The following is a 57671-nucleotide window of genomic DNA, read 5'->3' as shown; positions in this document are numbered from 1 at the left end:
CAGACAGATAAGACTGATAAGCCAGTATCCTATCTTCTCAAACGGCAAGCAGGGCAACATAGAGTTCTTTGGCGAGGCGCTCACTTCACTGCTCAACAATGCTTTCCAGCAGGCGAATATAACCACCGATAATCTTGACAATATCTATGAGATCATTACGGAGAACAGCGATACTGATTTCACCAATGATGATTTCAAACTCCAGAAATCTTATATAAAGGATATGCTGGCGAGCGGTACGATGCCTGCGGAAATGATGTGTCCACAGGGAACATGGTCGCAGAACGATGAAAAGTTCGAGCCTTCATCTGAATTCAAAGCTTCTCTCAGAGAAAGAATAACTACCGATGTTGAGGAAACTGCCGATTCGGAAAGCTCTGCAAATAACTGATAAAATAATATATCTGAAAGGATGTGCGGCTTATGAAGCTTATGGTAATAATTCTGAATAAGACCGATGCGCTTGAATACCTTCTCGAAGGTCTTTCCGCAGCGGGGATAGGCGGAGCAACGATCATTCAGTCCTCCGGACTGGCTATGACGCTGTCGAAAATGGATTCAAGCTTTCTGAGCGCATCTATAAGAAGCCTTTTCAGCGGAGAAGAGGAAGATAACAGAACTATCCTTTCAGTAATAAAAAACAACCAGCTTGATCTTGCAAGGCGGGTAGTTTATAATACTGTGGGAGATCTTTCTCAGCCGAACACAGGAATAATGTTCACTGTGCCGCTGGATTTTGTGGAGGGGACAAGAAAAAACAGGAAAACTCCCCTTATGGCAGAGCAGACCGCCGATATATCGGACAAAGACAATAACAAGGATAATAAAGACGGCACGGAAAATACAAAGGAAAAAACCTAGGGTTTACAAATTGTTTACAATGCGTTATAAGAATGTTTCAGAAATTTCTGTAAAAGCCTTTGATTTTCCTTGCAAAAGATATGCCGTTGTGGTATAATATTTATAATAGGCTTTTAATGAAAGACTGGAATTTGACTTCCGGTCTTTTGTATTTGTATAAGGACTTTTTTCGGGAGGTATTGTATGGCAGACAAGAAAAATGCAAAGAAAACCACTGTGGAAAGAGTGGAAGAGCTTGCACAGCCGCTTGCAGACGAGCTGGGACTTTTCCTGTGGGACGTAAGGTTTGAGAAAGAGGGCGCTACATGGTATCTGCGTGTTCTTATCGACAAGGACGGCGGAGTGACTATGGACGACTGCGAGGCTTTTACAAGACCTTTCAACAAGATACTGGACGAAGAAGATCCTATCTCACAAAGCTATGTTTTTGAGTGCGGCAGTCCTGGACTGGGAAGAGAACTCAGAAAGCCCATACACTTTGAGGTCTGCATAGGCGACGTTGTAAGGGTAAGGCTTATAAGACCTGACGAGAACGGTCAGAAAGAGTTTATCGTCGGACTTGTGGGATATGACAAGAACAGGATACTTTGCCAGACACTTGACGAAAACGGCGATGGAGTTGAGAACGTTGAGTTCAAGCTTTCCGACTGTGCTTTCGTAAAGCTCTATGACGATTATGATCTTGATTTTGACGAATAAAGAATACAAACAGCATATATAACATATAAAACATAAAAAATTACACCGAAAGGAATGGTTTGAAAAATGAACGAGCAGTTTTTCAATGCGCTTGACGCACTTTCATCTGAAAGCAATATTGACAAAGAGGTACTTATCGAAAAAGTAAGAGAGGGTCTTATAAAGGCTGTAAAGAAAGAAAATCCTGGCTGCGAGCATATAAGAGTTGACATCGAGCCTAAAACAGGCAAGCTTGAAATGTGCATACTCAAGGAAGTTATGAAGGTAATGTTCGTTGACGATCCTGACAACGAGATCTATATCGGAGAGGCTAAGACATACGATCCTGACGTTAAAGAGGGCGACTGGGTAGAGATCCCTGTAAATCCGACTAAGATAGGAAGAGTTGCCGCTCAGAACGCAAAGCAGTCCATCAAGCACGACATAAAGGATTTTGAAAGAAACAAGCTTCTTGAACAGTATAAGGGCAAGGAACACGAGATAGTTTCAGCTGTCGTTCAGAAGGTAGAGCCTGCAACAGGAAATGCAGTTATCACTATCGACAAGAACGAGCATTATTTTTATAGAAGTGAGCAGATACCTGGAGAGGTACTTAAAGAGGGCGACATCATCAAGGTCTATATCGTGAGCCTTGGCGGAACAGAGAAAAAGCAGCCTATCGTTAAGCTTTCAAGAACACATAAGGATATGGTAAAAAGACTTTTCGAGCTTGAAGTTCCTGAGATCGCAGACGGTACGGTAGAGATAAAGTCTATCGCAAGAATAGAGGGCGTAAGAAGCAAGATCGCAGTTTATTCAAAGGATAAGAACGTTGACGCTGTTGGCGCTTGCATTGGTCCTAAGAAGTCAAGAATATCAAATGTTGTTGCAGAGCTTAAGGGCGAGAAGATAGACGTTATAAACTGGTGCGAGGATGAGGCTGAGTTCATTGCAAAGGCACTTGCTCCTGCTGAGGTAATAAACGTTGAGCTGCTTGAGCCTGAGTACAAGACTGATATGAAGGGCGATCAGGAGATAAAGAAAGTCATCAGAAAGTGCAGAGTTGTCGTTCCTAACAATCAGTTCTCACTTGCTATCGGCAACAAGGGACAGAACGCAAAGCTTGCAGCCGGTCTGACTGGTTACAAGATAGATATCGTTCCGGAAGTTCCTGCGGTTGAAGAAACAGCTGACGAGGCTGCTGAAAACGACGGCGAGTAATTATTATGAAAACGAAAAAGATACCAATGAGAATGTGCCTTGGCTGCGGTGAAATGAAGCCTAAGAAGGAGCTTGTCAGGGTAGTGAAGCCGAAAGAGGGCGATATATCACTTGACCTTACAGGCAAAAAGGCGGGCAGAGGAGCTTATATCTGCCGCAGCGCAGAATGTCTTGCAAAGGCGAGAAAGGCACGGAGGCTTGAAAAAAGCTTTTCATGTAAAATAAGCGATGAGATATATGACAGTATGGAGGAGGAACTGAAAAATGGCGGCGAATAAGGCAGAAAAATCAAATAAGCCGAATAACAAGCTCGGTCTTATCTCCATGTGCAGAAAAGCGGGAAAGCTGGTCATGGGAATGGATATGGTCAAGGAAGCGTGCCGTACAGGTACAGCAAAGGCTGTATTCACAGCAAGCGACCTTTCCCCGAAGTCCCTTAAAGAAGTCAAGTTCTCCTGCGCAAGATACGGCGTAAAGCTGTATGCGCTGGGAGTGGATATGGACGAAGTCGGAAACGGCATAGGAAAGCGCACAGGCGTTGTGGCAATGACCGACGGCGGATTTGCAAAGTCGTGCGTAAAGGGACTTGAAGAGATCCAGATAGATGAAAACGAGTTTTACGGCGGAATATAATTGAAGCGTCAAGGAGGATATACAGCCTATGAGTAATAAGAGTGTGAAGAAGATCAAGCTTAACGAGCTTGCAAAGGATCTTAAGCTGAACAGCAGCGATATAATCGAGTGTCTGGAAAAGTTCGACGGCGAAACAAGAAAGACTCAGGCGGCTCTCCTGCCTGAAGAAGTGTCATATGTTTTTGAATATTACACACAGAACAATCAGGTAGAGAATTTTAACGAGTATTTTGCAAATAATAAAAAGCCGGAAGAGCCTAAGGCAGCAGAAAAGCCTGCGGCTGAAAAGGCAAAAGAAAAGAAGTCTGCTCCTAAGAAGGAGAATGCAAAGACAGAAAAGGCAGAGAAAACTGTAAAGGCTGAAAAGAACGTAAAGACTGAGGAAAAGCCAAAGGCAGAAAAAGCTCCTGCACCAAAGGCTGAACAGACTCCTGCTCCTAAGGCTGAGAAGAAGGAAGTTAAGGAAGTCAAGGAAGAGCAGGATAAGCCTGAAAGAAACGAAAGAAATGAAAAGAAAAAGGAAGCTGCAAAGAAGAAAGAGCATGGCATCAAGCAGCAGCTCGGCGGATTCTCAGGCGGTTCAAAGGACGAAAAGGGATATACTATCTCTGAGGATTCAGATAACTTCAGCGGCAGAAGAACTATCGACACAAGAGGAAGCTATGTAGAGCTTGATAAGTACAACGAAAAGTATGACAACCTTGCCAACGCTAAGCAGGGCAAGACAAAGGATAACTTCCAGAAGAAACAGAAGATAACACAGAAGTCACAGCAGTATAAAAAGCAGCAGCATTCCCACAAGAGAGAAAGTGAGCAGGATAAGCTCAACAGACTTGCTCTAGAAAAGGCAAGAAAGCAGCAGCTCAAGGTAATGATACCTGACGAGATCGTTGTTTCAGAGCTTGCTTCAAGACTCAAGGTAACAGCTACCGAAGTCATCAAGAAGCTTATGGGTCTGGGCGTAATGGCGTCTATCAACGAGGTCATCGACTTCGATACAGCGTCACTGGTCGCTGATGAGCTGGGAGCAAAGGTAGAAAAGGAAGTTGTCGTTACTATTGAAGAAAGACTTATCGAGGACGAAGAGGACGCTCCTGAAAGCCTTGAACCAAGATGCCCTGTCGTTGTTGTTATGGGACACGTTGACCACGGTAAGACTTCTATCCTCGACAGAATAAGAAACGCAAATGTTGCAGACGGAGAGGCAGGCGGTATCACACAGCATATCGGTGCTTATCAGGTAAATTACAACGGTCAGAAGATCACTTTCCTTGATACTCCAGGACACGAGGCGTTCACTTCAATGAGAGCAAGAGGCGCAAATATCACAGATATAGCTATACTTGTTGTAGCGGCTGATGACGGTATCATGCCTCAGACAATAGAATCCATCAACCACGCAAAGGCTGCGGGAGTTTCCATTATCGTTGCTATCAACAAAATGGATAAGGAAGGCGCAGACCCAGACAGAGTTAAGCAGCAGCTTACAGAACATGAGCTTGTTGTTGAAGAATGGGGCGGAGATGTTATCGCTGTTCCTGTTTCCGCAAAGACAGGTATGGGCATTGACGAACTGCTGGAGAACGTTCTGCTTGTGGCTGAGGTAAAGGAGCTTAAGGCAAATCCTAACAGACTTGCAAAGGGCGCAGTTATCGAAGCCAGACTTGATAAGGGCAAAGGTCCTGTTGCAACACTTCTTGTACAGAACGGTACTCTTAAGAACGGCGATGTTATCATCGCAGGCACATCAGTGGGACGTGTAAGAACAATGACAGGTCACACAGGAAAGCCTATCCAGAAGGCTGGTCCGTCAACACCTGTTGAGATAACAGGTCTGAGCGAAGTTCCGAGCGCAGGTGATACATTCAATGCGGTCGAGGACGAAAAGCTTGCAAGAGAGCTTGTTGAGCAGAGAAAGCATGAGGCTAAGGAAGAGGTATTCCAGCAGTATCAGAAGGTAACTCTTGACAATCTGTTCGCACAGATCTCTGAGGGTGAGATGAAGGAACTTCCTATCATTGTAAAGGCTGACGTACAGGGTTCTGTTGAGGCTGTAAAGCAGTCACTTGAAAAGATATCCAACGAAGAGGTAAGAGTAAGAGTTATCCACGGCGGCGTAGGCGCAGTTTCAGAGAGCGACGTTATGCTTGCTAATGCGTCGAATGCTATCATCGTAGGATTTAACGTAAGACCTGACCCTGTTGCAAAGGCTAATGCTGAGCAGAGCGGCGTTGAGATAAGACTTTACAGAATTATTTATGATGCGATCGAAGAGATCACAGACGCTATGAAGGGTATGCTCGCTCCTAAGTACAGAGAAGTCGATACTGCAAGAGTTGAGGTAAGACAGACCTATAAGATCTCAAATGTCGGAACAGTTGCAGGTTCATATGTACTTGACGGAAAGATCGGCAGAAACGACCTTATCAGAGTTGTTCGTGACGGTATAATCATTGCAGACGACAAGATGTCATCACTCAAGAGATTTAAGGATGACGCAAAGGAGGTTGCCGCAGGCTTTGAGTGCGGTATCACTCTTGAAAAGTTCTCTGACATCAAGGTAGGAGATATCCTTGAAGGATATATAATGGAAGAATACAGAGATTAAGAGATCAAGATATCAATATATCAATAAAAAACAGGAGGCAGCGGTATGGGATACAGAGCAGGCAGAATGTCCGAGGATATAAGAAGAATAATTTCGGGCAAAATGAGAGATCTCAAAGACCCACGCATACACGGCGGAGAGATGCTTACTGTGGTAAGATGCGATGTAGCGAACGACGGCTCTTACTGCAAGGTGTATATATCCAGCTTTGAAGGCTATGAAAAGGCTAAGGAGGCTGTAAAGGGTTTTGAGTCTGCCACAGGCTATCTTAAAAGAGAAATTTCAAATGTGCTGAAGCTGAAAAAATGCCCTGAGCTTAAATTCGTGGCTGACAATTCTATTGAACATTCAGCTGAGATAACAAGAAAGCTCAGAGAGATAATAAAGGATGAACCGTCTGATGAAGATGCTGAGGACGGTTCGGAAGATATAGAAGATAAAGAAGATATGCAGTAATGTTTTCAGCGTTTTTCACATTCGCAGAAAGGCAGTGATGGTATTGGAATTTCGTGATATTATAAATATTTTCAAGGAGAATGACAACTTTCTTATTCTCACACACAAAAGTCCCGACGGAGATACTTTGGGAACAGGTTTTGCGCTTTGCTATTTCCTCAGAAATATGGGCAAAAAAGCAAATGTCGTAAATTCAGACAGTTTTCCCGACAGATACAGTTTTATGTATGAAGAGTATACTCCGCAGGAATTTGATATACAGTACGTTATAGCGGTGGATATCGCAGATCCGCAGCTTATCGGCAGCGGGCTTGCTCAGTATCAGCAGGAGGGGACGGTCGATCTCTGCATAGATCACCACATCTCAAACAAGGCTTTTGCAAAGCAGACTTATGTTGACGCAAAAGCGTCTGCCGCAGCGCTTATAATGTATCAGATATTCAGATATTCGGGTATGGAGATATCCGATATCATCGCAAAGTGCCTTTATACAGGCATAGCAACAGACACAGGCTGTTTCAAGTATGAAAACACAACACCTGCGGCGCATATCGCCTGCGCAGAGCTTATGGCTTACAATATAGATTTTTCTGTTGTCAACAGAAAAATGTTCGATGTAAAGAGCAGGGGCAGGATAGCTGTCGAGCAGACTGTCATAAGCAAAATGGAATATTTCTTTGACGGAAAGTGTTCAATGATAGTTCTTACCAAAAAGCTTATGGAGGAATGCGGAGTAGACCCTGCCGAGTTCGACGGGCTTGCATCTATACCGCTGTCTGTTGAGGGCGTAAGAATAGGCATAACCGTAAAGGAACGCCACGAGAATGTGTATAAGATATCCGTAAGAACTACCGAAGAGATAGACGCATCTGCGTTCTGTCAGCAGTTCAACGGCGGCGGACATATAAGAGCCGCAGGCTGTGAGATACACGGCAGCCTTGACGAAGTAAAGGCAAAGCTTCTTGAAGAAGTCGGAAAGGTATGCGGATAATGGCGGAACTCAACGGCATTATCCCTGTGTATAAAGAGCAGGGCTGGACATCTTTTGACGTTGTGGCTAAGCTGAGAGGGATACTCCATATGAAAAAGCTTGGTCACGGCGGAACGCTTGACCCTATGGCTGAGGGCGTGCTGCCTGTCTTTGTGGGAAAGGCAACAAAAGCCTGCGATATTATCCCCGACAGACGCAAGGAGTATGAGGCTGGCTTTGTTCTCGGTGTAACGACAGATACTCAGGATACCACAGGCAAGGTGCTATCCGAAAACGCAGGAGCGGTCAGTGCTGAAACCCTTAAAGCCGCAGCACAGCGCTTTGTGGGGGAGATAATGCAGATACCGCCCATGTATTCCGCTGTAAAGGTCGGCGGAAAAAAGCTGTATGAGCTTGCAAGAGAGGGAAAGACCGTGGAGCGTGAGCCACGTCCCATTTTCGTTGAAAGCATCGACATCACAGAGTATGACGAGAAAACACGCAGCGGAAAAATGTATGTGAAATGTCACAAGGGTACATATATACGCACAATAATAAATGATATCGGCGATGCTGTCGGCACAGGCGCTGCAATGACCTCGCTGGTGAGAACATATTCGGGCGGCTGCAAAGCTGAGGATTGCTATACGATAGAGCAGATAGCCGAAATATGTGACGGAGGAAAAGCAGAAGATATCATTATCCCCGCAGACAGAGCGTTTGAGGACTATGAAAGGATAGACCTTTCCCAGCGTATAACGGGACTTTACCGAAACGGAGTAAAACTAAGACCGTCACAGGTGGGAAAGAGTGTTCCCGATGATAAGATATACAGAGTTTACGGCTCTGACGGGGAATTTATCGGCACAGGTCATTTCTGCGGAGAAGAGTTCCGCAGTATGAAAAATCTGCGCTGAAAAGCAATGGATCTATGGAGGGATATTTTGATTTTACTTTCGGATAAGGATAATATCTCTGAAAACAATAAATTTAAAACGGTCTGCGCAATGGGACTTTTCGACGGAGTTCACCTCGGTCACAGGCTCGTTATCGAAAAAGCGGTAAGACTTAAAAATGATAGCGGCGGCAGGCTGAAAGCGGCTGTTTTCACCTTTGAAACCAGTTCCCTTACATCAAAGGGCAGGCTTGAAATGCTGCTTAGCGATGAGCAGAAACGTCAGCATATTGAAAAACTCGGTGCGGATTATCTTTACTCCCCCGATTTTTCCATGTTCAAGGATATGCCTGCGGAGGATTTCGTAAGGCTTGTGCTTAAAGAAAAGCTTGGCTGCGCCGCAGCAGTCTGCGGAGCGGATTTCAGTTTCGGCAGAAAAGCTGAGGGGAATGTGGAAGTCCTCAGAGAGCTTGGTAAAAAATACGGCATAGAAGTCTATGCGTTGGACAAGCTTTCCGTTGACGGCACAGAGGTAAGCTCCACCGCTATAAGGAAGTATATAAAAAACGGCGATATCGGAAAGGCAAATGCTCTGCTGGGATATCAGTTCGGCTATACTCAGACAGTAAGGCACGGCAACGAACTGGGCAGGACATGGAACTTCCCTACTATAAATCAGAAGATACCCGAATCATCGGTGCTGCCGAAATTTGGAGTTTACTGTTCAAGGGTGAAGATCGGTGAGGAAACCTATTTCGGCGTTACCAACATAGGCATAAAGCCGACCGTTCAGAGCGGGCTTTCACCGCTGGCGGAAACGTATATCCTTGATTTCAGCGGCGACCTCTACGGCAGGACTGTCACCCTTTACCCCGAATATTTCGTAAGGGCGGAGAGGAAGTTTGAAAGCTTTGACAAGCTCAAAGAACAGATAGCCGCAGATACGGAATTTACAGCAAGGTACTATAAGGCTGAAAAATAATGAAAATATAAAATAAAAAATTTGAAAGGACAGATATCAATGAATAAAGTAAGAACCAGATTTGCGCCAAGCCCGACAGGCTATATGCATATCGGAAACCTCAGAACAGCGCTGTTCACATATCTTATCGCAAAGCAGAACGGCGGAGATTTTATCCTCAGAATAGAGGATACGGATCAGGGACGTTATGTAGAGGGTGCTACTGAGGTAATTTACAAAACTCTTAAAGAGTGCGGACTCAACTGGGACGAAGGTCCTGATATAGGCGGTCCTGTCGGTCCTTATATCCAGTCGGAAAGAATGGGTATGTTCAAGAAATATGCTGAGGAGCTTGTTGAAAAGGGCGAGGCTTACTACTGCTTCTGCGACAAGGAAAGACTTGAAGAGCTGAAAGCTATTCAGGAGGCAAGCGGTATCGCTCCTATGTATGACAGACATTGCCGTGATCTTCCTGCTGAGGAGATAAAGGCAAAGCTTGACGCAGGCGTACCTTACGTTATCAGACAGAAGATCCCGCTGGAGGGCGAGGTTACTTTCCATGATGAGCTTTACGGCGATATCACAGTTGACTGCGCTACTCTTGACGATCAGATACTTATAAAGACAGACGGAATGCCAACATATAACTTTGCAAACGTTGTTGACGATCACCTTATGGGCATCACACACGTTGTAAGAGGAAACGAGTATCTTGCATCTGCTCCTAAGTACAACTTGCTTTACAAGGCTTTCGGTTGGGAAGTTCCGACATATATCCACGTTGAGCATATAATGAAGGACAAGCAGCACAAGCTTTCAAAGCGTGACGGCGACGCTTCATATGAGGATCTTATGAAGAAGGGATATCTCAAAGAGGCTGTTATAAACTATATCGCTCTGCTGGGCTGGGCGCCAAAGGGCGAGGAAGAGATATTCTCACTTGACGAGCTTATCAAGGAATTTGATATCCACGGACTTTCAAAGTCACCTGCTATATTCGACCCTGTAAAGCTCAAGGCTATAAACGGAAAGTATATTAAAAGACTTACACCTGAGAAGTTCGCAGAGTATGCTGTTCCTTACATCAAGGAGAGCGTAAAGAGAGAGGATATCGACCTTAATGCCGTTGCCGCACTGCTTCAGGCAAGAACAGAGCTGTTCACAGAGATACCAGAAATGGTAGACTTCCTTGACGCACTGCCTGAGTATTCTATCGACCTCTATACACATAAGAAGATGAAAACAAATCCTGAGAATTCACTTGGATCCCTGAAGGCTGTTCTGCCTGTACTGGAGAGCATAGACGAGGCTGACTGGACAGAAGAGAATATCCACGAAAAGCTGTTCGCTCTTATCGGCGAAATGGGCGTAAAGAACGGAATAATCCTCTGGCCGCTTAGAGTTGCCGTATCAGGCAAGGCGTTCACACCGGGCGGCGGAATCGAGATCGCTGCACTTATCGGCAAAAAGGATACTATCGAGAGAGTTAAAAAGGGAATAGAAAAGCTCAGCTAAGACATAATTTCGCATTAAACATTAAACTGTCACTTATCTTTCACATAGATAATTTAGAATTATAAGCGGCAAAAAGCTAAATTATTTCCCGTTAGGAGGAAAAATTAAATGATAGAGGTTGTAAACCTTTGTAAACATTACGGCGACAAGAAAGCCGTCAATAATGTTTCGTTCAAGGCTGAGGACGGCGAAGTGCTGGGATTTCTCGGACCGAACGGAGCAGGTAAGTCCACAACAATGAATATCCTTACAGGCTATATTTCAAGCACTAGCGGAAAGGCGCTTATCGACGGGATAGATATTCTTGAAAACCCTGTAAAGGCAAAGCAGAAGATAGGCTATCTCCCTGAGATACCTCCGCTTTATGTGGATATGACTGTAAAGGAGTATCTCTATTTCATATACGATCTTAAAAAGTGCAAGCTGCCGAAAATATCCCATCTTCAGGATATATGCAGCCTTGTGAAGATCGACAACGTATACAACAGACTTATCAAGAACCTTTCAAAAGGTTACAGACAGAGAGTAGGTCTTGCACAGGCGCTGGTGGGAAACCCGAAGGTGCTTATCCTTGACGAGCCGACAGTAGGTCTTGACCCTAAGCAGATAATCGAGATAAGAACGCTTATCAGAAAGCTGGGTAAGAACCATACGGTCATACTCTCATCACATATACTCTCCGAGGTGCAGGCGGTATGCGATAAGATCGTAGTTATCAACGAGGGAAGAGTGGTCGCAAACGATACCGAAGAGAACCTTTCCCACAAGCTTACAGGCGACAATAAGTTCATCTGCAAGATAGACGGAAATAAGGACAACGTTATGAGAATGATACAGAGTATCGACGGCGTTGACAAGGTATACTGCGACGCTGAGCATAAAAACAATGTCTGCGATTACAGGATAGAGGCGGAGGAAGGTTCGGATATAAGATATGAGCTGTTTAAGAAGATAGCGGAGAACGGCTGGTATATGCTGGAGCTGAGATCCTCCGAAATGTCCCTTGAGGATATCTTCCTTAAACTCACGATGGGCGAAAAGATCCCTGCCCTTGCAGCAGATGAGGAGGTAGAGGAATAATGGGAGCGATTTTCAGAAGAGAGGTAAAGGCTTACTTCACATCTCCGATAGGATACATATTTATAGCTGCGTTTTTTGCATACTGCGGAATAATGTTCTCCTATTACAGCCTTAACAGCGGATATACAAAGCTTGATTCGCTTTTCGGTTCGCTGCTTACAATAGTTATCGTGCTTATACCTATCCTCACCATGAGAACGATCTCTGAGGAAAAGCGTTCAAAAACAGACCAGTGTCTGCTTACAGCTCCGATTAGTCTGGGCAGCATCGTTGCAGGAAAGTTCTTTGCGGCTTTCCTTATCTATGCTATTGCAGTTTCGATCACAGCAGTTATGGCTGTGGTAGTTTCCGCATTCGGTCAGCCTGACTGGAACGTTATTGTGGGAAATATCGTGGCTCTCCTTCTTGTGGGAGCGGCTTATATAGCAATAGGCATATTCTGTTCATCATTCACAGAAAATCAGATAGTTGCGGTAGTTATCAGCTTTGTTGCACTTATCGCAGCGTCATTTATGACAACTATCGGCAATCTTATACCTTTAGACTGGGTTCAGACAGTCTTTCAGAAGGTTTCATTCGGCGAAAGATATTATTCATTTACATACGGAGTGTTCGACTTCTCGAACGTAGTATTTTTCGTGAGTGCAGTTGTGGCATTTCTTTTCCTTACGGTCAGAGTGCTTGAAAAACGCCGCTGGGGCTGATAAGGAGGTTGCGCATAAATGGAAAACAATAACGAAAACGAAAAGGTTTCCGCAAACAGCAGAAAGTTCCTTGATGATATAGTCGAGAGCGAGAAAAATCAGAAGGACGCTGCTGAACAGGAAAAGAATAACGCTGAAAAAGATAAGAAGAGCAAAAAGAATAGCAAAGATAAAAAAGAAAATAAAGACAAGAAAAAGTTCAATACCAAAAAGCTCAAGCATGGTACAATGGCTACTGTGCTGACCTGCGTGTTTATTGCGCTGCTGGTGCTTGTCAATATCGTTACAACAATGCTTTTCGACAGATATCCTATTACAATAGACCTGACTGCTGATAAGATATATTCAGTTTCTGACGAGTCGGAAAAGTATGTAAAGGACGTTGACGTTGACGTAACAGTAACTATCTTTGCAGATGAGGAGACTTTTACAAACTATTCCTCATATAATAAGCAGGCGGTAGAGCTGCTTAAAAACTACTGCAAGCTCAATAACCATATCTCATACAGATTTATGGATATAGACTCTAACCCTGACGTAGTAAAGAATTACAGCGACTCTATCCAGCAGTTCGATATAATCTTTGAAACCAATACAGAAGTAAACGGCGAAAAGGTACAGAGAACAAGAAAACTCGGTATGGTCGATCTTCTCAGTTTCAAGGACGAGTTCGTAAGCCAGCTTTCACAGTCCGGTTACAGCATAGATATGCTCGTTCAGCAGGCAGGAAGCGACCTTACATTCCTTTCATACTACGGCTCATATGTTGAGTCATCAAATGCCGAGCAGGCTTTCACATCTGCTCTTATGACCGTAACTGATCCAAACCCTGTATATGTTACTTTCCTTACAGGAAGAAGTGAGATAACTGATCTCTCATACTTCCAGACTTTGCTTACAGCAAACGGATATAACGTAAACAGCATAGATATCACATCTGAGGAGATACCTGAGGAAACAAGCGTTATAGTTATCCCTGCACCTAAGACGGATTATCTTGAGGGCGAGATAACAAAGATAAGCGACTTCCTCAACAACAACGGCGACCTCGGAAAGCAGCTCATCTATGTTGCGTCATACAGTCAGGACTCAACTCCTAACCTTGATGAGTTCCTTCAGGAATACGGACTTCAGATCGGCAGCGGTGTTATCTGCGAAACATATACTTCAAACTACTACAACTACCCGTTCGTTACAACTACAACGAACATCTCAGACAGCTTTGATCAGGATATCCAGACTTCACAGCCTGTTATAAGCTCATGGTTCACAAGACCTGTAAACGTGCTTTTCGACGAGCAGGATATGGTTTCCACAGAGCAGTATGTACTGTCAACAGATGACGCATACACAGCAGACGTTTCTATGACAAACGGAACCGTTGGCGACAAGATCGCAAAGGGACAGCAGTGCTATATGGCAGTAGGCTCAAAGGCTAAGTTCCTTAATGACGAAAACGCCACAACAGTTTACAGCAATATCCTCTGCTTTGGTTCTGAGTATATGCTCAATGACAATATACTCGCAGCTGAACAGTATAACAACAGAGAATATGTTCTCAGCGTACTCAACGGCATCACCCACAAGACGGACGGAGTAACTATCACTCCTAAGACTATCACAGGAAATGCTTTTGATATCAACGAGCAGCAGAAGAATGTTCTTAAATGGACATTCAGCGCAGTTATCCCTCTTGCAGTTCTTGCAGTAGGTACAGTTGTATGGCTGAGAAGAAAGAATAAGTAACCGAGGTTTTAAATTATGAACGGAAAAGTACAGGGAATAATCATATGCGGCGTTATCGCAGCAAGCCTTGCGGGAGTTATGCTGTTTCTCAATTCTGAAAACGGCGGAGCGGATAAGGACAGTTCATCGTCCTCTTCCTCTGCCGCAGCAAGCAGCGAGGACGAAAGCGTTATTATCCTTGAAAAGACCGCAGACGATATAACGGCTGTCCATGTCACCAACACATACGGTGAGTTCGACCTGTCAAAGCCATCATCGGGCAAATCAGGCTGGACGATAGAACAGCTTTCGGGAATAAATCAGAATTCCACTAAAAAGGACAGCCTGCGCACAAACTGCGGCGAGCTTGAAGCTAAAAAACTCGTTGAGGAAAATGCCGCTGACCTTTCAAAATACGGTCTTGACCAGCCGTCTGCAACAGTTGATATAACATACAGCGACGATACCACAGCCACATTCTATATCGGTTCGGAAGCTCCTGAGAGCAGGTATCTTTATGTAAAGACGAGCGACAGCTCAAACGTCTATATGGTGCTTGCAACAAAGCTTTCCTACTATACCGCCCCTGTTACATCATATGCTGACCTTACGCTTATAGCAAAGCCGTCAGATGATGAATGGCCTGACTATGGTACGGAAACTATCAGCAGAAAAGACTGGGATTACGAAGTCAAATTCGAGAACGATCCGCATGATATAGAGGGAATGCTCTCCAGTCAGGTAATATCATCACCTATCTTTGCATACCTCAACATCACAGGCTCAAATACAGTTACTCACGGAATGTGGGGACTTACAGCGACAGAATGTGTGGCTGTGAACCCAGACGATGATGTAAAGAAGGAATACGGACTTGACGATCCATTCTGCACAGTAAACCTTAAGGGTGACGAGTACGACTATAAGCTCAGCATAGGAAATGAAGCCTATGAAACTGACGATGAGGGCAATGTCACCGACACGTCAAAGGGATATTACTGCTATCTCGAAGGTGTAAAGGGCGCAGACTGCGTCTATGTTGTCAGCACAGACAGCCTGCCTTGGGCAACATTCAAGATCGAGGACGTTATATCCAGCATTATGACAACGAACTACCTTGTTGACCTGTCCGAGATCACTATCGAGCATAATGGCGAAAAGACGACCTATGAAATAACAAGCAACGGTTCAAGCAGCGAAACTCTTGACGACGGCAGTGCAGCAGATGTTACAAGCGTTAAACTTGACGGCAAGGAGCTTGACGTGGATAACTTCAAGAGCCTTTATCAGTACATCATGACCTGCCCGACATCTGAGATATACTTCAAAGACCCTGAGGGCGAAAGCGTAGTAGCTATCACAGAGAAGAGAGCGGACGGCGACGAGGACGTTATCGAGCTTTACAAGGATACCGCAAGAAGATATATCGTAAAACTCAACGGCAGAACATCTTTCAGGATACAGTCAACATGGATAGACACACTTCTGAAAAATATGGACAACGTAAAAAATGGCATCGAGGTAGACGATAACTACTAAGGTCTTGATACCACAGCGAAATCGACAAAGTATGCGGCAGATGAGGGTTATAATGATATCTGCCGCTTTGCGACCCAGGCGTATGTGAAAATTATGAAAAAAGTTTGAAAAAACGCTTTATTTTTTGTCTGATATATGTTATAATAATTACAGTACGCTAAGGTTGGAAGAAAATAGACATAATTATACAGAACGGAGGAGATATTATGGCAAGTACAACAGAGAAAAAGGGTTTCTTCACATATAAGGGTCTGCCGCTGGTTAGAAAAGGCAACACTATTTATTTCGGAAATATGTATGACGAGTTCGTTGTAATGATAGAAATTCAGGGTACTGAAAAGATAGGCAAGCTTGACGTTGCTAACAAGGTAATGATAAGAAAAATGGCAACTGATATAAAGCTTCCGCCGAACGAGGCTATCGTAAAGACAGCTAAGAAGGACAGCCTTTATGAGGCGCTGGATATTGCCTGCGCATGGCTCAAGGTAAGCTGATAGATCGTGATGTATTGCGGCAGAGGTGATGACTTCTGCCGCTTTGTATTTTAATTAAATATAAAATTTACAGAAAATTAATAAAAATACTTGACAAGGCTTGTACGGGTATGTTATAATATGTATACCTCTTTATGAGGTCTATTTTTTTGCGCTGTTTTTACGGCGGCAAAAATCATAAGTTACCTCAGAATTCCGCTGTAAAGCGGGGTTTGCGCAGGGCTTTCGCCTGAGCGCATGAGGGAGGCAAAGACGTACTCCGATAGTTCTTGCGGAGTATAAATTTCGTCAGGAGGTGCCGAAATGAGAGTAAAGATTACACTTGCTTGTACTGAGTGTAAGCAGAGAAACTACAACACAAAGAAGAACAAGAAGAATGACCCTGACAGACTTGAAATGAACAAGTATTGCAAGTTCTGCAAGAAGCACACTCTTCACAAAGAGACTAAGTAATCTGAAAGGAGCTATATCTTATGGCTAAGGATAAGGAGATTACTAAGTCTTCCAAGAAAGATGCGAAGATCAAGGGCGCAGAGAAGGCTAAGAAAAAAGGCGGTATCAGAAGATACTTCAGAGATCTCAAGGCTGAGATCAAGAAGGTCGTATGGCCGACAAAGTCGCAGGTCATCAACAATACAGGCGTTGTTCTGTCTGTAATGGTAGTGATGGCGATATTCCTTTTCGCAGTTGACACAGGTCTTGGCAAGGCTATTCAGGCATTGCTCAGCATCGGAAGCTGATGAAGACATCATCGGCGGAAACGGTTTTTACAGCATCAATATGGAGGTAATTTCATGTCAGAAGAAGCAAAGTGGTATGTAGTCCATACCTATTCCGGTTATGAGAATAAGGTTGCGCAAAATATTGAAAAGGTTGTTGAAAACCGAAAGCTTCATGATCTTATTCCCGAAATAAGGATCCCGCTGGAAACAGTAACGGAGATCAAGGGCAACAAGACATCAGAAGTTGAAAAAAAGCTTTTCCCAAGCTATGTGCTTGTAAAAATGGTACTTACTGACGACTCATGGTATATCGTAAGAAATACCAGAGGAGTTACAGGTTTCGTTGGTCCGGGATCAAAGCCTGTTCCTCTTTCAGATAAAGAGGTAGCTGCGCTGGGCGTTGATACAGGCGCTCCGGTTGTGGAGGTCAATATCAAGGAAGGCGACAGCGTAGAGGTCATCGGCGGTTCGTTCGACGGCTTCACAGGTACAGTTGAAAAACTCGACCTTGAGGAAAAGACTGCGGACGTTACAGTATCTATGTTCGGTCGTGAAACAGTAGTAACACTTCCGATAACACAGATCAAGCCTGAGGATAAGTAACAGGCTGCACAAAGTCAGAGGGAAAAAACATTCGTATTGGAAGTTATCTTCCAAAAACGTGGGAGAGCTGAAAAAGGCTCGCCTTACCACTTAATTATGGAGGTGCAATATAATGGCACAGAAGGTAGTAGGCTATATAAAGCTTCAGATTCCTGCAGGAAAGGCAACTCCTGCACCACCGGTTGGTCCGGCTCTTGGTCAGCACGGTGTAAACATTATGGCATTCACAAAGGATTTCAACGAGAGAACTAAGAACGATATCGGTCTTATCATCCCTGTTGTGATCACAGTTTATGCTGACAGATCATTCACATTCATTACAAAGACTCCTCCTGCATCAGTCCTCATCAAGAAGGCTTGCAAGATCGAGTCCGGTTCAGGCGTACCTAACAAGACTAAGGTTGCTACAATCACAAAAGAGCAGGTTCAGAAGATCGCTGAGCAGAAGATGCCTGACCTTAATGCGGCAAACATTGAAACTGCAATGAGCATGATCGCAGGTACATGCCGTTCAATGGGCGTTGTAGTTGAAGATTAATTAATTCGCAGCTGTATCAGAGTGATACAGGCAATGGTGGGAGGATTATTCCGCTAACCGGCGTTTTCGGTCGGTATTACCACTTAACGAGGAGGAAATATTAATGAAACATGGCAAGAAGTATGTTGACAGCTCAAAGACTGTTGACAAGTCTAAGCAGTATGATTCCGCAGAGGCACTTGAACTTGCAGCAGCCAGCGCAAAGGCTAAGTTTGATGAAACAATCGAGCTTCACATTCGTCTGGGCGTTGACTCAAGACACGCTGACCAGCAGGTAAGAGGCGCTGTTGTACTTCCTAACGGAACAGGTAAGAAGGTTAAGGTTCTTGTATTCTGTAAGGAAGATAAGTACGAGGCTGCTAAGGCAGCTGGCGCTGAGTATGTCGGCGGCATGGAGTTTGTAGATAAGATCACAAAGGAAAACTGGATGGATTTCGACGTAGTTATCGCTTCACCTGATATGATGGGTGTTGTTGGTAGACTCGGTAAGGTTCTCGGACCTCGTGGACTTATGCCAAACCCAAAGGCTGGTACAGTTACTCCTGACGTAGCTAAGGCTGTTACAGACGCTAAGGCTGGTAAGATCGAGTACCGTCTTGACAAGACAAATATCATTCACTGCCCTATCGGTAAGGCTTCATTCGGTGTTGAAAAGCTTGAGCAGAACTTCAACACACTTATCGACGCAGTTGTAAAGGCTAAGCCTGCTGCTGCTAAGGGTCAGTATCTTAAGAGCATCGTTGTAGCTTCTACAATGGGCCCTGGAATCAAGGTAAATACTGCAAAGTACGGCAACTGATTCCTATAAATAATGCAATATGGGACGGATATTTTTATCCGTCCTTTTTTGTTTGCAGATAAAAATATATAAATTTGAATGTACTAAAAAAGACGGAGCATTTCGTATTGAAATACTCCGTCTGATTTTATTTTATAGTTTTGCGGATCTATTATCCCATTACAACTTCAACTTCGTGAGCTGTACCCTTTTCAAATACAGGGAGGATATTGCCGTTTACCTTGACGCCGTCAACTGTAACAGACTTTATACCCTTTGAAACGTGGTCAGGGTTCTTTACTGTGATGTTGTATGTGTTGTCACGGAACTTTCTTGTGAGCTTGAAGCCGTCCCACTCAGCTGGGATAGAAGGATCTATCTTAAGGCCCTCATATGCAGGGATACAGCCGAGAATGAACTGTGAGATTGCTACAAAGTTCCATGCTGCAGTACCTGTCAGCCATGAGTTCTTTGCCTCACCGTGGCGCTTAGCGTCCTTACCTGCGATCATCTGAGCGTAAACATATGGCTCAGTTCTGTGGAGGTCTGAAATGTCCTCAAGGTATGCAGGAGCGATCTTTGAATAGTATTCAAATGCCTGATCTCCACGGCCTGCGGCAGCCTCAGCACAGATTATCCATGCGTTGTTGTGGCAGAAGATACCTGCGTTCTCCTTGTATCCGCCCGGATATGTTGAGATCTCACCGTATTCAATGTAGTACTTTGTGAATGCAGGGTTGTTAAGAACAAGACCGTACTTTGTATCAAGATACTTCTTTACGCTGTCAAGTGTAAGGATATCCTTGCCTGACTCCTTGCCAAGACCAGCCATAACAGCAAAGCCCTGTGGTTCAATGAAGATCTTGCCCTCTTCACACTCGTGTGAGCCGACCTTCTTGCCGAAGTCATCGTACGCTCTGAGGAACCATTCGCCGTCCCAGCCGTACTTCATTGTGTTCTCGTTCATTGTCTTTACAGCTTCTTCAGCCTTTGCAGCCTCTTCATCAAGTCCCTTGTACTTGCAGAGTGCAACGTACTCAGGTCCGATGTAAGCCATCATAGCTGCTACCATTACAGACTCAGCAACACGGCTGAACTTGTCCTCGCCGTACTTAGGTGAAGTATATGTCTGGAAGCTTTCACCAGGAGTGTCAGAGTGGCAGCTGAGGTTAAGACAGTCGTTCCAGTCTGCTCTCATTGCAAGCGGAAGTCCGTGAGGACCAACAAGCTCTGCAACGTGCCAGAATGACTGCTTAAGGTGATGCATCATTGACTGAGCCTTGCTCTCATCATTATCGTAAGGAACGTTCTCGTCAAGGATAGAGTAGTCGCCTGTTTCCTTGATGTACTGTGCTGTTGAAAGGATCATCCACAGTGGATCGTCTGAGAAATCTCCGCCGATCTCGTCGTTGCCCTTCTTTGTAAGAGGCTGATACTGGTGATAGCATCCGCCGTCCTCAAGCTGAGTAGCAGCAAGGTCGAGTATTCTTTCTCTTGCTCTTTCAGGGATCTGGTGAACAAATCCGAGAAGATCCTGGTTAGAATCTCTGAATCCCATTCCTCTGCCGATGCCGCTCTCGAAGTATGAAGCCGATCTTGACATATTGAATGTTACCATACACTGATACTGGTTCCAGATGTTTACCATTCTGTTGAGCTTGTCGTCAGCAGTTTCAACGTGGTACTGTGAAAGCAGAGCGTTCCATGTTTCCTTAAGTTCAGCAAGAGCCTTGTCAGCCTTTTCAGCTGTGTTCATAGCCTCGATCATCTCGTAAGCCTTTGACTTGTTCATTGAACCGTCAGCGTTCCACTTATCCTTGCCGTTCTCAACATAGCCGAGAACGAATACGAAAGTCTTTTCCTCGCCTGCGTCAAGTGTGATGTCGATGCAGTGTGAAGCGATCGGTGACCAGCCGTCTGCAACAGAGTTTGAAGGCTGACCTGCAACAACTGTCTGAGGATTTTCAAAGCCGTTGTAAAGACCCATGAATGACTCTCTGTCGGTATCGTATCCGCAGATGTCAGCGTTTACTGTATAGAATGCAAAGTGATCTCTTCTCTCCTTGTATTCTGTCTTGTGGTAGATAGTAGAACCCTCGATCTCAACTTCTCCTGTGTTGAAGTTTCTCTGGAAGTTTGTTGAGTCGTCCTGAGCGTTCCAAAGACACCATTCGATGAAAGAGAAAAGCTTGAAGCTCTTTTTCTTATCGGAAGTGTTCTTTATTACCATCTTCTGAACTTCGCCGTTGTAGTTCTGAGGAACGAAGAAAGTTACCTCAGCCTCGATGCCGTTTCTCTCGCCCTTGATGATGGTGTAACCCATACCGTGACGGCATGAATAGTTGTCAAGATCCTTCTTTACAGGGCTCCAGCCGGGTGACCAGATATCGCCGTTATCGTTTATGTAGAAGTATCTTCCGCCCATATCAACAGGAACGTTATTGTAGCGGTAACGAGTGATCCTTCTCAGTCTTGCGTCCTTGTAGAAGTGATATCCTCCTGCTGTGTTGGAGATGAGTGAGAAGAACTCCTGTGTTCCGAGGTAGTTTATCCACGGATATGGAGTTTTTGGGTTTGTGATGACGTATTCCTTGTTTACGTCGTCAAAAAATCCGAATTTCATCAATTTTTCCACCTTTCAAAAAAGTTTTTGTTTTCTTTGTTTTCGTTATTTATTAGTTTTATTAAGACGTGAGAGCGTATGCTCCGCCGTCAATAAAAATCATTGAACTTTGCAGGCTATTCAGTAAAAAATCTCTGCCAGCATTTAAAGCTTTCGTCTTTTCCAAGCTCAGTATATCCCGAAACTTCACGGGGAAGACTGAGGTTAGGAGAATTTATCATAGCTGTCATAGGCTCAGGGCAGAAATAACCCTTGTCGCCGTCATGGTTCCACATATTCCAGAACTTGTATTCCTTTGACACCTCATTGCAGAGCGTATGACCGTTCGCTGTATCGGTTATAACTGTGCCGTAGAAATCCTTTCCCTTATATGTGTTCATTTCAGCTTTGTACATATCGTTCTCTATGACCTGACCTGTTGGGACTTTAGTTCCGTTTTTATATTCCATATCCCAGTCGGTAAGGGGGAGGAATTTTTCATCAGGCAGGAACCTGTCGGTAAGTCCGCACTTTTCGCCTATCGGAACTGATAATCTCATAGTGCTTTCCTGTCCGCCGTCGCACATAGGCGCATTAAGGCAGGTGTGGGTGCATATTGAAACAGGCAGAGCCTTGTCCGAATTGTTTGTGAGCGTGACTTCGTGAATAAGACCCTCCTCATCGGAAAGAGTGAACCTGTATGATATCTTGAAATCTATCGGGAAACAACCGTACATTTCATCATTTTTGTCAAATGTAAACGATGTCACCAAAACGCATTTTTTATCATCTGCCGAACTGCTTTCAACATCGTGTGATCTCAGATGCACCCAGCCGTGAAGATGATTGTCGAACTTTGTTTCATTCACAGGAAGATGATAAACAGCGTCCGAAGTCTTTATTATTCCCCTGTCGAAACGGTTGGGGAGATAAAGAGTAGGAAGTCCCCAGATCTCACGCTGAGCGTCGATCTGCTGAGCTGTGCAGTCTTCTCTGTAACGGAAAACCTCGATGCCGTTTTTATCGTCATGAAGCCGGAGAACTGCCGCACCCATTGACGGAGCGATAACAGCCGTATACTTCTCAGTCTGCATTTTAACGCAGTTTACCCCTTTGAAGCTGTAATTCAAGTCAATTTTATTCACAAGAAAAACCCCTTATATAAATAATGTACATACAAATAATCTTAAACGTTTAAATACAGATTTATTATAACATAATTAATAAATTTTGTCTAGTGGTTTCCAAAGATTTTTATGCAGTTTTTTTCTGTTTTAAACAATCAGGCAATGTTTTTCGGCAGAAAATTTAAAATAATTTAAAATACAAAAATCAGCGTATAATTTTGTTTGAGCTGTCAATAATATGAGCAGAAACGGAGAACACAGATATCTCCGCAGAAAGGAAGGATAACAGTGCTGGATAAAATAGCGCTTACTCTGCTGATAATCGGCGGAATAAACTGGGGACTCGTGGGAATTTTCAGCTTTGATCTTGTGGCATTTATTTTCGGAGGTCAGACAGCTGTGCTTTCAAGGATCGTATACATTCTGGTGGCAGTATCTGCGATCTGGTGCATTTCCCTTTTCTTCAAGGACAGCGATATGCTGGAAAGCAAGGTCTGAGGATCGGAAAACGTCCCTCTGAACAGCGTGGGAAACGTCCCACCCGATAGGTGGGACGTGAAAGGTGAGTCCGTGTTCGGCTTATGAAAAAATTCATAGGGTTTGCACCGTAAGCAGGACAAAAAGCGAACGAGTTCGCTTTTGAACAAATTCGTTTGCAAAACGGTTTGCAGGCATCAGTTAATGCCGCAAAACTGCGCAGCTGCGGACTCTCCTTTTGCGTTCCACATATAAATAAGAACAGGGCAGGCATATGAAAACTTTGATACCGCTTGTCCTGCTTTTAAAATTTGAACCAAAAAGACATAAAAGGTTAAATGAATTTATAAATTTAGCTATAATTTAGTTTGAATGCGTAAATGTTGATTTATGTGGTAAAATTCCGCATTGGTTTTTGTGCAGTCTGCTGAAATTTTTGCCAGTGGGGTATTTATTTGCAACTTTTTCTTGACTTGCGGAGCAAAAAAGGTTATAATTTAATTGATGTTAAGGATATTGAACAATATTTGTTTGATTTAACATCCGTTTTGTTGTCTCCTTTCTTTTGTTCTACACATAGTTTTTTTATTTTATTTTCCGCAGAGCACCGTTTGCTCTGCATTTTTTTTGCCCATTTTAAAGTCGTTAATAGCAAATATTAAAATATAAACATAGTTATAAAATTTTCGTCATATATGTAACCTTTTTCGCTGCGGTGTGTATATACAAGTGAAAGCCAAAAGACAGGAGGTTCACGGCTTGAATGACAAACGTTTGATTATAAAGCTGAAAAAAAGATCAGCCGCCGCATTGGATCAGCTTATTGCTGAATACTCTTCATATGTGTACACCATAGTGAGAAATATCCTTGGGAGCGGTTTTACAAAAGAGGACGCAGAAGAGGTCACCTCGGACGTTTTCTTCCGCATATGGCAGACAGCGGAAAACCTTGACGAAAAGCGTAAGCTTTCCCCGTACCTCGCCGCCTGTGCAAGAAATTGTGCATTGAACAAGCTGCGTACTGTGAGGTGCGAGCTTCATTCAGATGAGCTTATGGCTGATCTGGTGTCGGATATAAGCGTGGAGAATGATATAGAGGTCACTCAGCAGCTTGCACTTGTGACTGATCGTCTTGACGAGCTTTCAGAACAGGACAAAGAGATTTTCGTAAGATTTTATTATTACGGTGAAAAGCTTGCGGCAGTGAGCGCACATCTCGGCATATCAGAGAGTGCCTGCAAAACAAGACTTTCCCGTGTACGGAAAAAGCTCAGAGAATATCTGACAGAAAGGGGATACAGCGCATATGAGAAAAAGTAATGACTGGGCAAAGGATATAATGCCGATAGACTTACAGACTTGTGACTCCGAACGCATTTGCGTCACTGTCAGAGATAGGATAAACGCAGAGAAAGGCAGTGTCATAACTATGAAAAAGAACAGAAGAATAAAGCCGCTCATTATTGCCGCAGCTATCGCAGCAGCCACAACAGTTTCAATGATAACGGTAAATGCAGCAACAGACGGACAGCTTGTTGAAAAGATAAGACTTTTCATAAACGGCGAGGAGCTGGATATCGACAGTTCGAACCTCAAAACGGGTGTTGACGAGAACGGCGATCAGTATTATGAATTGCAAGTTGAGGAAGGCGACAGCGAAGTTTCTATCGAGTTGGAAGAAGATGTTGATGCCGCAGCGGAAAATGAGGTCGCTGAGGACAGCTCTTCTGAGGTGAATTAAACGGATATAGGCTAGTTAATAAAAAATTTACAATATTAAGTGCGCAAGCCCTTGACAAATCGTCGGGGGCTTGCTATAATATATAAGCATTCGTATCTAAAGACAGTTGGCAAACAAGTAAGTCCAGCCGAGGAAGGAATAGCAAAGTTAATATCGACTTTGTATCTCTTTTGTCAGACCATGTCTTGAACGAAAGGGATTTTTCTTTTAGTATACGCTTTGTAAATTAATACAAAGAGGTGAAATTAGAAATGCCAAGTGAAAAGGTTTTACTTGCTAAGCAGGAAAGAGTTGCAGAGCTTACAGATCTCATCAAGAATTCCGCTGCGGGCGTACTCGTAAGCTACGAGGGTATCACCGTTGAGGACGATACAAAGCTCAGAAAGGAAATGAGAGAGGCTGGAGTTAAGTACTTCGTAGAGAAGAACACACTCCTCAGATTTGCATTCAAGAACGCAGGTCTTGACGATATCACAAACGTACTTGAGGGTACAACTGCTATCGCTATCTCAGACGACGATCAGACAGCACCTGCAAGAATTCTCGGTAAGTTTGCTGAGAACACAGAGAACAAGAAGTTCGCTCTTAAGGCTGGTTACATCGGCGAAGAGATCTATGACGCAGCAGGCGTTAACGCTCTTTCAAAGATCCCATCAAGAGATGTACTTCTCGCAATGCTGGTTGGTTCACTCCAGGGTCCTATGCAGAAGCTTGCTGCTACACTGCAGGCTGTTGTGGACAAGAACAACGACGCAGCTTAATAGCTGCCTGAATTGTTCGGCATAAGACGGCTCAATGCCGCAAAATCAAATTAAATTTAAAAGGAGAATAATTATCATGGCTTCAGAAAAGATTATGAAATTTGTAGAAGATATCAAGACTCTCTCAGTTCTCGAGCTTTCAGAACTCGTAGAGGCAATTCAGGAAGAATTCGGTGTAACAGCTGCTGTTGCTGCTGCTCCTGCTGCTGGTGCAGCTGGCGCTGCTGAGGCAGAGAAGACAGAGTTCGACGTAATCCTCGCTTCATTCGGCGATGCTAAGATGGGCGTTATCAAGGCTGTTAAGGAGATCACAGGTCTTGGACTTAAGGAAGCTAAGGCTCTCGTTGAGGAAGCTCCTAAGGCTATCAAGGAAGCTGCTCCTAAGGCAGAGGCTGAAGAGATCAAGGCTAAGCTCGAGGCTGCTGGCGCAACTGTTGAACTCAAGTAATTTATTTACTGGATTTAATAAGTTTACATCAGACCGCTTGTCATATGACAGGCGGTCTTTTTGTGTATACAGTTATGCTAACTGCAAATAAAAAACTCTCCCTGCTGAGGAAGAGTTTTTCATTATGTTTTTATCGTCCGAATAAGCTCTTTTTCTTTTCGGTCTTTGCTGTCTTTTTGCCGCCGATAGAGATAGTAAAGATCTTGTCGCTCATAAATATTCTCAGAGCGAAAGTCATACATACGGCAAGGAAGATGACCTGATAGATCACTCCGCCCCAGTAAAGTGTGGTGTTGCGGAACATAGCGTTTTCAGATGCCATAAAGGTGTGTGTAAATGGTATAGCGTAAACAATGTATCTCAGTACAGGTGACATTGTTTTAAGGTCAAGCATCATTGAAAGCAGATAAGGTATCATAGCGGAAAGTGTTATGGGCATAATAAGCGTTTGTGCGGATTTTGCGTCCTTTGCAAGTGCGCCGAGTATAAGTGATATAGACAGGGCGATAAGGATAGAAAGGAACATCTGTATGCCTACCAACGCATACTGTCCTGCGCTCATTGTAAGTCCGAGATTGCTCAGGGCAGCCTGATAAGAGTCTGCGTTTTCTGCGCCCTCAGTAAGTCCTGACATCATCTCCTGCATACCGAACATATAAACTGCTGCCTGCAAGGCTGCAACAACACCTGCCGCAAGCATTTTTGCGGATATTACCGAAAGCCTTGAAACAGGTGCGGAAAGCAGGGTTTCAAGAGTTTTGTCTACTTTCTCTGTGGCGATGGCATTGAGTATCATCTGTGAAGAGAACATTATCAGTACGAACATTATGATAGGTACGATCATTGTCTGCGCAGAGCAGAGGGAAAGAACAATGCTGCTTGCTATATCCTCTGTCTTGTTGGCAACAACTGTTGACTCTTTAAGCGTGATAGGATTTTCAAGAAGAGCAACTTCTTCTGTGGTCATTGTTCCTGCCATTACCTTGTCGGCATAGATAGTTGACTTTACAGCCGAGGAAAGGAAATATACAGCGTTGTCAGAACCCGTGCTTATGTTTGACATACTTGCAAGAGAGGTCATTTTCTGAACGAACTCTACGTCAGCAGTCTTTCCTTCCTCTACCTGCTGAGTAAATCCCTTCGGGATAATTACAGCGCTTTTTATATCAAGACGTTTCAGCTCAGCCGCATAATCGTCCGACTCAAATTCGACCTTTATGACCTTGCCGTCATATTCCTCTGCGGAAAGTGTATCCTCAAGGGATTTCAGCACAGCCTGCGTGAAGTCCGTGTTGTCGGCGTCATAAATGGTTATATCCATCATTCCTGCCGTACCCTCGCTTACAGCCTCGTTCATTGCACGTCCCGCAAAAACAAGGGCAACTACGGAAACTATCATAACAAGTATGGTCTGGGCGCTGAGCATTTCTTTAAGCTCTTTTCTGAAAAGATTAAAGAATTTCATTATCCGTCACCACCCTTTCAAATACTTCTTCAAGATTTTTCGTGCCGTATTTTTCAAGAAGTTCTGACGGCTTGCCTGTTTCAAGAAGATGTCCCTTTGCGATTATCCCAACTCTGTCGGAAACATATTCTATCTCCAGCATATTGTGCGATGACAGCAGAAAGCTCATTCCCTCTGACGCAAGCTTTTTTATCATACGTCTTATTTCAAGAGCGTTTATGATATCAAGTCCCGACGTAGGCTCGTCAAGTATGGCAAGGGCAGGTTTCGACATTATCGCTCTTGCAAGCAGAAGCTTTCTCTGCATACCTCTTGAATATGTTGCTATCTTGTCATTCAGCCTTTCGCCAAGCTCGCATATCTCGCAGCCACGCTGAACATATTCATCGACCTCAGCCTTTGTGTCGGCATAAAGTTCAGCCATAAATTTAAGGTATGCCTTTCCCGTCATATTCTTGTATGCGCCAGCCTCGTCAGGGAGATATGTAATGTTCTTTCTCACCTTTTCAGGCTCCGTAAGTATGCTGTGTCCCGCCACAACTGCATCACCCTCTGTTGCCTGCAAAAGCGTAGAGATCATTCTTATAGTTGTGGTCTTTCCTGCACCGTTAGGTCCTATGAGAGCAAAGATCTCGCCCTTGTTCACATCGAAAGTAACTTTTTCAGACGCATAAACGCCTTTTTTGTACTGCTTTGAAAGTCCCTTGACTTCAAGAACTTTCTCAGCCGAGTTGTTGTCCATAGCGGATACCCCTTTCGTTTTTTCTGTTTATTCAGTATAGCACATAAAATACATAATGTCAATAAAATTTACGTTGTTGAAAAGGTAAATAAAATTTTATCTGATATATTTCGCCAAAGCTTGACAAATAGTGTGAAATGTGATATAATATTTAATTATCAAAAAGGTTACCTTGCAGAGAGATCTGCAAGGTAATTTTACTGTAAGGGCATTTTGTGAAAATGTATGATTTTCTTTGAAAATAGAGGACAAAATATATTCAGATTTTTTGTTGTTTATAGTTTTTGCAAAATATATTAAGCAAATCGTTACAGGCCGCAGAAGGCTGCTGTCTGCTTTCAGTTATAAAATGGAGGAATATGTATGGTAAGAGAAGATTTGAGAAACGTTGCGATCATCGCCCACGTTGACCACGGTAAGACTACTCTGGTAGACCAGATGCTTAAGCAGAGCGGCACATTCAGAGAAAATCAGGTCGTTGATGAAAGAGTAATGGACTCCAACGATATCGAGCGTGAGCGTGGAATCACTATCCTTGCAAAGAACACTTCTATCAAGTATAAAGACGTTAAGATAAACGTTATCGACACCCCGGGTCACGCAGACTTCGGCGGCGAGGTAGAGCGTGTACTTAAAATGGTAAACGGCGTTCTCCTGCTTGTTGACGCAGCGGAAGGTCCTATGCCGCAGACAAGATTCGTTCTCCAGAAAGCCCTTGAGCTTGGTCATAAGATAATCATTGTTATAAACAAGATCGACAGACCTGACGCAAGACTCAACGAGGTCGGCGACGAAGTTCTCGAACTCCTTATGGACCTTGACGCTACTGACGAGCAGCTCGACAGCCCTATCCTTTACTGCTCAGGCAGAGATGGTACAGCTTCCCTTTCACCAAATGCAGAGGGCGAGAATATGATACCGCTCTTTGATGAGATACTCAGATATATCCCTGCTCCTGAAGTAGATGACGAAAGCTCTATGCAGTATCTTGTATCTGCTATCGACTATAACGAGTATGTGGGTAGAATAGCTATCGGACGTATCGAGAGAGGCGTTATGAAGGTAAATCAGGACGTTTCTATTGGCGATTACCATAATACAAAGAAAGAATACAGAGGAAAGATCGTTACAATGTATCAGATCGAGGGACTTAACAGAGTTCCTTGCGACAGCGCAAAGGCTGGCGATATCGTGTGCATAAGCGGTATAGAGAACATCACTATCGGTGATACTATCTGCGAGTTCGGCAAGTTCGAGCCTGTACCATTTGTAAAGATATCCGAGCCTACCGTTGAAATGACTTTCTCTGTAAATAACTCACCTTTCGCAGGCAGAGAGGGCAAGTTCGTTACCACAAGACATATCAGGGACAGACTATTCAAGGAACTTCTTAAGGACGTTTCACTGAGAGTATCCGAAACCGACAACACAGATTCATTCAGAGTTGCAGGAAGAGGAGAGATGCACCTTTCTATCCTTATCGAGAATATGAGAAGAGAGGGCTATGAGCTGGGCGTTTCAACTCCTAGAGTTCTTTTCAAGGAGATAGAGGGCAAGCTCAACGAACCTATCGAAAGACTTGTTATCGACGTTCCTGAGAACTGCGTAGGTTCAGTTATGGAGAAGCTTGGCGCAAGAAAGGGCGAACTTCAGCAGATGACACCTGTTGGAAACAGAATGCGTCTTGAATTCCTTATCCCTGCAAGAGGACTTTTCGGATACAAGTCCGAGTTCCTTACAGATACAAAGGGCGAGGGAATAATGAACTCTGTATTTTACAGATATGAGCCATTCAAGGGCGATATCCCTAAGAGAGCCAGCGGTTCTCTTGTAGCCTTTGAAACAGGCGAGGCTGTAACATACGGTCTTTACAACGCTCAGGAGAGAGGCGAACTGTTCATCACAGCAGGCACACCTGTTTATGAGGGAATGGTAGTCGGCGCATCACCTAAGCAGGAGGACCTTGTAGTTAATGTCTGCAAGAAAAAGCACCTTACAAATACAAGAGCCAGCGGTTCAGATGACGCACTCCGTCTTATCCCGCCGAGAACAATGTCACTTGAAGACGCTCTTGAATTCCTTGCTGATGATGAGCTTCTTGAAGTAACACCAAAGAATATCCGTATCAGAAAGAGAGTTCTCAGCAATACACAGAGAGCAAAAGACAGAGCAAAGATGTAATTATCCTTTGAACTAATGTCTAAGATATAAAGCATAAATAACAATATCCCGAAAGTCTGAAATAACGGCTTTCGGGATATTTTATGTTTGTGAACGTATCTTATTCAAATGCCTTGTAAAGCTTTCTTATCTTGTCGGCAATAACGATAGGCGGATAACCTCCGCTTATCTGATGATGAGAGTTTTTCATATACAGAGGACGTCTTGTGTCAAAACGCTCTTTAAGCTGTTCCTTTGTGGAGTTGAATGCTATGGGGCGGTGCGGGTCGTCCTTTATTCTGTTGTAACAGGTATCGAAATATGTGTCTATAAATACGACCATACCTGCATTCTTTGCGGTTTCGCCGTTTTCATCTGTGAGAAGTGTTCCGCCGCCTGTTGCGACAACGCCGCCTATGTCGGCAAATTCTTTGAGTGCAGCCGTTTCAGCCGCTCTGAAATAAGCCTCCCCATGCTTTTCAAATATTTCGGGGATAGTCATTTTTTCTTTTTCCTCTATGTATTTGTCGAGATCTATGCATTCGCAGCCGAGCTTTTTGGCAAGGATCTTTCCGACGGTAGTCTTGCCGCAGCCCATAAATCCGCAGAGAAATATCGGTTTCATTTTATTTTCCTCCTAAATCTTTTATATCAAATGTATGCTCAGATCTTACTGTGATAAGCTTTCCGTCTGACGGGCGTGGAAAACTTACCTGACAGCAGCAAAGCATATGCTCTTTGACTTCAGAACAGTCGCCGCCGTACATATCGTCGCCGATAAGGGGATATCCGATATGCGCCATATGCACCCTTATCTGATGAGTGCGCCCCGTTTCAAGGATAAATTCGCACAAAGCGTAGTCCTCAGTCTTTTCAGTTATATGCCAACAGGTAGCGGAATACTGTCCGTCCTCTCTTACACAGCGCAGGATAATAGAATCTCTTTCTCTTGCTATGGGAGCGCATATCCGTCCGCCCGAAAGGTCGGGGTCGTGGGGAGTGTGGATAACACCGCTGTACAGTTTTTCAGCTTTTCGCTGTAAAATATGTGCGGCGTGTTGATTTTTTGCGCATATAACACAGCCGCTTGTGTTTCTGTCGAGCCTGTTCACAGGACGGAACGTCATATCGGGGCATTTTGCCGCATAAAAATTTGCCAGTGTATCATCACGGTGCTTTATGGACTGGTGGACAGGCATATTAGACGGCTTATCAAAAACTATAACGTCACTATCCTCATAAAGTATACCCACCGACAGCGCATCATTCCCTTTGGGCGCATTGCCTTGAATGTCCGCAAGTGAGATGATATCATTTTCAAAAACGCTGTCTATTGTCCTTATAAGCTTTCCGTTCCTTGTTATGCCGTTTTCAACACGCTTAAGCTTTGTCACAAGCCTCCGTGAAAACTTCCTGTTTTTAAGTATATCTCCCAGCTTTCCGCCGTGTTCGTCTGCGGTTATCTTAAAGCTTATCATTGATATTTTCTCCACCTTTTTATCATGCCCGGCAGCTTGTCCTGCTTGTAACTTCCGAGAAATTCGTCCATAAGCAGGGTATAGCAGACCTTGAAATAAGGGTATATGGCAAAGCAAGGGTAGACGAGCAAAAGCGTGGGGATAAATTTTATAAAGCTTGCGAGGAATTTCACATAGCGGTAATGTTTTCCGTCCATAAGCTTTACAGAAAGGTCGCAGGCATCAAAAATATTCGTTCTGGGGTTCAAAGCCATTATATACGGCGTAAGGGCAAGTGATATGTAATAATGCCCTGCAACACCTATCCACACAACGGTAAATCCCACGGACAGCATAAGCGCAAAAAGCCCTGCCGAGGTAAGCTCATTTATCTTGCAGACGTAGCTCCAGTAATATATGCCGTATATGCCCACCATTCCGGGTACGGCGGCAAAAAGCTTTATAAGGTTGTGTATGAGTGAGGAACGTACAGCGTTTTTGTACATGGTTATTGAGTGAGCGGAAATGTATTCTCTCGTTTCCGAAAGGCTTTTCCCTCTTGCAATGTCAATGAAAAGTCTGCGCACAGAGAAAAATTCGGGTATGCAGAGAACTATCTCCACAAGTGATTTGACCAGCCAGAATATCCCCGTTTTCTTGTTTGTGAATATCTGCCGCAGATCATAAAGATATCCCCAGCCCAATGCTTTGAACACTATATACGCAATGGTTTCAAACAAAGCGACAAGAGCAATGACCGCAAAAAGGAATACTATCAGCGATATGCAGTCACCGCCGTTGGAGCTTACACGCTGCCTTGCGAGAGCCTTTATCTCCTTATCAGTCATTTTCTCACTCCTTTACCCTTTTGGTTTCAAAATAAAATGTCTACTGATCTTCCTCGTCGTATGGTTCATCTATATCCATAGCGAAATATTCTTCCTCAGGCTGTCTGTCGGGGTATCTTCCGAGTATCTCGAAAGCCTCCGAACGCTGCCACATTGCAGCAGTAACGATGACTTCAAAGCCTTCGCCGAAATCACAGGCATACTCCATAGGCTTTTTCTTTGGAACGCCGAAACAGCTCAGCATATTCATTATTATTCCGCCGTGTGTGATAACAGCAGCGCTGGTCATACCCTCGTACATCATATCCGAAATAATTATCTTTATCGCCTCATAACAGCGTGTGACCACCTCACGGATAGATTCTCCCTGCGGCGGAGGGTTGTCAAGACCGCCCTTTATGAACTCCTTGTATTCATCAGTCTCCATAAGATCTTCGGCTTTCTTGTTTTCAAATGCGCCGAAATCCATTTCCCTCAGCTCGTTCATCTCGACTGTATAGCAGTTCGGGAAAAGTATGGATGCTGTCTGCTTGCATCTTTTCAGCGGAGAGGTGTAGACCTTCTGAACGTTAGGGTAGTCGAGAGTTTCAAGCTTGTTGAAAAGCTCCTTTGAACCAAGCTCGCTCAGTGGGAGATCAGTCGTTCCGATATATCTTCCGTCCTCGTTGGCTTCTGTCATTCCGTGACGGATAAATGCTATTCTGTAACCTTTCATTAAAAACGTCCTTTCTTATTGAAAAAATCTATTTACAAAATGATCGTTTTATAGTATAATGTATTTTATCGGTATTATTGTGAATTTATCTAAATATTTGATTTATAAGATATTTATGGGAGGCGATGAGCGTTGACCGAAGAAAACTGCCGTGAGTATCTTTTTGCAGTTGGTGCAAGGCTCAGGGCTGCAAGGCTGCTCAAGGGCTGCACCCAGAAAAAAGCCGCAGAAGATGTGGGTATGACCCAGTCTTTCCTGTCCGCTGTGGAGCGTGGAAAGAAGTCTGCCTGCACAGCGCAGATAATATCCCTTATCCGATATTACGGCGTATCATATGAAATGATATTCGGCAGCATTGAAGATGTGGAAGGCCCTGTCCGCAGCAGCTTCTGGTCGGAGCAGGCTGATATGCTGACTGAAATGGCGAGCGGTTCGCCTGCCGCAGCGGAGGGCGTGAACAACTGCCTTAAAATATGCGCATATATGCTGCTCAGAACGATATACAGAGAAAATCCACGCAGCAGCGAAAGGATATTTTCTGTTGGATACGAAAAAGCTATGGAAAGCTGTGCAAAGATAATAAGCTGCGCACCTGAAAATCTTTCAAGGTTCATAAGACGCAGCAGGGACACAGACCCGAAACGCTTTGAACTGCCTGTGGAGAAAGCAGCCGAACTGAGGGCATTTATAAAGGAATGTGAAGAAATGCTTTCCGCAGGCTGATATATGATCTTGATTTTATATTTTTATAATTAATATCAACTATTATAACATATAACGCTTTTTATTTCAAGTATTGCGGAGGCTGAGAGATGTCGGAAAGAGCGGATAATGCCGCAGAAAACAAAAAGGCTCATAATGATGAGAGCAGAAGGCTGAAAAGACGTGCCGCCCTATACCTTGCCGTTGGAACGGTGCTTATCATAGCGGGACTTTGCGTGATGCGGTATAAGGGCGAAGAGGATAAAATGAACAGTCCAAAGACGGCACAGCTTTATGCAATGGACGCTCCATGTACGATAAAAATGTACGGTGACGGAGATATTTCTGCGGTGAAAAACTGCATAACAAGGCTTGACGGACTTTTGAATGCATATGATGAGAACAGTGAGGTATACAAGCTGAATGAATTCTCCACAGGGGAGCTGTCGGAGGATACGAAAGCGCTTACGGAGAAATCTTTGCAGCTTTGCGAAAAGTACGGCGAAGTTGACCCGACTATGGGGAGAGTGATCGACCTGTGGGATATAAACGGTGAAGAACCGAAAGTCCCTGCGCAGGAGGATATATATTCTGCCCTTGAAACTGTTGGGACGGAAAATGTCAGGATAGACGGAAAAAGCTGTACTCTTTCAAACGGAGCAAAGCTTGATTTCGGAGCGTCGGGAAAAGGTTTTGCCCTCGATAAGGTAAAAGAGGAGCTTGAAAAGGATAAGAATGTGAGCTGTGCGGTGGTGTCTTTCGGCTCGTCTACCTTGCTGTATGGTGAAAAGCCTGACGGCAGCGATTTTAAAGTCAGCATAAAAGATCCTGAGAACAGCTCGGATATAATGCTTGATCTCATCTGTGGAGCAGGATATGTTTCCACGTCGGGAGGATATGAGCGGTACTTTGAGGCTGACGGAAAAAGGTATATACACATTCTGGACAGAGAAACGGGTTTCCCTGTTGAGTCCGACCTTACATCTGTGACGGTCATATGTGAGAGCGGTATATTATCGGATTTCCTTTCTACGAGAATTTTTATCGGCGGCACAAAGGAGATCGAACGCTGGCTCGGTGAAGATGATATAACGGTCATTGCCGCAGACAGTAAAGGCAGTGTCTACTGCTCGGAGGATATAAAAGACAGTATAGAGCTGAAAAGTTCTTTTTATACATTAAATTAATATACGGAAGCAAAAACACAATCAAAATATAAGGAGGAAAATAATGAAACTACACGGTATTTTTCTGCCCCATGAAAAGGGGACGGAAAACAGCGAAACTATTGCCGTTCCGCTGCCGTCAAAGGTGAAGATCTCCATGTCCCAGAGTATGGGCGCTCCATGCGATCCTTTGGTGAAAAAGGGCGACAGAGTGCTTGTGGGACAGAAGATAGGCGACAGCGACAAATTTATGTCTGCCCCTGTCCATTCATCTGTTTCGGGAACTGTTACAGCGGTGAGCGATATGCTGCTTGCCAACGGCAGGACCTGCAAGGCGGTGGAGATAGAAACGGACGGCGAGCAGGAGGTATCCCCTGATGTTAAGCCGCCTGTTGTAACGGACAAGGAAAGCTTATGCAAGGCTGTGAGAGAATCCGGCTGCGTAGGACTTGGCGGCGCAGGCTTCCCTACCCACATCAAGCTCAACTATAACGAGGCTAAAGGTCACGTTGACAGCCTTGTTATAAACGGTGCAGAGTGCGAGCCTTATATCACAAGCGACTACCGCACAATGATCGAGGACGCAGACGCTGTTATCGACGGCATAAGGATAGTAAAGGATACGCTGAAGATCGAAAAGTGCTATATCGGTATCGAGGATAACAAGCCAGAAGCCATAAAGATACTTCAGAAGAAAGCCGCAGAGTATAATGACATAGCGGTAGTAAAGCTTAAGTCCTCATATCCGCAGGGTGCAGAAAAGGTGCTTGCCTTCAACACCACAGGCAGGATGATCGCAGAGGGACAGCTGCCGTCGGATCAGGGAATAATCGTAATGAACGTGTCCACAGCGGCTTTTATAAGCTCATACATAAAGACCGGTATGCCGCTGGTCACAAGACGGCTCACCATAGACGGCGATATAGTTAAAACACCGTGCAACGTCAGCGCACCTATCGGAACGCCATACAGCGAGTTGCTTAAATTTGCCGAGGCGAATATGGAGTTTGCTCATAAGATAATAAGCGGCGGACCTATGATGGGTATGTGCGTGTATGATGTGGAAACTCCACTCTGCAAGACGAACAACGCTATACTTGCTTTTAAAAAATCTCTCGATGACGGCAAAAAGGGAAAGCTCAAGGTCAACGCTCAGCAGACAAACTGCATAAAGTGCGGAAGATGTATCGCAGCCTGTCCCCTTGGACTTATGCCTCAGCGTTTTGAAAAGGCATTTGACCGCAAGGATAAGGAAACTCTGCTCAGACTGAAAATAAATCTGTGTATGAACTGCGGAGCCTGCTCCTATGTGTGTCCTGCAAAGAGAGATCTTGCGGAGAAAAATCAGCTGGCAAAACAGTTTGCAATGCAGAAATAATATAATAAAAAATATAACAGCGTGAAACGAAAGTTAAAAGTAAAAAATATTCAGGAACGGAGGTCAGCCCATACGGCTCTTTCACGCTTTGGATTTCTTGTATGGGTAATTTATATTTAATATGGAAAAGCTTACAGTAAGCCCTTCTCCTCACATACGGGATAATATTTCGACCTCGAAAATTATGACCCATGTGCTGATCGCTTTGCTGCCTGCCCTTATAATGTCCGCTCTGTTTTTCGGCGGAAGAGCGCTTATGCTCACAGGCTTCTGCACTCTGACGGCAATGCTGTGGGAAAGGCTTTGCAACCTTATAATGAAAAGACCAAACTCAACGGGAGATCTTTCCGCTGCGGTAACGGGTATGCTCCTTGCATTCAACCTGCCTGTTACTCTGCCGTACTGGATGGCTGCCATAGGCACATTCGTGTCTATCGTTATAGTCAAGCAGCTTTTCGGCGGTCTTGGACAGAATTTCGCCAACCCTGCTATTGTGGGAAGGATCGTCCTTATGCTCTCCTTTACAGGCGAGATGACAAAGTGGGCAGTACCTTTCTATGACAGTTCGGATATAGTTACAGGTGCAACTCCGCTGGTCACAAAGACTGAATCCTATTACGATCTTTTCCTCGGAAGGGTCGGCGGATGTCTTGGCGAAGTCTCAGCTCTTGCACTTCTGCTGGGCGGATTTTACCTTGTGGCAATGAAAGTCATAACTATCCACACACCTGTGGCATTTATCGGAACGGTGTTCATCTTCTCCTATCTTGCAGGCGAGGACGGCGTTTATCAGATACTTGCAGGCGGAGTGATGCTGGGTGCTATCTTTATGGCGACCGACTATGTTACAACACCGATAACAGGAAAAGGAAAGATCATCTTCGGCATAGGCTGCGGAATAATAACCTGCGTTATACGTTTCTATGCAAACTATGCGGAGGGCGTATCGTTCTCTATCCTTATAATGAATATCCTTACGCCGTATATCAATATGATAACGGAGAAAAAGCCTGTCGGCGCAGTGATCCAAAAGGCTGAAAAAGCTAAGGAATAAAACGAAGATTACAGAAAAGGAGCTATCTTGAAAGATGAAGAATAATATTATGCCTCCTTTGGTACTGACGATAATATGCGTGGTAGTGTGCGGACTTCTGGTGCTTGCATACAACGCTACATATGTTGACAACACAGGCGTTATGACTGACGATATGCAGACAGGCTGTGAAAATATTTTCGGCGAGGGAGATTATGAGATACTTCTCGACGAGGCGGACGGAAAAAAGATACCTGTCACATTCGGTGAGGACGGTCTTAACGCTGTTATAACAGACAAGGAAAATGACCGCTGTGTTTTCGAGATAACACAGGACGGTTACTCCAAAGGCGGTATCCACATACTTATCGGCATAAACTCAGAGGGAACTGTGGAGGGAATATACTTCCTCTCCATAGGTGAAACACCGGGTCTTGGCACAAAGGTGCAGAACGAGGACTTTCTCAGCAAGTTCAAAGGCTTCGGCAAGGATTCAGATGAAAATTCCATCGACAATATCACCGCCGCAACATACTCTTCAAAGGGTATGAAAGCCGCTGTGAAAAAGGCTGTAAAGCTTTATGACGATCATAAGGAGGAGATATTCAATGGCTGATAAAAATGAAAAGACAGAAAAGAACTCCAATCTTTATGAGCTTACCAAAGGTCTTATAAAGCAGAACCCTACCCTTGTGGGACTTCTGGGTATGTGTCCTACCCTCGCCGTAACTACTATGGCGAAAAACGGTATAGGCATGGGACTTGCAACGACTTTCGTACTTGTATGTTCAAACCTTGTTATATCCCTGCTTAAAAATGTTATCCCTAAAGCAGTAAGACTTCCCTGCTTTATCGTAGTTATAGCGGGCTTTGTAACGCTTATAGAATTTCTTATGAAAGGATATATCCCCGACCTTTACAACGCTCTGGGCGTGTTCCTTTCACTTATAACGGTAAACTGTATTATCCTCGGACGTGCCGAGGCATTCGCCAGCAAGAACAAGGTCCTGCCGTCCATTCTCGACGGACTTGGAATGGGACTTGGCTTTACCCTCTCCCTTTTCACTATGGGTTCTGTAAGAGAGATACTCGGCACAGGCTCATGGATGGGACTTCAGATACCTGTTCTCTGCGACCACCCTATGACCATATTCATTATGCCGGCAGGCGGATTTTTCGTGCTTGGCTGTCTTATAGCACTTGTAAACAAGATAGCAAACAAAAAGCCTCCGCAGGAGATATCCTGTTCGTCCTGCCCTAATGCGGCAATATGCTGCGGTCAGTGTAAAACAGATGCTGAGGAGGGTAAATAATGAGCTATGTAATGATACTTATCGGCTGCGTATTCGTTAATAACGTGGTGCTTTCTCAGTTCATGGGAATATGTCCTTTCCTCGGAGTTTCAAAACAGATGAAATCCTCCGTTGGCATGGGTGCGGCAGTTATATTCGTTATGCTCTGCGCAACAGCTATAACCTACCCTGTGTATAAGCTTCTCGAAAAGTTTGAGATAACATATCTTAAAACTGTCGCTTTCATTCTTGTTATCGCTATGTTCGTTCAGCTGGTGGAGATAATAATGAAAAAGCTTATGCCGCCGCTTTATAAGGCGCTGGGCGTTTATCTTCCGCTCATCACGACAAACTGTGCTGTGCTTGGCGTTACTATCGGAAATATCGACAACGGATATAACTTCCTCCAGTCGCTGACGAACGCTCTCGGAACAGGTCTTGCATTCACGCTTGCCCTGCTGCTTTTCAGCGGCGTAAGAAGTGCCATAGAGGATTCGGACTTCCCTGAAACTTTCAAGGGAGTTCCTGCAACTCTGATAGCGGCTTCTATCGTATCCCTGAGCTTTATGGGATTTACGGGGATCATCTGATGAACAATGACGTTGGATTTTTAAGAAACGAGGGGATAATATGGAATATATCATACCGATAGCTATATTCGCCGCCCTGGGCATACTGGCAGGTGTGCTGCTGACAGTAGCCTCATCTGTGTTCGCCGTTAAAACGGACGAAAGGGTGGAGCTTATATCAGACGCACTTCCGCAGGCAAACTGCGGTGCTTGCGGATTTTCGGGCTGTGCAGATTATGCGGACGCTATCGTTAATAAGGGTGCAGAGTGCAATCTTTGCCGTCCCGGAGGAAAGGCGAGCGCAGAAAAGATAGCCGAGATAATGGGCGTTCAGGTTACTGCGGCAGAACCGCAGGTGGCTTTTGTCCGCTGTTCAGGCGACTGCAAGATAACTCCGCATAAATATGAATTTGACGGAATACAGAGCTGTGCAGCCTGCAACAGATTTTACAACGGCAGCAAGCTTTGCACAAGCGGCTGCTTGGGCTATGGCGACTGCGTTGCTGTATGCCCTGAAAACGCCGTATCTATCGTGGACGGGATAGCAAAGATAGATAATTCAAAGTGTATGGGCTGCGGACTTTGCGCAAAGGCTTGTCCGAACGGACTTATCGCAGTAAGAAATATTTCTCAGAAGGTGGATATCTTCTGCAGTTCAAATGACATAGGCAGAATAACAAGATCTGTATGTTCAAACGGCTGTATAGGCTGTAAAATGTGTGAGCGCAACTGCGAGAGCGGCGCAATAAAGGTCATAGACAATCATGCGGTCATAGACTATGATAAGTGTACAAACTGCGGAAAATGTGCAGAGGTGTGCAAGATACATTCAGTAAGGCTTGTTGAAAGGCTTGCGGAAAGAGCATGATGTCAGGCTATTGACAAATAATTTAAAAGCTGTTATAATGAAAGTACACCGAAAAAGTATTCTTTTGGTGCAGTAATTATGACAAAGTCGGAATTGTTTTCATAATTCTTGAAAGGCGGTATGCGCATGAGCGTGTGCCGCCTTTTGCTGTGCAGTTTTCTGCTCAAAATAAATTGTAAACAATTATTTATGGCTTGTTCAAGGCTATTGAAATGGACTGCGGTTTATGCTATAATAAAACTAATTGAATATTATCGGGAAAATACGGTTTGAAAAGTAGTTGTTTACTGAGTAAAGAGGGATCTTACGGTCGCTCAGGGAAGCAGGTCAGAATCCTGCACAACCGCCATTACTGTGTTTGATGATTGCAGACAAAAGATCGGTATGCGCTGTTTATGCGTTTTTCCGTTCTTGCCATTGGAGAGATCTGAGAAGGTTTATCTGCATGGGAAGAAAAATGTTGATGTGCATATTTCTTTCAGTCATAAGTCAGGATATCTGCCGTATTTTCCGACGGGAAATGTTAAGTCCCGTCGTTGATGAAGAGCATTTTTTGAAAATGTTCTTTGATCCTTTGGGCGATGAAAGTGCAGTCAGCTGAAGTATAACAAAGGCTATGGGAGATTCGGATTTTTTTAAAAAAAAATTTTTCTGATCTTTGACAGGCTTTGTTTGCTGTGCAAAGATTGTGCTTTCTTTTTTTGAGGAAAGCACTTTTTTATTTGGTTAAGTTGTTTAAGGAGGTCGGCTTATGAATAAAACTGAGAGCGCAGTTAAAATTCTGAGGGATAAAGCCGAACTGCTTGGAAGAATGCCGAAAAAGGCTGACCTTGATGAAAAGGAGCTTTGCTTTGTGAAAGGCGTTTTAGGCCCTTTTCCAAGAGCGCTGGAAAAGGCAGGTCTTAAACAGCCGAGAAAACCCAAGTGCAGACGTTAAGGCGATAATATTTATGTTGGCTATATTGGCGGTAAAATTATATTTAAAATTTTACACAAAGGAGAAAAGGTATGAAAACTATCTCAAACAAACTGACTAAAATCATGTGTGCAGCCTGCGCCGCAGTCCTTGCCGCAGGAACAGCCCTTACAGCAGACGCTGAATGGCAGCAGTTCAGAGGAGATCCGTCAAACAACGGCGTTGTAGAAGCAGCTCTCCCTGAAAGCGGCGACAAGGCGGCTCTTTACTGGGCAACAAAGATCGGAACAAGTATGTGGGGAGAAGACGGTCCTTCACCGCTGACTATAAACGGCGACACCCTTTATTTCTCAGCTGAAAACAAGATCTACAAAATGGATAAGGAAACAGGCGAAACTATCGGCACAGGCGATATGGCAGGCGCTCCTGCATACGGACTTATCCCTCCGCTTTACGCTGACGGCATGGTTTTTGTGGGACTAAACAACGGTACAGTTCAGGCTTTTGACGCAGATACTCTTGAATCCCTCTGGGTATACAAGGACGCCCTCGGCGGACAGACGAATGTTGCCCTCACATACAATGACGGCTGCCTTTACACAGGTTTCTGGAAGTCTGAAACTGCTGATGCAGATTTCGTTTGCATCGACGTAACAGACGAGGATACAACAAGAGGCGATGAGGAAAAGACTGCTGAGTGGACATATACTTCAAAGGGCGGTTTTTATCTTACAGGCGCATATGTAAATGAGGAGTTCGCTTTTATCGGCACTGACGACGGCGAGGAAGGCTCTTCATCTGAAACGGCAAAGGTAATAACATTCGATAAGAAAACCGGAGAGATCATCGACTCTATCGACAACATCAAGGGCGATATAAGAACCTGTATGGTTTACTCTGAGGAGGACGGCAGATATTATTTCGCAACAAAGGGCGGACTTTTCTGCAGCGTACAGATAAGCGACGACGGAAAGATATCAGATCTTCAGACTATTGATCTCGGCGCATCTATCACAAGCACACCTGTTGTAAATAACGGCAGAGCGTATGTGGGCATTGCAGGCACAGGCTGGGATGCATACAACGGCGCAAAGATAGCTGTAATAGACCTTGAAACAAGCAGCGTTGCATACACAGCTGAAACAGCAGGCACACCGCAGACGGGCGGACTTCTCTGGAATGACGGCGAATACAACTATGTTTATTTCATTGAGAACGCAAGTCCAAGCACTATCCGTGTTATAAAGGACAAGAAGGGCGTTACAGAGGTAATTGATCCTTCTGAGGAAAGCGGACATATCTGCGCACCTGCACTCTTCACTCCAACAGGAGATCAGGCTCAGTACGGAATGTATAATCCTATCTGCGATGATGACGGAACTATCTATTTCAAGAATGATTCTTCTTATATAATGGCAGTAGGTTCAACAGTTGAATCACTCAAGGTAGAAACACCTGTTGTATGCAAGGAGGGTGAAAAGCCTGAATTCACTGTAACAGCAGTTTACGCAAACGGCACAGAAAAGGACGTTTCAGACCGTGTTTCATACAGCGTTGATGAGCTGACGACTGATGATGATTCCGTTACAGTAACATTTGACTATGCACTTTACAACAATGGCGAGAACGGCGCAGGCACAGAAGTAAAGCCTTTTACAGCTGACGCAGACGTTACAGTTCTCGGCGCAGAGGATTACGAAAAGGTAATGACATTCATCAATGCGGCAGCAAATATCCCAGAGGAGATAACAAAGGACGCAGAGGACGCTGTAAAGGCTGCTGAGGACGCATATGCAGCACTTGATGAAGACCTCAGAGCGTATGTAGAGGACGAGTACAATGTAGTTGCAGAGGCTCGCAAAAAGCTTGATAACCTTGATTCTTCAAGCTCAGAAAGCAGCTCTTCAAACAGCGAAAACTCATCTGAAAGCTCAGAGCCAAGCTCTTCAGATACATCATCTGACAGCAGCACCTCTTCAGCTAAGGACAGCTCATCTGCTGCAGACAGCAAGACTTCTTCAAGCTCAAAGGCTGCATCACAGGGTACAACAGCTAACCCTTCAACAGGCGCAGCAGCAGGCGGACTTATCTTCGCTGCATCTGCACTTCTCGGCTGTGTTGTAGTTAGAAAAAAGAAGTAAATAAATCATATTATTAGAATTTGTGCAAGGCAGGGGAAAAGATGCGGCAGCGTCTTACCCTGTCCTGCGCTGTTTTCCGACCTCTTTTCAGCAGGTCAGATATCTACGGAGCGTTAATGAAATGAAAAATGCAGGAAACACCGATAATAAAAATGCAGATAACGTAAACAGCATAAAGAGAATATTATCCTGTGCCGCAGGGATACTTTGCGCTGCTGCAATGTGCTTTGCTGCGGCAGGCGCAGGTGTGTATTTTTATAAGAACTCCGAAAAAGACCTGCCCGATACGAAAATTTCGCAGGATCTTAAAGAAATGGTGAACAATGCGGCTGATGCAGAAAAAGGCTCAGCAGACGGCCGGCAGGAAGATACGGGATCTCCTTCGGAAACAAACGAGGGAAACATTTCAGACGGCGGAAAAACTGAAAAGACATCGGAAAACAGCACAGACAATGCAGACAAAGCTGATAATATATCAGCCGATAAAGAAAATAAAACAAACGGCGCAGATACGCAAAATAACGGATATGCCGCCGATAATTCAGACCAAAAGGGCAGCAGATACGAAAATAATATATCGGGAGATATACATTCAGAAGCCACACCGGACGGAACTGACTCGGACGGAGAATATTTTACAGCGTCGATAAAAAACGGCGAAACTGTTTCGGAAAAGGTATATAAATTCACTGTAACGCATCTTAAAAAGGATATGAAAGTCAAAGATGTTTCGGTGATAGTAAACGGCGAAAAGGTTTCGCAGTTTTCGGGCAGCTGTATGCTTTCCGAGGGTGAAAATACCATAAGGATAATCTGCACATATACAGATAAAAATTCTGCGGTAAAGCGTGTATATAAAGACTATACAGTCAATCTTAAAACTGAAAAGCTTTATATAAAAACTTCACTTTCCGACTATGAAACAGACAGCGCAGAGATAAGCTTTTCAGCGCAGGCTTTTATCGGCGAAAAACAGGCAGAGCTGACCGTTACGCACAACGGCGAAAGGCTCAGCGGAAAAGATGATTACAGCGCAGAACTTTCCGAGGGCGAAAATATTTTCGTCCTTACAGCAAAAAGCGGGGACCAGTCCGCAGAAAAGACTTTTTGTGTGACATATAAAAAGCCGCAGAGAGGGTTTTCCACCGACCTGTATGACAGAACTGTCAGCAGCAGTGATTTCAGCTTTTACTGTCGTTTCAACGGCGAGAATGGGGCAAAGCTGAATGTCCTTTTGAATAATAAAAAGCTCCGTGGCAGCGGTGATTTCAGCTGTGTGCTTTCCGAGGGAGAGAATGTTATCCGTATTGTCGGCAAGGACAGCCTCGGCACAATGGAGCAGAGTTTTACGATATACTATATCCCAGAGATAACTCCTGAGGATCTGCCTAAGCTTGACGCTATGGGGATATATGATTCCATGACGGTGAAAGGTTCATCGCTGTCGGCTTCGTTTTACTGCACGGACCGTGACGGAACGAGGATATATTCTGACAGCATATCAGTTTCCTGTAACGGACAGACCGTTTCAAAGGGCTGGGAGGACAGCAGCGAAACAGGCTATGTTATCCCACTTAGCGCAGGCGAAAACGAGATATCCGTTACTGTATCCGACCGACTTGGCAGAACATCATCATATTTTTATACAGTCAGCTGCATAAGCGTTTCGCAGGGCGAGGAGATAGGCAGGATATCAATATCCCTTGACTGTTCTCTGCTGGGACTTTCAAATTTATGCTCGGACGGTGATTTCCCCATGTATGAGGGCGAAAACGGCTTTGATGTTGTAAAGAGATTTCTTGAGAACAACGGTTACAGCATATCGGCAAGCGGTTCTGACTCGGATAAGTATATACGGCGTATTGAAAAACAGGGCGCATTTGCCGCAGCATATCTCACGGACGAGGCAAGGGGATATATATCCTCAATGGCTGTTCCTGAAACGGATTCATACAGCGCAGACAGTTTGGGCGAATTTGATTATACGCAGGGTTCGGGCTGGGTATTTTTCAAAAATGGAAGGAAGCCGTCTTACGGACTTTCGTCCTTGGTCATAAATGACGGCGACAGCGTGGAACTTAAATTCTCGCTGTGCTACGGAAACGATCTGCAATGATAAAGAGGGAAAATCTTATGGTTTTAAAAAAGGCATTAGCCATATTTGCGGCGGTGCAAATGGCAGTTTCACCGCTATGCTCGCAGGCTGTCAGCGCAGAAAATGCCGCAACTGTGGAGCTGACTGCGGTATCAAGTGGATACAGTCTTACAAATTCACAGCTGTTGGACTATGCAAATTCCATAATAAGCTATGAAAAAGATCAGCTTGGCATAAATGAAAACGACAGCCTTTTTTCGGGAAAGTTTCTTGAAAATGCAGGACAGGACAGTGCAGACTGGTTCGTTATCGGTGCGTCAAGACTTGGACTTCATGAGGACTATACAGCTTATTTCGGTGCGCTGGCGGAAAATATACCGCAGTATCTGACAGGAGGAGATTCACAGCATACAAAGGCTACCGATTGGCATAGGGCGGCGCTGACTGTGCTTGCCTGCGGACAAGACCCGACAGATGTTTCGGATAAGCATATCGACCTTATCGAGGGCGGAGTATACGGACGTGACGAGGAAAATTCCGTAGGAAAGCAAGGCTTGAACGGTTGGATATGGTCGCTTATCGCCCTTGATTCCCTTTGCTGGGAAACCCCTGAAAGCTGCACCTTTGACAGAGAGCGGATAATAGACGAGATACTTTCAGCACAGCTTGAAAGCGGTGGATTTTCTCTTAACGGACAGGGCGAGGGTGATGTGGATATTACCGCAATGGCTTTGCAGGCGCTTTCGCCGTATATAAATGACGGAAATTCTGACAGGGTGAAAAAATCTGTCGATAAGATAACAGAATATCTCAGCGGTGTTCAGCAGGCTGACGGAGGATTCGGCAGCTGTGAGGCGGACGCACAGGTGATATGCGGACTTTGCAGCGCAGGGGTGGATATTTTCAGCGACGAAAGATTTATAAAAGATCAGAACGTTTTCGGTTCGCTTTTATCCTATCAGCGTTCGGACGGAGGTTATGCCCACAGCAAGGAGGACACCCAGAGCAGCGGAATATCCTCTGCGCAGGCGCTTACTGCAATCGCAGCGGCGGCAAGATATGAGAATACAATGCGCAGAGTATATGATTTCAGAGAGGAATTTTCTGTGCTTGACCGTGAAAAGCTTGACGCTGTCAATGGTCAGTTTTATGCTATTGATGATGAGGAAAGCGCAAACCACTGCAACATACTTTATCAGAAGTTAAGCACAGACCTTAAAGGATATATATATCATTATGATAAGCTTTTGGCGCTGAAGGAAAAGTACAGTCTGAGCCTTGTTGACGATGATTTTGTAAAGCTTATGAGCGTGAATGAGAGCGGAAAAGGCTGTATATACGATATAGAAAATACCGAGGTATATTCATTTGACGACAGTTTTACTCAGCAGGATAAGGAAAATTTTGAGCGGCTGGAGAAAAACGGCGCAGGCTCTTCCGACTGCATACTTTGTGCGGCTCTCATAAGCAAGCTTGAAAACAGCAGCAGTGCGGATACGGAAGAAAATCAGCAGAGGCTTAAAAAACTCTATGAACTGAAAGAGCAGGCAGAAGATCTGCGTGACGAGATAAATGAAATAAATGCTGAAATAATGGACGGGCTTTATCCTTTTGATGAACTTTCAAAGGAACAAAAGGATAAGCTTTCGCAGATATACGAACGTGTGCAGAAGCTCCCCGAAAGCGAGCGTGAAAAGGTAACTTCATACAGCGAGCTTTGCAAAGCCTATGAAAAGGCTGAAAAAGGCCTGCCGCTGTGGGTGATACCACTGGCAGGGGTTGTGGCAACGGCAGTTTCGGCGGTGTGCGTATATGCAGTTATGAGGATATTGAGAAAAGTTAAAAACAGGAGGAAAGAAAATGACTGCTCCGAAGAAGATAATTGATGTTCTGAAACAGGTCATAATCGGAAAAGATGATGTTATAAAGCTGACGTTGGCGGCTTTTCTTGCAGGCGGACACGTCCTGCTGGAGGATTCACCTGGAGTGGGCAAGACGACCCTTGCCCTTGCTATGTCAAAGGCGCTGGGAGTTGACTTTGGCAGAATACAGCTTACCCCAGACACGGTCGCTTCAGATATAACAGGCTTTACTGCATATGACCCGAAAACAGGCGGCTTTGTGTTTCATCAGGGAGCGGCAATGACAAATCTTCTCCTTGCGGACGAGCTTAACAGAACGTCGGGCAAAACGCAGTCTGCGCTCCTTGAAATAATGGAGGAGGGGAAAACTACCGTTGACGGAAAGACTATTCCCCTGCCTAAACCGTTCAACGTTATCGCAACACAGAACCCAGTGGGAACAGCGGGAACTTCCGAGATACCTTTATCACAGCTTGACAGATTTATGATAAGGGTGCATATGGGTGCGCCCGACAGGGAGAGCCTTAAAAATATCCTTATGGACAGGCATCATTCCGATCCGCTTGATAAAGCTGAACAGGTCTGCACCGCCGAAGAGCTTATTGCAATGCAGAAAGAATGCGAAAATCTTTTCGTCAGCGAAAAGATATATGACTATGTGTGTGACATTTGCGAAAAGGTTTCGCAGAACGAGCATACTGAGATCGGCATCTCTCCGAGAGGTGCTCTTGCCCTTTGCAGAATGGCGAAAGCGGTTGCTTATCTTGATGAGAGAGATTATGTTGTACCGTCCGATATAAGGACCTGCTTCATTCCTGTCTGCGCACACAGAATACAGCTTACAGGCAGCGCAGGCTATTCGGGAATAACGGCTGAAAAGCTACTTGAAAACGTCATTTCTGAGGTGAAAGCACCCGAAACAAAAGCACTGAATGACCTCGGCAGAGGGAAAAACTGATGCGCAGGATATTTTATGTACTTGCCCTGCTTTTTACAGCTGTGGCAGGCATATTTATTCAGCCGCTTTTGTATGTATGCGGAGTTATTTTGCTGATCGCAGTCATTTCTGCGGTGAAAAATCTTGCGGACAGATCTGTGCTGAAAGCCGAACTGCAATGTGAGAACGTTGGCGGAGAAAATGGTGAAAACAATGAACTGAGGATAATGCTTGACCTTTCGGGCAAGGGGAACACCTGCGGCGAATACAAAGGGAAGATCCGCTTTGAAAATATGCTCACTCACCAAAAAACAGAAAAAGATGTACGATTTAAAATCGGTGAAAATGAAAAATTGAGGTTGGACTTTACTCTGAGTTCGGCTGAAACAGGCGGCATAATGACGGAATTTTCCGCCTTGAAAAGATACGATATCTGCGGTCTGACTTGTAAAAAAGTCAAGGCAGAGATAAGCGGCAGAGCATTTTCAATGCCGAAAATAACAGGGGCGGACGATCCTGCTGTGAGGGATATGATCTCACGGAATGAGCTTTCGTCATCGCCCTCATATTACGGCGGAGAGGTCAGCGGTGCAAGAGAGTACCGTGACGGTGACGATCTGCGCTTTGCAAACCACAAGCTTACAATGCGCTTTTCAAAGCCCTATATAAAGGAGTTTTCCCCCGATAAAGAGGGAACGCTTTGCCTTATGTATGACGGAACATACGGAGATGATCCGTCCTTGTGCGGACAGCTTGCGGACAGATTTTTCAACGTATCGGCGGAGCTTACAAGGCGGAAAATACCCCATTATATTGCCATATGCGGCGGCAATGTGTTCTGCGAGCCTGCGGATAATATAAGTTCGGCGGTGAAAAGAATGCTTGAACTTTCTACCGAAAAAGGCGAGTCTGCGGTGTACAGATTTGCCGCAGGCTGTCCCGAAAAATTTTCGCAGATAGTGTGCTTTTCGGCACATTCAGCACGTTCGGATAAAAACACTCCCGTCAGAGCAGACCGCAGGATAAGTTTCTACAAAATATAAAAAATATAAATTTGCATTATCGAAAGGAGGGGAAAGCCGTGAAAAACGCTGAAAATGCGGGGAAAATGACTATTTCAGAATATTCCACAACTGAAAAGTCTGAGAATAAAAAAGGCAGTTATGCGTTAATTGCAGAAAAAGCGTTGTGTGCTTTTTATACTATGCTGTTTACAGCATTTGTTTTCAGCGTTTTCGGACTCGAAAAGTTTTCGCTGCTTGCGGCTGTTTCCTCTGGGGTGTTGTCGGCTTTGTGCGGAGCATTGTCGAGAAAAAACAGGTTCTTTGCACTATTGCCGATCGTGATATTTGCGGCTGTTGATATCGCTTTTTTGGAAATATTCAAAGGCGGAGCGGCATGGTTTATTGATACGGCAGGCGAAACCCTTGCGGCTGCACATGGCAGGATATTTATACCGCTGGCGCAGAATTTTGCAGGCGGAAGCTTTGGAAAATACCTTGCGGTGCTGACTTTATGTGCTGTTTTGTCTGGAGCGGTGAGCCTTTTGCCGTCACTTCTGTGCGGAGGTTTTCTTTCGGCGGCGGCAGTGATTCTGTGCATTTATACCGATGCAGACAGCGCAAATAGAACAGGGATAATACTTTGCGCTCTGCTCTGCTGCGTTTTTGCGGCGGCAGTTATTACGGGTGCAAAAAGCCGAAAAACTGCACTTTTAGCGGTTCTGTGCGTGGCGGCGGTAATGGTGTCATTCCCTTTTATCCTGTCGCAGACGGCGGTGAAAAATGCTCTGACTTCGGCTCAGACAAAGCTTTTGACCATAGCAGACAACACCGAAAACGCAGAGATCGAAGTTGTAATGGAAAAGCCGTCGGATTGTTATCTTAGAAAAGAAACCGAGCCGATAAAGCTGACCGAAAAACAGCACAAGGAGTTTTCGGAAAGCTTTTATAAGCTTTACAGCGCAGGATTTTTCTCTGCATTTCAGGGCGGAATGCTCTCTGATGCGGTGGGAAAAGATACCGCAAAGATAACTGTAAATATGAAAAGATCTTCGTCGTCGGACACTTTCCTCCCATATGGTGCGGTGAAAGGTGAAAATGTTGCGGCTGATGAAAAGTCCATTGACGGCTGGGCAAATGTGGAGAATGATGTTTACTCGGTCGATGTGATAAATGATTTTCTTTCGGACTATCCTAAAATATTTTCTCAGCTGAAAAACAATAGTGATGACGAAAAAATACATTCCTATCTTGTCTGTGAACAGCTTTACAGGGACTATGCTTACAGCGTTTTTACGTCACTTTCTGACAGCGAGAAGGCTTGTATAGAAGCAAATTTCAACTATGACGGGCAGAAGGCGTTTAACCTTAAACTCAAAGAAATAAGAGGATTTATCAGTGATAATATTTCTCCCGAAAGCGATGAAAACAAAAAGGCTGATAACAGCTCTGTAAGAGATATCCTTGAGATAAAACGCAGCGGTACACAGCAGGATTACGCTGTGCTGACGGTGGCTATGGCGAGATACTGCGGCATACCTGCAAGGCTTGCGGAGGGATATTTCATCTCACCGGAGCGTACAGAGAATATGCCAGAAAACAGCGCATTTACGCTGACTAATGAGGATAAACATTATTGGGCGGAGGTGTATCTTGACGGCATAGGCTGGATACCTTTTGAAACCTATCCCGATTTTGTGGGCGATGATATTTTGTTTGACACAGCCGATAATTCAGCTGACAACAGCTTGGATAATGAAAACGCAGGCGGCAGTTCAGAGGCTTTGACAGAGCAGGATATATCAGATATTCCGCCTTCCGCATCGGAGGATAGATCAGATACTAAAAACAATATCAGTTTTAAAGCTGTGGCATTGATAATCCTCTGCATAGCAGTCATATCGCTTGCCGCCGCAAGGATAAAAGCGGCAGTAAAAAAGCGCAGGATAAATTCGCAGGACATAAAAATATCCGCGAGATATTCAACAAAATATGCCCTTGCATTGTTGAAAAAGTCGGGTGCAGAGCTTTGCGGCATACCCGAAAAAGATGCCGCAAATATCAAAAAGCTGAATGAACAGCTTGCGCAGGAGTATATTTTTGCAGAGCAGATATTTGAAAAAATGGAGTTTTCCGAACATAGTTTGACTTGTGATGATGCGGAAAAATGCCGAAAGTTTTGCAGATCTGCGGCAGAATACAGACTTTCGCTCCACAGCCGTCCTGCGGCGGCAGCTATCGTGATATTTGCGGGAAGATATTGATTAAAAAAAGGAGGTAAAGGGAATTGCATGGCTTGACGAAAATATCTAAAAAGGATATTATTGCGGCAGTTATCATAATTGCTGCGCTTGCTGTTTTGATACTGACAACGGATATACAGACTCCCGAAGAGTTTTATTCCCTTCACCCCGACTCGGTCGCAGAGGACGGCAGCTTTGTTACGCTGACGGTGGAATGTAAGGACATAGAGAACTATGAAGAAAATTCCCTTGGCTCCATAGTTCCGAAAACAAAATTCGTGCTGAATGAGGGCGAAAGCGTTTTTGACATAATGGAAAAGGCTATGCGTTTTGAGCGTATAGAGCTTGATTACAGCGGTTCGCCAAATATCTATATAAAAGGCATAGACGGATTGTATGAGTTCGATCATGGTCCTGCGTCGGGCTGGCAGTACAGCGTGAATGGTGAGATACCCGAAAAAAGCTGCGGCGAATTTTTCCCGAACAGCGGCGATGATATTGTGTTCTTTTACACCTGCGATTACACCAAAACAGGAGGAGCAGGAGAATGAAAAGAACGCAGATAAAATATCCCCTTTCATTGTATAATCCTGTTTTAAGGCTTTGTATGCTGTGTGCAGTTTTAATTATAACAATGTTCTGCTCGTCGCTTTATGCCGCCGCTGTAAGCTTTTTCGGCGGTGCGCTTACCCTCTGTCTGCTGAGAACGGACAGCAAAACAGACAGAACGATACGAAATATTTTTAGCCTTTGCGGAGCGGTTGTTGTCATAACACTATTAAATCCGCTGTTCTCACACCGTGGGGCAGATCCGCTGCTGTTTATAAACGGCAGGGCGTATACATTGCAGGCGCTTTTGTACGGATTTAATGTGGGGTTGTCCCTTTGTGCAGTGGTCATGTGGTTCACTGCGGCAAACAGGCTCATCTCAAAACCTGATATGCTTGCGCTTTTCAGCCGATATACACCAAGGCTGGCAATGACAGTGTCAATGATACTCGGATATATCCCTCAGATATCAAGGCGATATGGGGAAATATCCTCGGCGCAGAAAGGTTTTGGGATATACGTCAGCAACAGCAGAACGGACAGGGCGAAGTTCGGTGCAGAGGTCTTTTCAGCTGTCACAGGCTGGTCGGCAGAACATTCTGCGGAAACTGCTCAGTATATGAGGGCTAGAGGTTTCGGCAGGCTTAAAGGCACACAGCTTAAACGTGAAAAGCTGAAATTCAGCTGTGCGGATATCCTGCTGACCATTATATCCGCCGCCGGCTGCGGAGTTTGTCTTTGGGCATATTCCGCAGGGGAATGTGCGTGGGATTTTTACCCGCAGATATCCATACCTAAAGAGGGCGTATGGTTGAAAATATTTTATGTATGTACGGCGCTGTCGGCTTTTATGCCTGCACTGCTTGTAATAAAGGAGAGGCTTAAATGGAGATACTTAGCTGCAAAGATCTGAACTTCACATATCGTGGCTGTAAGGACAAGACCCTTGAAAATATAAGCTTTTCCGTTTTCAGCGGCGAGCTTGTGCTTTTTATGGGGAGATCGGGCTGCGGAAAGACCACCCTGCTCCGACTTTTAAAACCTGAGCTTGCTCCGCAGGGAAAGATCGAGGGAGAATATAAGCTTGGCGGAAAAAATATTTTCACCTCTGACGATCATTACAATGATATTTTTACACCAAAGATAGGCTTTGTGGCACAGGATCCCGAATCACAGACCGTGTCGGATACTGTTATAGGCGAGCTTTCTTTCGGTCTTGATAATATGGGGCTGGATGAAAAAGAGAAGATGCGCAGGATAGGGGAAACTGTCTGCTATTTCGGTATAGAAGATCTTCTGCACAGGGAGCTTTCCACCTTGTCGGGAGGGGAAAAGCAGCTTGTGAACCTTTGTGCGGCAATGACTATGCGCCCCGAAGTGCTTATACTTGATGAGCCTGTCAGCAGGCTTGATCCAGTAACGGCAGAACATTTTATGTCCGTGCTTGTGCGGCTGAATGAGGAAACAGGCATAACAATAATCATGGCGGAACATTACTGCGAGGGGATATTTCATCATTGCAGTAAGGTGCTTTTTATGGAAAAGGGCAAACTTTGCCCTATGGAGGATTTTTCTCCCTCGGCGGCTGCGGAAAACTGTCCCGAAGAGTTTGTGCCTTTCCTGCCCTGTATATCAAGGGCGGTGCATAGTGCGGCTCTGACGGCTGAAAAATATCCTCTGACAGTCCGTGACGGACGGGAGTTCCTGCGGAAAAATTTCAATGCTTGCAGTGTAAACCCAAGTGAAAATATATTGTCTGACGAGGAGATCATAAGCTGTAAGGATCTCTGGTTCAGATATGACCGTGACGGCGAGGACATTGTAAAAGGTCTTGATATGAGCGTGAAAAAAGGCGAGCTTTTTACCGTCATAGGTTCAAATGGTGCAGGAAAATCTACACTGCTCAAATGCATAGGCGGTCTGCTGCCGCCGCTGAAAGGCAGGATAAAGATAAACGGAAAGCCGCTGAGATCATATAAGAACGGAAGTTTGTACAAAGAATGTGTTAGTGTACTTCCTCAGAACCCATACGATATTTTTATAAAACAATCCGTTCGGGAGGACTATGAATTTGCTCTTAACGCTGTGGGCGGCGACAGGGCGCATATGGAGAAAGTGACAGAAACGCTGTCGATACAGCACCTTATGGATATGCACCCATATGACCTCAGCGGCGGCGAGGCACAGCTTTGCGCCATAGGCAGACTGCTGCTGACAAAGCCGAAGATACTGCTGCTGGACGAGCCTGTAAAGGCGCTTGACCCATACAGAGTAAAACAGACAGGGCAGCTTTTGAAAAGCCTTTGCGCAGAGGGGATATCCATTGTGTGCATTTCGCATGACCTTGATTTTGCGGCTCAGTATTCAGACCGCTGCGGATTGTTCTTTGACGGAAAGCTTTGTGCCTGTGCAGCACCGCAGGAGTTTTTTGCAGGCAGCAGCCTTTATACTACCGCCGCTCAGCGTATATCGAAAGGCATTTTTGACGGCGCTGTAACGTCCGAGCAGATCATAAACGAGATCAAAAGACAGGTATCATCAAATGAAAATTTCAAACGTTAGGTACAATATAAAATATATCATCTTTTTCGCTGCCCTTATCCTTTGCGCTGTGCTGGGCGGGATAGTTTTCAGAGAGCGTTCCCTTTCGTGGCTAATGCTGTCGGCGGCGGTGCTTGGGTGTGCGGCGGTGTTCGCTGCATTTGAGAAAAAGGAGCTTTCCCATGGTGAGATACCCTGTACGGCGGTCATGACGGCACTGTCTGTATTCGGACGGATAGCTTTTGCCGCTGTTCCGGGAGTAAAGCCATGCTCCGCTGTTATAATCATATCGGGGATATTTCTCGGCAGCAGACAAGGCTTTATGGTAGGTGCGCTCACCGCACTTATTTCAAATCTATATTTTGGGCAAGGGATATGGACTCCGTTTCAGATGATAATATGGGGACTTACAGGCTTTTTCACAGGACTGCTTTGGAAACCTCTGATGCGCAGCAGAACAGCGCTGTGCATATTCGGGATACTTTGCGGCGGAGCGTTTTCGCTCTTTATGGATCTCTGGAGCTGCATATGGACGGACAATGCGTTCATATTGTCAAGATACCTAGCCATGACCGCAGCGTCAGGCTGGTTTACCCTTTGCTATGCAGTATCAAATGCAGTTTTCCTTATGCTGTTCATAAAGCCGTCCGAGCGTATATTCAGACGGCTAAACAAAAAATTCGCTATCGGCAGAAAAAATTCTGAAGATCTTTTCGGGGAGGAAATGTGACTATGACTCTTCAGCAGCTTAAATATGTTATCGCAGTTGTAAATTACGGCTCAATAAGCGAGGGTGCAAAGCACCTCTATATTTCTCAGCCAAGCCTTTCAAATGCCGTTAAAGAGCTTGAAAAGGAGCTAGGGATAGAGATATTCAACCGTACTCCAAAGGGCATATCCCTTTCGTCAGACGGCTCAGAGTTCCTTAGCTATGCAAGGCAAGTGGTGGAGCAGGCAAACCTGCTGGAGGAGCATTACTCTTCCCATAAGCGCACAAAACAGCTTTGCTCAGTTTCAACTCAGCACTATGCCTTTGCGGTGGAGGCTTTCGTAAGAATGCTTTCTCAGTCGAATGCAGACAGCTATGAATTTACCCTCCGTGAAACACGGACATCGGAGATAATAGACGATGTGAACAATCTCCGCAGCGAGGTGGGGCTTATATATATAAATGACTTTAACGAAAAAGTCCTGCTCAAACTGCTGAAAGAGAACGATCTGATTTTTCACCCGCTTTTCAATGCAATGCCACACGTTTTCATAAGCCGCAATCACCCACTTGCAGGAGAAACCTCGGTGACCATAGAAATGCTCGAACCATATCCGTTCCTTTCGTTTGAACAGGGGACAAACAACTCATTCTATTTTTCGGAGGAGATACTCAGCACCACCCCAAGACATAAGCAGATACACGTCAGCGACAGGGCGACGCTTTTCAATCTGTTAGGCGGATTGAATGGTTACACCATATCCAGCGGCGTTCTGGGGGCGGATATAAACAGCGACAGCATTATCGCCGTACCCCTTGAAACGGACGAGCAGATGCTCATAGGCTGGATAGAGAACAGCAAGGTAAAGCTGAGCAATGCGGCTAAAGCCTATGTGTCCACTTTAAAGCTTGTAATTAAAGAGTACGGCTGTGATATGATAGAAGATGAAAGCTGACTGGCAGAAAAATACTTGTGCAGATTGCCTGTGAAGCGTGTGGATATATTGTGCAAAGTGACGCCTCGATTTGCTTGACAAATACTATATCTTGTGTTATTATATTAAATGTTGCACGATATAGTGGTGAATAAAGTATATGAAAGAGGTATGCAGAAATGATAAAGGTAAACGTTAAGAACGGAGAATTGTCACAAAAGGAGATAGAGGCTTATATCGCAAGAGCGCATGAGCTTTATCCTGCACAGGCTATCGAGGCGATAGATCTTACTGTTGACGGCGATTTCGTTGACGTTGATTACCATTTTGCAGCTGTTCCGTTCCAGAGAATACGCAGGATAACAGGATATCTTGTGGGAACTCTCGACCGTTTCAATGACGCTAAGCGTTCTGAGGTAGAGGACAGAGTAAAGCATGGCTTTGCACCTGCATCAAAGCAGCAGGAAAGTCAGGCAAGCTGAAGATCTCTGAAATAATAATATATTGATATCAAAAGCTCCGTATTTCTGCGGAGCTTTTTTTAGTTCGGCGGTATATCAGTAAAATAATGTTATATGAATAATGTTATATATATGTATAGTATTAAACAAAAATATCGGCAGGCTGCGAATTAAATATTGTGCGGAAAATAGGGATATTGTTAATCTTATGAAACATTCGCAGAACAGAGCTTTTTACACCTATAAATAATGTGTGAATAAATACAAAATTAGCTCTTTGGATAGCCTTTGTTTTTATATAAGTCTACAAAGATTGCCCTAAAAGCCCCGAACTGCGGGGTTTTCATTTGACAAAGGGTATTATATGGGTTATAATAACCATATAATAAATTTTGGTTAAAATATATCGTAAAACAAACAGAATATGGAGGTTGTCAAAATGAAAAAAGCTGAATTGCTGGCTGCTGTTGCAGAAAAAGGCGGCTATTCAAAGAAGGAGGCTGAAGCAGCTCTCAATGCTGTTATCGGTACAATCACAGAGGCTCTCGGAAGAGGAGAAAAGGTCGCTATCTCAAACTTCGGTACATTTGAGGTTCGTGACAGAGCTGCTAAGCAGTCTATCAATCCTGCAACTAAAGAGCCTGTATATGTTGCTGCAAAGAAAGTTCCGGCTTTCAAGGCAGGCAAGGCACTCAAGGAGATCGTTGACAAGAAGTAATTTTACTTTACTGTCAATTATTTAGTAATGT

General features: G+C 44.6%; 58 protein-coding genes and 1 riboswitch (1 of these 59 only partly in view). Of the genes, 50 read left to right on the top strand and 8 right to left on the bottom strand.

The genetic code is table 11. The features are described 5' to 3' along the window. The 22 genes from Q0E19_RS00540 to rplA form a co-directional block, all read left to right on the top strand. Window positions 1-391, top strand: partial view of an LCP family protein gene (locus Q0E19_RS00540; RefSeq protein WP_294406093.1) — the 3' end only. It extends 620 nt beyond the left edge of the window; the window shows 391 of its 1011 coding nt (coding positions 621-1011); its start codon lies off the left edge, out of view; the stop codon is at window positions 389-391. A gap of 32 nt (window positions 392-423) precedes the next feature. Then, window positions 424-861, top strand: coding sequence for a hypothetical protein (locus tag Q0E19_RS00535; protein ID WP_294406089.1), 438 nt, complete (start codon window positions 424-426; stop codon window positions 859-861). Window positions 862-1044: 183 nt separating this feature from the next. Continuing rightward, the gene (gene rimP / locus Q0E19_RS00530; RefSeq protein WP_294406084.1) at window positions 1045-1560 is read left to right on the top strand and encodes a ribosome maturation factor RimP; all 516 of its coding nucleotides are present in this window, start codon (window positions 1045-1047) and stop codon (window positions 1558-1560) included. 66 nt (window positions 1561-1626) lie between these two features. Next, window positions 1627-2760 carry a transcription termination factor NusA gene (gene nusA / locus Q0E19_RS00525; protein WP_294406080.1) on the top strand — a complete coding sequence of 378 codons (1134 nt, stop codon included), beginning with the start codon at window positions 1627-1629 and terminating at the stop codon, window positions 2758-2760. A 5-nt stretch (window positions 2761-2765) separates the two neighbouring features. Next, window positions 2766-3038, top strand: coding sequence for a YlxR family protein (locus tag Q0E19_RS00520; protein ID WP_294406079.1), 273 nt, complete (start codon window positions 2766-2768; stop codon window positions 3036-3038). Continuing rightward, the gene (locus Q0E19_RS00515) at window positions 3025-3393 is read left to right on the top strand and encodes a ribosomal L7Ae/L30e/S12e/Gadd45 family protein (protein WP_294406077.1); all 369 of its coding nucleotides are present in this window, start codon (window positions 3025-3027) and stop codon (window positions 3391-3393) included. The genes Q0E19_RS00520 and Q0E19_RS00515 overlap by 14 nt, the downstream gene beginning before the upstream one ends. A gap of 28 nt (window positions 3394-3421) precedes the next feature. Continuing rightward, window positions 3422-6001, top strand: coding sequence for a translation initiation factor IF-2 (gene infB, locus Q0E19_RS00510; RefSeq protein ID WP_294406074.1), 2580 nt, complete (start codon window positions 3422-3424; stop codon window positions 5999-6001). 45 nt (window positions 6002-6046) lie between these two features. Further along, window positions 6047-6457, top strand: coding sequence for a 30S ribosome-binding factor RbfA (gene rbfA / locus Q0E19_RS00505; protein ID WP_294406072.1), 411 nt, complete (start codon window positions 6047-6049; stop codon window positions 6455-6457). Window positions 6458-6494: 37 nt separating this feature from the next. After that, complete coding sequence (locus Q0E19_RS00500; RefSeq protein ID WP_294406069.1) at window positions 6495-7448, top strand: bifunctional oligoribonuclease/PAP phosphatase NrnA; 954 nt, start codon at window positions 6495-6497, stop codon at window positions 7446-7448. Further along, entirely contained in the window at window positions 7439-8344 is a 906-nt protein-coding gene (truB, locus tag Q0E19_RS00495) for a tRNA pseudouridine(55) synthase TruB (RefSeq protein WP_294406067.1), read from the top strand. Before Q0E19_RS00500 ends, truB begins: the two co-directional genes overlap by 10 nt. A 27-nt stretch (window positions 8345-8371) precedes the next feature. Then, complete coding sequence (locus tag Q0E19_RS00490) at window positions 8372-9304, top strand: bifunctional riboflavin kinase/FAD synthetase (protein WP_294406064.1); 933 nt, start codon at window positions 8372-8374, stop codon at window positions 9302-9304. 33 nt (window positions 9305-9337) lie between these two features. Continuing rightward, on the top strand, window positions 9338-10798 hold the full coding sequence (gene gltX, locus Q0E19_RS00485; protein WP_294407001.1) for a glutamate--tRNA ligase: 1461 nt from the start codon (window positions 9338-9340) through the stop codon (window positions 10796-10798). Window positions 10799-10906: 108 nt separating this feature from the next. Further along, window positions 10907-11878: an ATP-binding cassette domain-containing protein gene (locus Q0E19_RS00480; protein ID WP_294406062.1), complete on the top strand. Its 972-nt coding sequence runs from the start codon at window positions 10907-10909 to the stop codon at window positions 11876-11878. Beyond that, window positions 11878-12582, top strand: coding sequence for an ABC transporter permease subunit (locus Q0E19_RS00475; protein WP_294406060.1), 705 nt, complete (start codon window positions 11878-11880; stop codon window positions 12580-12582). Before Q0E19_RS00480 ends, Q0E19_RS00475 begins: the two co-directional genes overlap by 1 nt. A gap of 18 nt (window positions 12583-12600) precedes the next feature. Beyond that, window positions 12601-14328: a GldG family protein gene (locus Q0E19_RS00470; RefSeq protein WP_294406058.1), complete on the top strand. Its 1728-nt coding sequence runs from the start codon at window positions 12601-12603 to the stop codon at window positions 14326-14328. A gap of 15 nt (window positions 14329-14343) precedes the next feature. Continuing rightward, window positions 14344-15846 carry a DUF4340 domain-containing protein gene (locus tag Q0E19_RS00465; RefSeq protein WP_294406056.1) on the top strand — a complete coding sequence of 501 codons (1503 nt, stop codon included), beginning with the start codon at window positions 14344-14346 and terminating at the stop codon, window positions 15844-15846. Between the two features lie 206 nt (window positions 15847-16052). After that, window positions 16053-16340 carry a hypothetical protein gene (locus tag Q0E19_RS00460; protein WP_294406054.1) on the top strand — a complete coding sequence of 96 codons (288 nt, stop codon included), beginning with the start codon at window positions 16053-16055 and terminating at the stop codon, window positions 16338-16340. 303 nt (window positions 16341-16643) lie between these two features. Then, window positions 16644-16793: a 50S ribosomal protein L33 gene (rpmG, locus tag Q0E19_RS00455; RefSeq protein ID WP_002848320.1), complete on the top strand. Its 150-nt coding sequence runs from the start codon at window positions 16644-16646 to the stop codon at window positions 16791-16793. A 20-nt stretch (window positions 16794-16813) separates the two neighbouring features. Then, on the top strand, window positions 16814-17080 hold the full coding sequence (gene secE, locus Q0E19_RS00450; protein WP_294406050.1) for a preprotein translocase subunit SecE: 267 nt from the start codon (window positions 16814-16816) through the stop codon (window positions 17078-17080). Between the two features lie 54 nt (window positions 17081-17134). Beyond that, the gene (gene nusG, locus Q0E19_RS00445; protein WP_294406048.1) at window positions 17135-17665 is read left to right on the top strand and encodes a transcription termination/antitermination protein NusG; all 531 of its coding nucleotides are present in this window, start codon (window positions 17135-17137) and stop codon (window positions 17663-17665) included. Window positions 17666-17777: 112 nt separating this feature from the next. Beyond that, window positions 17778-18203 (top strand): 50S ribosomal protein L11, encoded by a 426-nt coding sequence (gene rplK, locus Q0E19_RS00440; protein WP_294406046.1) that lies wholly within the window; start codon window positions 17778-17780, stop codon window positions 18201-18203. Window positions 18204-18306: 103 nt separating this feature from the next. Continuing rightward, window positions 18307-19002: a 50S ribosomal protein L1 gene (gene rplA / locus Q0E19_RS00435; RefSeq protein WP_294406042.1), complete on the top strand. Its 696-nt coding sequence runs from the start codon at window positions 18307-18309 to the stop codon at window positions 19000-19002. 151 nt (window positions 19003-19153) lie between these two features. Here rplA and Q0E19_RS00430 read toward each other — a convergent pair whose 3' ends face one another. Continuing rightward, complete coding sequence (locus Q0E19_RS00430) at window positions 19154-21604, bottom strand: glycosyl transferase (RefSeq protein ID WP_294406040.1); 2451 nt, start codon at window positions 21602-21604, stop codon at window positions 19154-19156. Window positions 21605-21720: 116 nt separating this feature from the next. Then, on the bottom strand, window positions 21721-22728 hold the full coding sequence (locus Q0E19_RS00425; RefSeq protein WP_294406038.1) for an aldose 1-epimerase: 1008 nt from the start codon (window positions 22726-22728) through the stop codon (window positions 21721-21723). 270 nt (window positions 22729-22998) lie between these two features. Between Q0E19_RS00425 and Q0E19_RS00420 the strand changes: the two genes are divergently transcribed. The 5 genes from Q0E19_RS00420 to rplL all read left to right on the top strand — a co-directional run bounded on the left by Q0E19_RS00420 (window position 22999) and on the right by rplL (window position 26137). Beyond that, window positions 22999-23208: a DUF378 domain-containing protein gene (locus Q0E19_RS00420; protein WP_294406036.1), complete on the top strand. Its 210-nt coding sequence runs from the start codon at window positions 22999-23001 to the stop codon at window positions 23206-23208. A gap of 738 nt (window positions 23209-23946) precedes the next feature. Continuing rightward, on the top strand, window positions 23947-24507 hold the full coding sequence (locus Q0E19_RS00415) for a sigma-70 family RNA polymerase sigma factor (RefSeq protein ID WP_294406034.1): 561 nt from the start codon (window positions 23947-23949) through the stop codon (window positions 24505-24507). Then, window positions 24494-24928 (top strand): hypothetical protein, encoded by a 435-nt coding sequence (locus tag Q0E19_RS00410; RefSeq protein ID WP_294406030.1) that lies wholly within the window; start codon window positions 24494-24496, stop codon window positions 24926-24928. Before Q0E19_RS00415 ends, Q0E19_RS00410 begins: the two co-directional genes overlap by 14 nt. A 251-nt stretch (window positions 24929-25179) precedes the next feature. Then, the gene (gene rplJ / locus Q0E19_RS00405) at window positions 25180-25689 is read left to right on the top strand and encodes a 50S ribosomal protein L10 (protein WP_294406027.1); all 510 of its coding nucleotides are present in this window, start codon (window positions 25180-25182) and stop codon (window positions 25687-25689) included. Window positions 25690-25765: 76 nt separating this feature from the next. Beyond that, on the top strand, window positions 25766-26137 hold the full coding sequence (rplL, locus tag Q0E19_RS00400; RefSeq protein WP_294406024.1) for a 50S ribosomal protein L7/L12: 372 nt from the start codon (window positions 25766-25768) through the stop codon (window positions 26135-26137). 130 nt (window positions 26138-26267) lie between these two features. On the opposite strand, the gene Q0E19_RS00395 is transcribed toward rplL, so the two are convergent. Then, window positions 26268-27602, bottom strand: coding sequence for an ABC transporter permease (locus Q0E19_RS00395; RefSeq protein ID WP_294406022.1), 1335 nt, complete (start codon window positions 27600-27602; stop codon window positions 26268-26270). Further along, on the bottom strand, window positions 27589-28344 hold the full coding sequence (locus Q0E19_RS00390) for an ABC transporter ATP-binding protein (RefSeq protein ID WP_294406020.1): 756 nt from the start codon (window positions 28342-28344) through the stop codon (window positions 27589-27591). Before Q0E19_RS00390 ends, Q0E19_RS00395 begins: the two co-directional genes overlap by 14 nt. Before the next feature lie 363 nt (window positions 28345-28707). Here Q0E19_RS00390 and typA point away from each other — a divergent pair, with 363 nt between their 5' ends. Beyond that, entirely contained in the window at window positions 28708-30525 is a 1818-nt protein-coding gene (typA, locus tag Q0E19_RS00385; RefSeq protein WP_294406018.1) for a translational GTPase TypA, read from the top strand. Window positions 30526-30625: 100 nt separating this feature from the next. On the opposite strand, the gene Q0E19_RS00380 is transcribed toward typA, so the two are convergent. The 4 genes from Q0E19_RS00380 to Q0E19_RS00365 are packed head-to-tail and all read right to left on the bottom strand — an operon-like array spanning window position 30626 to window position 33524. Then, complete coding sequence (locus tag Q0E19_RS00380) at window positions 30626-31129, bottom strand: shikimate kinase (protein ID WP_294406016.1); 504 nt, start codon at window positions 31127-31129, stop codon at window positions 30626-30628. Between the two features lies 1 nt (window position 31130). Further along, entirely contained in the window at window positions 31131-31982 is an 852-nt protein-coding gene (locus Q0E19_RS00375; RefSeq protein WP_294406014.1) for an RluA family pseudouridine synthase, read from the bottom strand. Continuing rightward, window positions 31979-32809, bottom strand: a complete 831-nt coding sequence (locus Q0E19_RS00370) for a hypothetical protein (RefSeq protein ID WP_294406011.1) — start codon at window positions 32807-32809, stop codon at window positions 31979-31981. The genes Q0E19_RS00375 and Q0E19_RS00370 overlap by 4 nt, the downstream gene beginning before the upstream one ends. A 40-nt stretch (window positions 32810-32849) precedes the next feature. Continuing rightward, window positions 32850-33524, bottom strand: coding sequence for a histidine phosphatase family protein (locus tag Q0E19_RS00365; RefSeq protein ID WP_294406009.1), 675 nt, complete (start codon window positions 33522-33524; stop codon window positions 32850-32852). Between the two features lie 132 nt (window positions 33525-33656). On the opposite strand from Q0E19_RS00365, the gene Q0E19_RS00360 reads away from it, so the two are divergent. The 22 genes from Q0E19_RS00360 to Q0E19_RS00255 all read left to right on the top strand — a co-directional run bounded on the left by Q0E19_RS00360 (window position 33657) and on the right by Q0E19_RS00255 (window position 57640). Then, the gene (locus Q0E19_RS00360; RefSeq protein ID WP_294406007.1) at window positions 33657-34247 is read left to right on the top strand and encodes a helix-turn-helix transcriptional regulator; all 591 of its coding nucleotides are present in this window, start codon (window positions 33657-33659) and stop codon (window positions 34245-34247) included. Between the two features lie 89 nt (window positions 34248-34336). Then, window positions 34337-35413 carry an FAD:protein FMN transferase gene (locus tag Q0E19_RS00355; RefSeq protein ID WP_294406005.1) on the top strand — a complete coding sequence of 359 codons (1077 nt, stop codon included), beginning with the start codon at window positions 34337-34339 and terminating at the stop codon, window positions 35411-35413. Window positions 35414-35456: 43 nt separating this feature from the next. Continuing rightward, window positions 35457-36770: an electron transport complex subunit RsxC gene (gene rsxC, locus Q0E19_RS00350; RefSeq protein ID WP_294406003.1), complete on the top strand. Its 1314-nt coding sequence runs from the start codon at window positions 35457-35459 to the stop codon at window positions 36768-36770. Between the two features lie 121 nt (window positions 36771-36891). Beyond that, on the top strand, window positions 36892-37824 hold the full coding sequence (locus tag Q0E19_RS00345) for an RnfABCDGE type electron transport complex subunit D (protein ID WP_294406001.1): 933 nt from the start codon (window positions 36892-36894) through the stop codon (window positions 37822-37824). 34 nt (window positions 37825-37858) lie between these two features. Continuing rightward, window positions 37859-38419, top strand: a complete 561-nt coding sequence (locus Q0E19_RS00340; protein WP_294405999.1) for an FMN-binding protein — start codon at window positions 37859-37861, stop codon at window positions 38417-38419. Further along, window positions 38412-39116: an electron transport complex subunit E gene (locus Q0E19_RS00335; RefSeq protein ID WP_294405997.1), complete on the top strand. Its 705-nt coding sequence runs from the start codon at window positions 38412-38414 to the stop codon at window positions 39114-39116. The genes Q0E19_RS00340 and Q0E19_RS00335 overlap by 8 nt, the downstream gene beginning before the upstream one ends. After that, entirely contained in the window at window positions 39116-39685 is a 570-nt protein-coding gene (locus tag Q0E19_RS00330; RefSeq protein ID WP_294405995.1) for an RnfABCDGE type electron transport complex subunit A, read from the top strand. The genes Q0E19_RS00335 and Q0E19_RS00330 overlap by 1 nt, the downstream gene beginning before the upstream one ends. Window positions 39686-39725: 40 nt before the next feature. Beyond that, window positions 39726-40532, top strand: coding sequence for an RnfABCDGE type electron transport complex subunit B (locus Q0E19_RS00325; RefSeq protein WP_294405993.1), 807 nt, complete (start codon window positions 39726-39728; stop codon window positions 40530-40532). A gap of 290 nt (window positions 40533-40822) precedes the next feature. Further along, window positions 40823-41053: riboswitch (cobalamin riboswitch) on the top strand. A gap of 230 nt (window positions 41054-41283) precedes the next feature. Further along, on the top strand, window positions 41284-41469 hold the full coding sequence (locus Q0E19_RS00320; RefSeq protein WP_294405991.1) for a hypothetical protein: 186 nt from the start codon (window positions 41284-41286) through the stop codon (window positions 41467-41469). Between the two features lie 71 nt (window positions 41470-41540). Next, complete coding sequence (locus tag Q0E19_RS00315; RefSeq protein WP_294405989.1) at window positions 41541-43589, top strand: PQQ-binding-like beta-propeller repeat protein; 2049 nt, start codon at window positions 41541-41543, stop codon at window positions 43587-43589. A gap of 121 nt (window positions 43590-43710) precedes the next feature. After that, on the top strand, window positions 43711-45705 hold the full coding sequence (locus Q0E19_RS00310; protein WP_294405987.1) for a DUF4430 domain-containing protein: 1995 nt from the start codon (window positions 43711-43713) through the stop codon (window positions 45703-45705). A 17-nt stretch (window positions 45706-45722) separates the two neighbouring features. Further along, window positions 45723-47570, top strand: a complete 1848-nt coding sequence (locus Q0E19_RS00305) for a prenyltransferase/squalene oxidase repeat-containing protein (RefSeq protein WP_294405985.1) — start codon at window positions 45723-45725, stop codon at window positions 47568-47570. Further along, the gene (locus Q0E19_RS00300) at window positions 47545-48504 is read left to right on the top strand and encodes a MoxR family ATPase (protein WP_294405982.1); all 960 of its coding nucleotides are present in this window, start codon (window positions 47545-47547) and stop codon (window positions 48502-48504) included. The genes Q0E19_RS00305 and Q0E19_RS00300 overlap by 26 nt, the downstream gene beginning before the upstream one ends. Further along, window positions 48504-49526, top strand: a complete 1023-nt coding sequence (locus Q0E19_RS00295; RefSeq protein ID WP_294405981.1) for a DUF58 domain-containing protein — start codon at window positions 48504-48506, stop codon at window positions 49524-49526. The genes Q0E19_RS00300 and Q0E19_RS00295 overlap by 1 nt, the downstream gene beginning before the upstream one ends. Window positions 49527-49564: 38 nt before the next feature. After that, a complete protein-coding gene (locus tag Q0E19_RS00290; RefSeq protein WP_294405979.1) occupies window positions 49565-51748 on the top strand; it encodes a transglutaminase-like domain-containing protein in 2184 nt (727 codons plus the stop codon). A gap of 23 nt (window positions 51749-51771) precedes the next feature. Further along, a complete protein-coding gene (locus tag Q0E19_RS00285; protein ID WP_294405978.1) occupies window positions 51772-52278 on the top strand; it encodes a DUF4430 domain-containing protein in 507 nt (168 codons plus the stop codon). Next, the gene (locus Q0E19_RS00280) at window positions 52275-53189 is read left to right on the top strand and encodes an energy-coupling factor transporter transmembrane component T (RefSeq protein WP_294405976.1); all 915 of its coding nucleotides are present in this window, start codon (window positions 52275-52277) and stop codon (window positions 53187-53189) included. Before Q0E19_RS00285 ends, Q0E19_RS00280 begins: the two co-directional genes overlap by 4 nt. Next, window positions 53162-54838 carry an ATP-binding cassette domain-containing protein gene (locus tag Q0E19_RS00275; protein WP_294405975.1) on the top strand — a complete coding sequence of 559 codons (1677 nt, stop codon included), beginning with the start codon at window positions 53162-53164 and terminating at the stop codon, window positions 54836-54838. The genes Q0E19_RS00280 and Q0E19_RS00275 overlap by 28 nt, the downstream gene beginning before the upstream one ends. After that, window positions 54819-55547 (top strand): ECF transporter S component, encoded by a 729-nt coding sequence (locus Q0E19_RS00270; RefSeq protein WP_294405973.1) that lies wholly within the window; start codon window positions 54819-54821, stop codon window positions 55545-55547. The genes Q0E19_RS00275 and Q0E19_RS00270 overlap by 20 nt, the downstream gene beginning before the upstream one ends. 2 nt (window positions 55548-55549) lie before the next feature. Beyond that, complete coding sequence (locus Q0E19_RS00265; RefSeq protein WP_294405971.1) at window positions 55550-56482, top strand: LysR family transcriptional regulator; 933 nt, start codon at window positions 55550-55552, stop codon at window positions 56480-56482. A gap of 158 nt (window positions 56483-56640) precedes the next feature. Next, window positions 56641-56943 (top strand): anaerobic ribonucleoside-triphosphate reductase, encoded by a 303-nt coding sequence (gene nrdD / locus Q0E19_RS00260; RefSeq protein ID WP_294405968.1) that lies wholly within the window; start codon window positions 56641-56643, stop codon window positions 56941-56943. 418 nt (window positions 56944-57361) lie between these two features. Continuing rightward, window positions 57362-57640, top strand: a complete 279-nt coding sequence (locus Q0E19_RS00255; RefSeq protein WP_294405966.1) for an HU family DNA-binding protein — start codon at window positions 57362-57364, stop codon at window positions 57638-57640. The last annotated feature ends 31 nt before the right edge of the window (window positions 57641-57671 follow it).

Source organism: uncultured Ruminococcus sp. (assembly GCF_934476685.1).
Lineage (GTDB): Bacteria > Bacillota > Clostridia > Oscillospirales > Ruminococcaceae > Hominimerdicola.
Note: the sequence above shows the minus strand (reverse complement) of the source record. Positions and strands in the feature narration are given on the sequence as shown.

Excerpts from the sequence above, each read along its gene's own strand:
- nusA (WP_294406080.1), top strand. The coding sequence starts at position 1,627 with ATGAACGAGCAGTTTTTCAATGCGCTTGACGCACTTTCATCTGAAAGC.
- Q0E19_RS00275 (WP_294405975.1), top strand. The coding sequence starts at position 53,162 with ATGGAGATACTTAGCTGCAAAGATCTGAACTTCACATATCGTGGCTGT.
- rplA (WP_294406042.1), top strand. The coding sequence starts at position 18,307 with ATGAAACATGGCAAGAAGTATGTTGACAGCTCAAAGACTGTTGACAAG.
- rbfA (WP_294406072.1), top strand. The coding sequence starts at position 6,047 with ATGGGATACAGAGCAGGCAGAATGTCCGAGGATATAAGAAGAATAATT.
- Q0E19_RS00460 (WP_294406054.1), top strand. The coding sequence starts at position 16,053 with ATGGCAAGTACAACAGAGAAAAAGGGTTTCTTCACATATAAGGGTCTG.
- Q0E19_RS00270 (WP_294405973.1), top strand. The coding sequence starts at position 54,819 with ATGAAAATTTCAAACGTTAGGTACAATATAAAATATATCATCTTTTTC.
- Q0E19_RS00265 (WP_294405971.1), top strand. The coding sequence starts at position 55,550 with ATGACTCTTCAGCAGCTTAAATATGTTATCGCAGTTGTAAATTACGGC.
- Q0E19_RS00430 (WP_294406040.1), bottom strand. The coding sequence starts at position 21,604 with ATGAAATTCGGATTTTTTGACGACGTAAACAAGGAATACGTCATCACA.
- Q0E19_RS00370 (WP_294406011.1), bottom strand. The coding sequence starts at position 32,809 with ATGACTGATAAGGAGATAAAGGCTCTCGCAAGGCAGCGTGTAAGCTCC.
- Q0E19_RS00480 (WP_294406062.1), top strand. The coding sequence starts at position 10,907 with ATGATAGAGGTTGTAAACCTTTGTAAACATTACGGCGACAAGAAAGCC.
- Q0E19_RS00255 (WP_294405966.1), top strand. The coding sequence starts at position 57,362 with ATGAAAAAAGCTGAATTGCTGGCTGCTGTTGCAGAAAAAGGCGGCTAT.
- Q0E19_RS00340 (WP_294405999.1), top strand. The coding sequence starts at position 37,859 with ATGAAGAATAATATTATGCCTCCTTTGGTACTGACGATAATATGCGTG.
- rplJ (WP_294406027.1), top strand. The coding sequence starts at position 25,180 with ATGCCAAGTGAAAAGGTTTTACTTGCTAAGCAGGAAAGAGTTGCAGAG.
- Q0E19_RS00410 (WP_294406030.1), top strand. The coding sequence starts at position 24,494 with ATGAGAAAAAGTAATGACTGGGCAAAGGATATAATGCCGATAGACTTA.
- rplL (WP_294406024.1), top strand. The coding sequence starts at position 25,766 with ATGGCTTCAGAAAAGATTATGAAATTTGTAGAAGATATCAAGACTCTC.
- typA (WP_294406018.1), top strand. The coding sequence starts at position 28,708 with ATGGTAAGAGAAGATTTGAGAAACGTTGCGATCATCGCCCACGTTGAC.
- Q0E19_RS00300 (WP_294405982.1), top strand. The coding sequence starts at position 47,545 with ATGACTGCTCCGAAGAAGATAATTGATGTTCTGAAACAGGTCATAATC.
- rsxC (WP_294406003.1), top strand. The coding sequence starts at position 35,457 with ATGAAACTACACGGTATTTTTCTGCCCCATGAAAAGGGGACGGAAAAC.
- Q0E19_RS00465 (WP_294406056.1), top strand. The coding sequence starts at position 14,344 with ATGAACGGAAAAGTACAGGGAATAATCATATGCGGCGTTATCGCAGCA.
- nrdD (WP_294405968.1), top strand. The coding sequence starts at position 56,641 with ATGATAAAGGTAAACGTTAAGAACGGAGAATTGTCACAAAAGGAGATA.
- rimP (WP_294406084.1), top strand. The coding sequence starts at position 1,045 with ATGGCAGACAAGAAAAATGCAAAGAAAACCACTGTGGAAAGAGTGGAA.
- rpmG (WP_002848320.1), top strand. The coding sequence starts at position 16,644 with ATGAGAGTAAAGATTACACTTGCTTGTACTGAGTGTAAGCAGAGAAAC.
- Q0E19_RS00475 (WP_294406060.1), top strand. The coding sequence starts at position 11,878 with ATGGGAGCGATTTTCAGAAGAGAGGTAAAGGCTTACTTCACATCTCCG.
- Q0E19_RS00520 (WP_294406079.1), top strand. The coding sequence starts at position 2,766 with ATGAAAACGAAAAAGATACCAATGAGAATGTGCCTTGGCTGCGGTGAA.
- secE (WP_294406050.1), top strand. The coding sequence starts at position 16,814 with ATGGCTAAGGATAAGGAGATTACTAAGTCTTCCAAGAAAGATGCGAAG.
- Q0E19_RS00280 (WP_294405976.1), top strand. The coding sequence starts at position 52,275 with ATGAAAAGAACGCAGATAAAATATCCCCTTTCATTGTATAATCCTGTT.
- Q0E19_RS00315 (WP_294405989.1), top strand. The coding sequence starts at position 41,541 with ATGAAAACTATCTCAAACAAACTGACTAAAATCATGTGTGCAGCCTGC.
- Q0E19_RS00295 (WP_294405981.1), top strand. The coding sequence starts at position 48,504 with ATGCGCAGGATATTTTATGTACTTGCCCTGCTTTTTACAGCTGTGGCA.
- Q0E19_RS00310 (WP_294405987.1), top strand. The coding sequence starts at position 43,711 with ATGAAAAATGCAGGAAACACCGATAATAAAAATGCAGATAACGTAAAC.
- Q0E19_RS00330 (WP_294405995.1), top strand. The coding sequence starts at position 39,116 with ATGAGCTATGTAATGATACTTATCGGCTGCGTATTCGTTAATAACGTG.
- Q0E19_RS00325 (WP_294405993.1), top strand. The coding sequence starts at position 39,726 with ATGGAATATATCATACCGATAGCTATATTCGCCGCCCTGGGCATACTG.
- Q0E19_RS00320 (WP_294405991.1), top strand. The coding sequence starts at position 41,284 with ATGAATAAAACTGAGAGCGCAGTTAAAATTCTGAGGGATAAAGCCGAA.
- Q0E19_RS00345 (WP_294406001.1), top strand. The coding sequence starts at position 36,892 with ATGGAAAAGCTTACAGTAAGCCCTTCTCCTCACATACGGGATAATATT.
- Q0E19_RS00380 (WP_294406016.1), bottom strand. The coding sequence starts at position 31,129 with ATGAAACCGATATTTCTCTGCGGATTTATGGGCTGCGGCAAGACTACC.
- Q0E19_RS00395 (WP_294406022.1), bottom strand. The coding sequence starts at position 27,602 with ATGAAATTCTTTAATCTTTTCAGAAAAGAGCTTAAAGAAATGCTCAGC.
- Q0E19_RS00335 (WP_294405997.1), top strand. The coding sequence starts at position 38,412 with ATGGCTGATAAAAATGAAAAGACAGAAAAGAACTCCAATCTTTATGAG.
- Q0E19_RS00535 (WP_294406089.1), top strand. The coding sequence starts at position 424 with ATGAAGCTTATGGTAATAATTCTGAATAAGACCGATGCGCTTGAATAC.
- Q0E19_RS00305 (WP_294405985.1), top strand. The coding sequence starts at position 45,723 with ATGGTTTTAAAAAAGGCATTAGCCATATTTGCGGCGGTGCAAATGGCA.
- Q0E19_RS00355 (WP_294406005.1), top strand. The coding sequence starts at position 34,337 with ATGTCGGAAAGAGCGGATAATGCCGCAGAAAACAAAAAGGCTCATAAT.
- Q0E19_RS00390 (WP_294406020.1), bottom strand. The coding sequence starts at position 28,344 with ATGGACAACAACTCGGCTGAGAAAGTTCTTGAAGTCAAGGGACTTTCA.
- Q0E19_RS00515 (WP_294406077.1), top strand. The coding sequence starts at position 3,025 with ATGGCGGCGAATAAGGCAGAAAAATCAAATAAGCCGAATAACAAGCTC.
- infB (WP_294406074.1), top strand. The coding sequence starts at position 3,422 with ATGAGTAATAAGAGTGTGAAGAAGATCAAGCTTAACGAGCTTGCAAAG.
- Q0E19_RS00365 (WP_294406009.1), bottom strand. The coding sequence starts at position 33,524 with ATGAAAGGTTACAGAATAGCATTTATCCGTCACGGAATGACAGAAGCC.
- Q0E19_RS00375 (WP_294406014.1), bottom strand. The coding sequence starts at position 31,982 with ATGATAAGCTTTAAGATAACCGCAGACGAACACGGCGGAAAGCTGGGA.
- Q0E19_RS00500 (WP_294406069.1), top strand. The coding sequence starts at position 6,495 with ATGGTATTGGAATTTCGTGATATTATAAATATTTTCAAGGAGAATGAC.
- Q0E19_RS00470 (WP_294406058.1), top strand. The coding sequence starts at position 12,601 with ATGGAAAACAATAACGAAAACGAAAAGGTTTCCGCAAACAGCAGAAAG.
- truB (WP_294406067.1), top strand. The coding sequence starts at position 7,439 with ATGCGGATAATGGCGGAACTCAACGGCATTATCCCTGTGTATAAAGAG.
- nusG (WP_294406048.1), top strand. The coding sequence starts at position 17,135 with ATGTCAGAAGAAGCAAAGTGGTATGTAGTCCATACCTATTCCGGTTAT.
- rplK (WP_294406046.1), top strand. The coding sequence starts at position 17,778 with ATGGCACAGAAGGTAGTAGGCTATATAAAGCTTCAGATTCCTGCAGGA.